This window comes from Sphingomonas sp. BL-S-05 (genome assembly GCF_055521695.1).
In genome coordinates this window covers 523,681-580,348 of the sequence record NZ_CM145499.1, presented here as the reverse complement: position 1 = coordinate 580,348, position 56,668 = coordinate 523,681, and the positions used below count along the sequence as shown (strand labels likewise).

Below are 56,668 nucleotides of genomic sequence, written 5' to 3'. Positions count from 1 at the left end.
CCTGTTCGCGCCGATCCCGCCGGCGCTGCTCGATCTCGCGATCATCGCCAATTTCGGCCTCGCGCTGACGATCATGCTGCTGACCTTCTATGTCGGCAAGCCGGTCGAATTCTCGACCTTTCCCTCGCTGCTGCTGGTGGCGACGCTGTACCGCCTGTCGCTCAACGTCGCGGCAACCCGGCTGATCCTGACCGGCGGCGATGCCGGGTCGGTGATCGGGTCGATCGGTGCGTTTGCGGTGCGCGGCAATTTCGTCGTCGGGCTGGTCGTGTTCGCGATCCTCGTCGTCGTGCAATATGTCGTCATCACCAGCGGCGCGCAGCGCGTGTCCGAAGTCGCCGCGCGATTCACGCTGGATTCGATGCCCGGCCAGCAGATGAGCATCGATGCCGATCTGAACATGGGCCTGATCGACCGCGACGAAGCGGTCGCGCGGCGTAAGGGGCTGGAGAAGGAAGCATCCTTCTACGGCGCGATGGATGGCGCATCAAAATTCGTGAAGGGCGACGCGATCGCCGGGATCATCATCCTGCTCATCAACATCATCGCCGGCTGGATCGTCGGCGTGACGCAGATGGGCATGGAATGGAGCGAGGCGCTCGGCCATTTCACCCTGCTGACGATCGGCGACGGGATCGCGACCCAGTTGCCCGCGCTCATCATCTCGATCGCGACGGGCATCATCGTCACCCGCTCCGCCTCCGACCGGGAATTGTCGACCGAGGTGTTCCGGCAACTGGGATCGGTGCCGCGCATCCCGCTGATCGTCGCCGCCGTGCTGGCCGCGCTGCTGCTGCTGCCGGGGATGCCGAAATGGCCGATCGTCGTGATCGGCACCATCGCCTTCGTCGCATGGCGCCGCATCCGCAAATCCGCTGCCGAGGCTTCGGCCGAACCGCTCGACGAAGAAGTCGCGGCGGAATCCACCGCCTCCCCGCCGCTCGAAATTCGGCTGGGCGAGGCATTGTCAGGCGCTTGGGCCGGCGAAGGCGCGCTGGTCATGGACCGGATCGCGGGACTGCGCCGGGTGCATGAGGAACAGTTCGGCCTGCCCTTCCCCGCCGTGCGGCTGGAGGATGGTGCGGGTCTCGGCAGCCATGGCTATGAAATCCGCCTGTTCGGCGCGCGCTATGGCGCGGGCGACATCCACCCCGATCAGGTGCTGGCAGTTGCCGGACACGTCCAAAAACCGGCGATCGACGGCATCCCCACCACCGACCCCGCCTTCGGCCTGCCGGCATGGTGGATCGCGCCCGAACAGGCCGATGCGGCCAAGGCCGCCGGCTGCACGATTATCGACCCGCTGACCGTGCTCACCACCCATTTCGGCGAGATCGTGCGCGGTGAAGTCGGCACGCTGCTGACCCGCGCCACCGTCGTCGGCCTGCTTGATGGCGTCAGGCGGCGGCAGCCGGGGCTGGTCGAGGAACTGGTGCCGCAGACGCTGTCGGTATCCGACGTGCAGCGGGTATTGCAGGCGTTGCTGTCCGAGGGAGTGTCGATCGCCAATCTCGACCTGATCGTCGAGCATCTGACCGACCTTGCCCGCACGCAAAAGGATCCGATCGAACTGACGGAGTTGATCCGCCAGCGGATGAGCCATGCGATCTGCCACCAGTTGCGCGGGCGCCATGCCGATCTGGCGGTGCTGAGCCTCGACCCGCGCCTCGAAAACCAGCTTGCCGCCAGCATCGGCGCGGCGAGCGGCGGCGGATCGATAGCAGTCGAACCGCGCCTCGCCGAACAGCTCATCCGCCGGCTGATGCCGTTGACCGAAGCGATGTTCCAGCAGGGCCGCGCGCCGGTGCTGCTATGTGGGGCGGAACTGCGCCGCCATCTGAAAGCGTTGACCCGGCGCAGCCTGCCGACCCTGTCGGTCCTGTCGGTCGCAGAAATTCCGATGCGGATCACGCTCAAATCCTTCGATATCGTCCGGTTGGACCAGGGGACATGATGACCGAATATGATCAGCTTGCCGGCTTTCTCGCCGTCGATCCCGCCAATGTCGCGCTGCTGACCGACACCGCGCACGCCGCCATCGCCGCCGGACGGCCAGCCGAGGCGCGGGCGTTGATCGAGCGGCTGCGCGCGATCGAGGGACCGTCGCCCGCAACCGATCATCTAACCGGGCTGGCAGCGATGGCGGCAGGAGATTGGACCGCCGCTATCGCCGCCTTCCACGCGTTGGCCGAAGCCGGCGTCGATGCGCCCGGCATCCGCTACAACCTCGCACGTTCGCTGGCGATGCGGGGGGACCATGACGATGCGCTGGCGCTGCTCGACGATGATCTCGCGGCCCAATTGCCACAGGCGGCCCAGTTGCTGATCGCTCTGCTCCACGATCGTGGCGAGATGGACCGTGCCGAGACGGTTGCCCGCGCGGCGTTCGATCGCTTCCCCGACCATGACGGCGTCAACGCCGCGATATCGACGCTGGCGATCGATCTCGAGGATCTCGACCTCGCCCGCGCCGCCGCCAAGCGCGCCGGCGATCATCCCGACGGGCTGGTCACGCAGGCGACGCTGGCGATGGAGGAAGGCGATCCAGCGGCGGCGATGCTGTTCGACCGGGTGCTGGCGGTGCAGCCGGACAACCCGCGCGCGCGGGTCGGGCGGGGGCTGCTCGCGCTGTCGGCACAGGATGCCGCCGCCGCGACCGCCGACCTCGACCGCGGGGCAGAAGGCTTCGGATCGCATCTCGGATCATGGATCGCCGCCGGCTGGGCGCATCTGCTGGCCGGCGATGCGACGACGGCGCGACTGCGCTTCGAACGGGCGCTGGCGATCGACGATACTTTCGCCGAGGGGCATGGCTCGCTGGCGGTGCTCGACCTGCTCGCCGGTGACCTCCACAATGCACGGCAGCGCACGGCCGTGGCGCAGCGGCTCGACCGGGAGGGCTTCGCCGGTGCCCTAGCCGCAGCGATGCTGGCCGCCGGCAAGGGCGACGCTGCCACGGCCGAGCGGATCGTGACGCTGGCGCTGTCCACCCCGCTCGACGACCAAGGGACGACCATCGCCCAGGCACTGGCGCGGATGGGAACGCGGGGGTAGCCGCGGACTTTCGAAACAGCCTAACGCTCGCGCAATGCCGCCGCAGCCCGGTCGACCAGAGCATGCCCGCCCGGCATGTCGCCCACGATCCGCAGCACTTCGTCGAGCACTGCCGTGAACGCTGCGTCGTTGGCGACCGCCTCACCCAGTTCGTCGGTCAGCAGGGCATGCACCACCGCGCGGCGGCGTTCGTCTTCGCCGAGCGCATCGAACCCCGCCATCGCGCGCAACCGTTCGAGCGGACGCGGATCGCCCTTCTCTGTCGCCCGCCCCGCCCGGTCGCGCGGCAGGGTCGACAGTTTCGCCCGCAACAGCAGCAGGACATGGTCGGTGCCGGCGACCTTCAATGCAGGCTGCCCCGCCCCAATTGCCCGAGCAGGAACGAGGTCGGCGACGCTTCCTCGGTCTCGGCTGCCGGGTCGAGCAACGGTCGGCACTGGTCGATGATGAGCCGCATGTCGTGGTTCAGCGGCGGCGTCTCGTCATTCGCGGCGATCCCGCTTTCCAGCGCCGCGATCGTCTCGACAAAACGGTCGTGGATCAGGTGCGTCAGCCCGGTCACGAACTGTCGCAGATAATGGTCGTCGGGCAGTGTCGACAACGGCGCCCATGTCGACTGCGCGCGCGCCGGCTCGCCCGAGGTCAGTTCGAAAAAGCCCAGCTGGAACCGCGCCAGCGCGAATTCCGGGGCCAGCGTCACCGCGCGCGACAGCGACGCGTGCGCCTCGATCGGGCGACCGCTGCCCGCCAGCATCGACCCGCGAAAGAAGTGCAGCCGCGCATCGTCGGGATGCGCCGCGATCAGCCGCTCGGCCAGCGGCAGCGCGTCGTTCGGCGAAGTCTCCGCCATGGCTAGCAACTGGTGGATGTCGTCATCGTCGCACATGATCCTATCTCCGATATCCGTGCAGCCGCCGCCGCAACCGGCCGAGCGCTGCGGCGTGCAGTTGCGACACCCGCCCTTTCGACAGGTTCAGCAGGTCCGCAATCTGGGCGAAACTGACGCCCGCTTCATAATGCTGGCGAATAATCACCGCCTCGCGCTCGGGCAATGCGGCGATGCCACTCGCCAGCACCGCGTGGAGTTCGCGCCATTCGAGGCTCTGATACGCATTGGGACGCGGATCGATACCGTCCGCGCCGACGACCAGCGCGCTTCCCTCCAGCATCAACCCGATGGCAAGGCCCGATACCAGTTCCGCCAGTGCCGCGACCGGATCCTCTTCCTCGTCATGGCGCAGCGATCGCGCGCGATCAGTCTCGGCCCGGCGGCGCTGCGACCAAGTCGCATCGCTCTCGCTCATTCGCGCCGCGCCATCGGCGATGCTGCCGACGATCCGCCGCCGCGCATAGGCACCGAACGGAATGCCGCGCAGCGGGTCATAGCGGTCGATCGCCTGCAACAGCCCTTCATAGGCGAAATGCTCCATGTCGCCCAGCTCCGCGCCATGTTTGGGCCGCCGGCCATGCTGGCGCCGGGCGATGGCGCGGGCGAGCAGACGATAGCGGGTGAAGATCTGCTCCCGACACCGTTTCTCGTTCTCGAAGCGCAGCCGCCGCCACAGCGACGCTTCGACGCGCGGCGGCACCAGCAACAGGTCGAAGCCGACGCGCCGCATCATCGGAAACTGCCGAGCACCCCTTGCAGCACCAGCCCCCAGCCATCGATCAGCACGAACATCAATATCTTGACCGGCAGCGCTATCGTCGCGGGCGGCACCATCATCATGCCCAGCGCCAGCAGGATGCTAGCCACCACCAGGTCGATCAGCAGGAACGGGAGCAGGATCACGAAGCCGATGGTGAACGACACGCGCAGCTCGTTGAGGATGAAGGCGGGAGCTAGCTTCAGCGTCTCGACGTCTTCTGCGCGGCGCGGCAGCGGCGTACGGCTGATCGCGTAGATCGATTCGAGATCGGCATCGCGCGTCTGCGCCAGCATGAACCGGCGGAGCGGCGCGGCCCCGGCGGTCATCGCCGCCTCCACCCCGATCCGCCCGGCGAGCAGGGGCTGCAGCGCATCGGTGTTGATCCGCGTCATCGTCGGCGCCATGGTGAACGCGGTCAGGAACATCGACAGCGCGACCAGCACCGGCGTCGGCGGCGTCTCCGGCATACCAAAGGCGTGGCGCACCATCGACAGCACGATGACGGTGCGCACGAAACTGGTCATGCTGATGACCACCGCCGGAATGACCGCGAGCAGCGTCAGGATCAGCGCGGTGCGCACGACATCGTTGCCGATCGCACCGCCGGCCAGCATCGCGTTCATGCCGCCGGCCCATTGCGCAGCACCTGCTGTCCGGTCGCGGACGACAGGATCACATATTCCTGCCCGTCGCAGCGCAGCAGGCACAGATCGGCATGCACGCTGATCCGCCGGCTTTCGATCACCGCGATCCGCCGCTCGGCCCGGCTGGGTAGCGTCAGCCGCCCGCCGCCACGCTTCAGGAGCACCGCCGCCAGCCCGTCCAGCGTCACGCAGACCAGCAGCGCGACGACGATCCGCGTCAGCGACACGTCGAGCGCCGCGCCACCGCCCAACCGCGCGGGCGCGGCGGCGAGGATCATTCCGGCCACTGCGCGATCTCCGTCAGCCGCACGCCGAACTTGTCGTCGACCGCGACCAGTTCGCCGCGCGCGACGATCGCGTCGCCCAGCCGCAATTCGACCGGGTGGTTGAGCGCCGCCTCCAGCGGCACGACGGCGCCGGGCTGGAGCGCGGTCAGCGCGCCGACGGTCATTTTCGCCTGTCCCAGCAGGGCGTCAAGTTCGACCGCGACGCTGTCGATCAGCGTCGTGCTGACGCGCGGGGAAATCCTGGTTTCGGACATGGTGATACTCACGCAGCGACGTCGACGATTTGCAGCGACGGGACCGGTTCGGCCGGCACGACCCGCACCCGACCACGCGGCAGAGGTCGCCCGTCGAGCGCGATCGGCACCGGGTCGGCCAGCGCGCGGTCGAGCACGACGACGTCGCCGACCTCCAGCGCGCGCAGGTCGGCCAGCCGCATCGCCGCGCGCCCCATAGCCGCCCCGACCGTGACCGGAATTGCCGACAACGCCGCTGACCCCGGCGCCAATCGCGGCAACCCGACCGGTGGCAATACCCGTCGCACCAGCGCGGCAAACAGCGCGTCGGACAATCCGAACGTCAGCCCGTCGCCAAGCGTCGCCACCCACGCGGAACCCTCCGCAAGCACGAACCCGTCATCGCCGCCCGCCACGGCAACCAACCGCGCGCGAAGATTGAGCAGACAAGGCTCGGCAACCGCCTCCAGCACCGCCGGGTCCGCCCCCGCGCGTCCCTCCGCCGACACCCCGACGATCCGCGCCCCGATGCGCAGCGCGGTATCGGGCGCGGTCCCGATCGCCAGCCCCGCCGCATTGCGCCGCCAGCCCGCTCCACCGCCGCGCCGCAAGCGTGGCGCCTGCCCCGCCCCGCCAACGAACCACTGTGCCTCCCACGCCGCGACCACGCCCGCGAAGACCGCATCCAGCGCGGCTGGCGGCTGCGTATCGGCCGGCAGCCATGCCACCGCGCTCATCCCTGCCCCCGGATGCCGAACAACTGCTGGATCATGTCGTTCGACACGCTGACGATCTGCGACGACGCCTGGAATCCGCGCTGGATCAGGATCAGGTCGCCAAACTGTTGCGACAGGTCGACGTTCGACGCCTCCAGCCGTTTCGACCGCACCTGCCCCACGCGCGGATCGTCGCTGGCGAGCAGCATCGACTGGCCGGCCTCGCGCTCGACGAACAGGCCGTCGCGCTGTTCCAGCCGCGTCGGATCGCGGAAATCGGCCAGCGCGATCGCGCCACCATCGACTTTCTGCCCGTTCGAATAGGTCAGTTGCAGCTTGCCCGCGCTATCGGCGGCGATGCCGGTGATCGTGCCCGCTGCATAGCCATCGACCTTCGTCGCGCGCAGCGTCGACACCTCGCCCCCCGAAAACGACGTGACACCGCCCGAGAAATCGAACTGCACCGTCAGCCCGGAAGCGGCATCGGTGAAGTCGAGCTTCGCCGTCGTCGGGTCGACGATCCCGGCGTTGAACTTCAACGTCTGCGTCCCGACCGTCGCGCCCTTGTCGTCGGTGACGGTCACCGTCCACCCGTCGCTGCCCTTGGCGAAATCGGCTTTCCACACATGCGCAGCACCACTCGCGTCGAACACGCGGATGTCGCTGACGGCGTAGCTGGTCGCGGTCGACGACAGATTGTCGGCGAAGGTCACGGCTGTCGTCGCCTTGGGCGCGCTGGTCCGGCGCGCATCGACCGACAGGCTGACCGCGCGCCCGTTCGCATCCAGCGTCGCCAGCCGATAGCTGGTGCCGCTCAGCACGATGAATCCGGCCGGGTCGACCTCGAAACTGCCGGTCCGCGCGTACAACGTCCGGTCGCCGTCGAGCAGCACGAGGAAGCCATTGCCATCGACCGACAGGTCGAGATCGCGATCGGTGCTGCGCAACTCGCCCTGTTTGAAATTCAGCGTGCCGTCATCGACCGCGACGCCGTACCCGTCGCTGCCGCCCTGTCCGGTCAACGACAGGCCGCCGCGATCGGGCGTCGCGTACAGATTGTGGAAACTGACCGTCGACCCCTTGAACCCGGTCGTGTTCAGGTTCGACACGTTGTTGCTGACCTGTTGCAACCCCTTCGAATAGGCGTTGAGGCCGCTCAGGCCGATTTAGATCGCGCCGAACATCAATTCTTCTCCCGGATCTGGACGATATTGCCGATGGCGAGCCCGGCGATGGTGCGCTTGTCGTCGGTTTCGATGGTGATGCTTGGCGTGCCGGACGAGAGCGCGATGGCGGTGACCATGCCCGACAGCGTCGCCGCACCGGCGGCGATATCGACCCGCTTGCCGAGCAGCCCGGTCGCCTGATTGGTCGCCTGCATCGCGGTCATCGCCTGCAACCGCTCGTTCGCGGTCTGCCCCTGCTGGACTTGCGAGAATTGCGCGAGCTGCGAGACGAACTGGAAATTGTCCATCGGCTTCAACGGGTCCTGATAGGTCAGCTGCGTCAGGATGATCTTCAGCAGCGCATCGAAGCCGAGTCCGAAGGCGCTGGTGGCGGTCTGGGCGGCGCTCGTCTCGCTGGCTGGCGTGACGGACGAAATTGGGGCGGTCTGCATCAGCGGGCTTCCTGTCGGGTGCCGGACATGGCGGCGATGGTGATGTGCGCGGGCGCATAGCCATGCGCGGCGAGCAGTGCGGCGACCTTGTCGGCCAGCGCGGCACGGTCGCGTTCGTCGAGGCTGGCGACCTGCGCCACGACTTCGATCCCATGCGCCACCGCCTGCACCGCGACCGCCACGAACGATCCGGTCGGAAGCGGACGCTGACGGATCGGCGGGCGCGGTTGGACCGGCGCGGCCGGGTCGGAACGGGTTGATGGTGCGCGCGGTGCATTCATGGGCGCAGTCGCCTGCGGAGGCGCGCTCGGCTGCGACACGGCCGGTTTCGCGAAACCGGGCGACATGGGCGGCACGACCGGCGCTGCCGCCTTGGCAATGGGGGCCGATGCAGCAAGGAACACGGCTGGTCCCTCGACCCGAGCCGCGACCAAAAGGTCTTCGGCCGGCTCGACCGGTGCCACCGGCGGCACGACCGCAACCCCCGCCGCCGCCAACGGCATCGCGACCGACGTGCCGAAGAAGCCGTCCTGATTGAACCGCTCGGCCTGCACCTCGGCCTTCGCCGGCGACGCCGGGTCCGCCACCAGCAGGTCGGCGAAGCGCAGCGTCGGCGCCGCGACAACGGGCACGCCCGCTGCCATCGGCGCCTCGCCGCTCGATCCGGTCGGCAGGTCGGTCAACGGCGGGATCATCGCTGCATCCACTTCAGCGCCGCGCGATCGGCGATCGCCGTCAACGCGCGTTCGTCGGCATGACGGCGTGCCTGCCGAACGGCGGCATCGCCCTGCGTCGCGACTGCATCGCCCCGCGCCTGTTCCCGCCGTGTCGCCGCCGCCGCCGCTTCGGCCGCCTGCGCCGCACTTCTCTGCGCATCCGTTGCCGCCATCTGTGCTTCGGCTCGGGCTGTCAGCACCCGTGCATAGGCACCGCCCAGCGTCGGATCGAAACCCTCGATGACCTGCCGTTGCCACGCATCCGCCGCCTCGACCAACGCGGTATCGGCTTCCGCCAATTCCCGCGCGGCATCACGCTTCACCAGCACCGTCCGGCGATGCTCGGCCTGTGCCCGATCGACCCGCAGCGCCGCGATCGTCCGCAGCGCCTGCCACGCGCGCGCCATCCGATCAGCCATGCCGCTTCCCCGGCGTCAGCCTGGTCAGGTGCCGCAGTGTCTCGGCAAAGGGCACGGCCAGCCCCTGCTCCTGCCGCAGAAACGCATTGATCCCGTCGCGCGCGGCGATCGCCGCATCGATCGCCGGGTTCGCGCCTGCCTGATACAGCCCGCTGTCGATCATCACCCGTGCTTCGTCATAGATGGCGAGCTGCGCGGTCACCGCCCGTGCCACCTGCCCATGCGCGGGCGTCATCAGCCGCGCAGCCTGCCGGCTGATGCTGCGGATCGGATCGATCGCGGGGAAATGCCCGCGATCCGCCAGCGTCCGCGACAACAGGATATGCCCGTCGAGCAACGCCTTCATCGTCTCGACGATCGGGTCGTCGATCTCGTCGGTTTCGCTGAGCACGGTCAGGATCGCGGTGATCGCGCCACCGCCGCGCACCGCGCCGCATCGTTCGACGATCCGCGGCAGAGCGGCGAAGACATTGGGCGTATAGGCCCGCACCGTCGGCGGCTCGCCGGCCGCCAGCCCGATTTCGCGCAGCGCCATCGCCAGCCGGGTGATCGAATCGACGACCAGCAGCACATGCTCGCCCCGGTCGCGCCAATATTCGGCGAGGCACAAGGCAGTCGACACCGCCCGCGCGCGCATCGCCGCACTCTCGTCCGACGTCGCGGCGACCAGCGTCGCCGCCTTGCCCCGCGACGAAAGCGCCTGCCAGAAACCCGACACCTCGCGTCCGCGCTCGCCGACCAGACAGACGATGCGCCGTGTCGCTTCGGTCTGCGCGACGATCTGTTCGATCACGCTGGTCTTCCCTACCCCGCTCGCTGCGAAGACGCCGATGCGCTGTCCCTGCCCCAGCGTCAGCAACCCGTCGATCGCGCGGACGCCGGTTTCCAGCAGCGTCGTCGGCGCGATGCGGTCGAGAGGCCCCGGCGTCACCCCACGCAGGCTGACTCGCTGATCCGGCCGGATCGCGGAGCCCCTGTCGATTGGCCGCCCCAGCGCATCGATCGCGCGTCCGCCATAGCCGTCGCCGACCCCGACGCCATTATGCGTAACCGGCTCGACGCGCGTGCCGATCGGTACGGCCATGCCGTCCTCGACGGGGACCAGCACCAGTGTATCGGCATCGACCGCCGCTACTTCGGCCAGTTGCCCGCCGACCCGGCACAGGTCGCCGACCATCGCCATCGGTCCGCTCGCCTCGATCCGGCCGGGCATCACCCGCCGCACCTCGCCATAGGGCAAGGCGAGATCGAGCTCGGCGATGCGGGTGAGGAAGCGATGTTCGGTCATGCCCCGGCCATTTCGTCCAGCGCCTGCGCGATCGCCGACCATTGCTGGGGCACGTCCAGATCGATCCGCCCCAGCCGCACGCCGATCCGGCACGCCCCCGATGGCAGGTCGGGATCGATCGTGATTTCGCCGTGTCCGACCAGTGACGCCGCGTCGGTAAAATCATTGCCGCTCACCCGCACCGTCAGCCCGGCCCGATCGCGCAACATCCCCAGCCGGTGGTCAAGCGCATCGGCGACCATCGCCGCCATCGCCTCGGGCCGAGCGAACACCCGGTCGAGACAGGCGCGCGCGAGTGCCGCGGCAAGGCAATCGAGCGCCTGCAACCGTTCGGACAGACGCTGTACTTCCGCCGCCAGTCCCTTGGCCAGCAGGTCGATCCGCTCGCGTTCGCTGCGTTCGACCGACGCGATCCCGGCCTTGCGTCCTTCGGCCAGCCCCTCTTCGCGCGCCTTGGCGATGGCGATCTTCGCCGCCTCCGCCGCCCGGACAGAATCCGCGCGCAATGTCGCAAGCTCGGCGCGCAGACGCTCGGCTTCGTCGATCGCCACCGTCGGCGGCGCAACGAGTGCCCGAACCAAGGTTGCATCGGCCGGTTTGAGCACCGCCATGTCAGCGCCCCCCAATCGCAAGGCGCAACCGGCCGAGTAGCGACGGCCCCGGTCCCGGCAGAGCCGGCGCGGCGAACGCTGCCGCCGCCTCGACCAGTGCCGCCCGCCCGGCCGCCGTCATCGATTCACCCGGATCGGTAAGTCGGGCCGTGATATCGGCTGCGAACGGCGTCGCCACCGCCACCGCCTCGACCCGCAGCCGCTCGGCCGGGGTCAGCCGCGCCAGTACCGCGCGCCGGTCGGCCGGCGACAATACCCGCAACTGTGCGATCGGATCGTCAGCCGGCGACATGCTCGCCCCCATCCTGTCCGATCCGTCGCCGCAGCATTGCCGCGAACGCGTCCTGTTCCGCTCCCGACAACCGCGTCGCCCGCGCCCGGCGCACTGCGACCACGATCAGGGCCACGAACACCAGACCCGCCAGCGCCCATGGCCACCATGCCGGCGCGGCCATCGGCGCGCTCGCCACGGTCGGCGGCACATAGGTCGGCACCGTCGGCGCGACCGGTGGCGTGGACACGCCCGTTTCGAACGACAGCATGTCGCCCTGCGCATCGTCCAGCCCGACCGCCGGCCGGATCACAGCCGCCAGCGCCGCCTGCTCGCCCGCATCCAGCGGCTGCGGCGTGATTAAGGTCATGCGCAGCCGGAAATTGCGTGCGCCCTCCGTCTCGCCCGGCGTCCAGTTCGCCGGATCGACGACCGTATCGCCCTGCGCCAGTGCCTCGACGCGCAGTTCGTGGCGCAGTCCGGGCCGGACGCCTTCGATCGCCGCCCGTGCCCGTGCGCGATAATAATTCTCGACCGCCGTCGTCGCATCGCCCTCGACCGGCTGGGGCACGGCGTTGGCGCTGACGACCCGGCCCTCGGCGTCAAGCACTACCACCCGTTCGGCTGGCAGGTCGGGCACAGCGGCCGCGACCAGTCGCTGGATCCCGACGACCTTCGCCGCATCGGGCACCGCGCCCCCGCGCATCTGCACCGTTACCGCCGCGCTCGGTTCGATCCGGTCGTCGCGGAACAGCGTGCGTTCGGGCAGCGCGAGGTGGACACGCGCGCCTTCCACGCCGTCCATCAGCTCGATGGTACGGACCAGCTCCCCCTGCAGCGCCCGCTGGTAATTGATCTTCTGAGCGAAATTGGTGAGGCCCATGTCCGACTTGTTGAACAGTTCGAACCCGACCTCGCCGACATCGGCCCGGACCATTGCCAGCCGCGTCGCATCCGCCTCGCTGCTCGGCACCAGTACCGTCGTGCCGCCATCGCGCAGTTCATAGGGGGTGCCGCGCTTGTCGAGTTCGGCGACGATCGCCGCCGCCTCGCCCGGCCGGACATGATCGGCCAGAGTCGAATATCCATCGCGCAGGAACGCCCAATAGGCCCCGCCGAGCAACCCCAGCACGACCACGAACACACCGCCGATCAACAGCCATTGCCGGCGCGGCGAAGGGACTGGCTCGCTCATAGCTGCAGGTTCATCAGGTCGCGATATCCCTCGACCAGCCGGGCGCGGACCTGCATCGCCAGTTCGACCGACAGCCGCGCTTCCTCCAGCGCCATCGTCACCTGATGGATGGGGATGCTGTCATCGACCGCGAAGCGCCGCACCAGCGCATCGGCCGCGTCGAGCTTCGCATCCAGCCCACGCAGCCCCGCCATTACCAATGCGCCGAACCCCTGCGTCGGTGGCGGCGACGTAACGACCGGCCCGAGTTGCAGCGCCAGCGGCGCGGCGGTCACGCCGGCCAGCGGCGGGATCACCCCGCTCACGACTGCTTCCCCAGATCGAGCGCACGCGCGTACAGCTGATGCGCGATGCTCATCGCGGTCAAATTGGCCTCATAGGCGCGCGCGGTACGGATCATCAGCGCCATTTCGCCTGCCTGATCGAGATCGGGATATGCAACGAAGCCCTCGGCATCGGCCTGCGGATGGCCGGGTTCGTGGACGCGGCGCACCCCGTTCGCGACGGGTTGCAACCCCGTGACGCCGACCCCCGATCGCACCAGCGACCCGAAGCCCGCCATCGGTCCGGTCAGCAGCCGCTGCGCCCGGTACCCGGTGGTGTTGGCGTTGGCGATGTTGGCGGCGATCACCTGCAACCGCTGCCATTCGACGTCGAGGCCGGTACGGCTGATCCGGGCGGCGTCCATCACCGTCCTCCCGCGATCGCGGCGCGCATCAGCCCCATTTCGCGCCCCAGCACGTCGATCAGCGCGGCGAAACGCAGCGAGGTTTCCGAAGCGGTCGCCAGTTCGAGGTCGAGCCGTGCCTCGGTTCCGAAGGCGGGCGTCACGCCCCATGACGTGGTCGGCCGCACTGCCGCGACCGCATCGGCACCGCGCCCGGCGGCACTACGCAGCGCTTCCTCGAAATCGACCCGCATCGGGCGATAGCCGGGCGAATTGGCGTTGGCGATGTTCGCCGCGGTCGCCTCGGCCCGGGCGGTCAGCCCGTCCAGCGCCTTGGCGATGACGACCGAAGTCAGCGCATCCATTCGAGCTTCCTCACTTTACGATCAATTCGGCGTGCAGCGCGCCGGCGGCCTTGATGGCCTGCAAAATGCCGATCATCCGCTGGGTATCGACGCGGGCGCGCGACAGCCCCTGCACCAGATCGGCGATGGTCGTGTTGCCGAAGCGGATGGTCGCGTCGCCGCTGCCCTGCCGAACGTCCAATTTGGTATTGGTGACGACCAGGCTGCGTACCCCGGCACCCGCGTCGACGTCGCTGGCGAAGCCGGCATAGAAATCGGGTTGCGACGCGAAATTCTCGGCGACGACCGACACCTTGATATCGCCCTGCGCGATCACGACCGACGACAGCGTCACGTCGCCCCCCGCCACCACCGTGCCGGTGCGTTCGTTGATGACCACCCGTCGCGTCGCCGCCGGCTCGACCCCGACATTCTCCAGCGCCGCCAGAAACCCGGTCAGCCCCGCGGCGCCCCCGCCATAGCGCACCCGCACCTCATCGGCATTGCGCGCCCACGCGACGCCGGCACCGAAGCGGCGGACGATCCCGGCCGCGACGCGCTCGGCGGTCTCGAAATTCGGATCGGACAACAGGAACGACAATTCGCCGCCGGGCTTCAGGATGTTGCTGTCGACCGCCGTCTCGATCGTCGCCCCGCCTTCGAGGATCGCCGAGGTCGGATAGTTGCGCTGTTCGCGGTTCAGATCGCTGTCGAAGCGATGCCCGCCGACCAGCAACGGCCCCTGCGCCAGCGCATAGGGCTTGCCATCCGGCCCCAGCAGCGGCGTCATCACCAGCGTACCGCCCGCCAGACTGCGCGCATCGCCGATCGAGGCGATCGTGGCGTCGATCCGGTCGCCGACATTGGCGGAGGGCGGCAACATGCCGGTCACCATCACCACCGCGACGTTGCGGCTGCTGATCTCCGCCTCGGCGACATTGGTGCCGAGGCGATTGAGCACGTTGCGCAGCGCCTGTCGCGTGACGACGCTGCGCCGCGTATCGCCCGATCCCGACAGGCCGACGACCAGCCCGTACCCGACCAGCGCATTCTGCCGCCAACCGTCGAACCGGCCCAGCGCCTTGATCGGCACCGACTGCGCAGCCGCTGGAACGCTCAGCAGCAACAGCGGCGCAAGGGCGAACCCGAACCGCATCAGCCGAGCCCCAACGCGCCGAACAGGCGGTTGAGCAGCCCCGGCCGGCTGCCGCGCGACACGAAGCCGCGCCCGCCATAATCGATCTCGGCATCGGCAATGCGCGACGACAACACGCTGTTGTCCGGCCCGATATCGGCGACGCGGATGCGCCCGCGCACCCCGACCTCGGTCCGCTCGCCGTTGATCGCCATGCGTTGCCGCCCGGTCACGATCAGGTCGCCATTGGGCAGCACCGCGCTGACCGTCGCGCTCAGGCGCGTGACCAGCCGCTCGCTGCGTCGGGCCTCGCCCCGCCCGCTGAACCCGCCGCCCAGCGTCGCGCGACCGCCTTCGCCGACCGACCCGGCATCGATCGACGCCGACAGGTCGGTCGCCTTGCGCGTCGCATTCTGTGCCGAATTGCTGGCATCGGCGCTCTGAAAGACGACGATGGTCAGCGCATCGCCGACCTGCGCCGCGCGCTGATCCGTTGCCAGCGCGCCCCAGCCGCCCGGCCGGTACAGGTCGTCGCCGATCGCGAGCGGCGCGGCGAAGACCTGCCCCTGCCCGTCGCGCACGAACACCGACCGCCCCGCCCGACCAGGTTGCAACGTCGTCACCGGCCGCTCGATCATGACCGGCCCGGCGACCGAGCGCAGTGTCAACTCGCTACCCCCCGGCAACACCGGTGCAGGCGACCAGTCGCGGCGCACCGGCGCGGGTGCCAGAAAGGTGATCGCAACGGTGCCGGTCCCGCCGACCTGCACGCCGGTCGCCCTTCGCACCATCGCCGCGATCGTCGCCGCAGGCAGCGTAATCTGCCGCCGTCCGGCTGGCAGGCGCAGCACCACCTGCCGCCCGGCGTCGCCGGCACCTTGCACCAGGTCGGCGAGCGTCACCTCGCGCACGCGCACCTTCGCTTCGGCAACGAGCATCAGCCCGGCCGCCACCGTCATCAGCATTGTCCGTTTCCCCGTGTCCGCGTCAGCGCCGCAGCGTGTTCGCGATCCCCATCATCTGATCGGCCGCCTGCAATATCTGCGCATTCGCCGCATAGGCGCGCTGGACCAGCATCATCCGCACCATCTCTTCGGTCAGTTGCACGTTCGACCGCTCGACCGCGCCCTGGATGACCTGCCCCGCCCCGTCCTCGCCGGGCACCAGTTCCTCCAGCCGCGTGGCGTCCGCCACCCGGTACAGCCCGCCATCCATACGGGTCACGTCCGCCGCATCGTTCAGCCGCACCAGCCGGATCTGCCCCAGTTCGACCGGCGCCGCGCCATCGGCCCCTTGCGCCCGCACCGTGCCATCGGCAGCGATCGTCAGCGCGGTCACGTCGTCGGGCACGGTGATATTGGCCTTCAGCGCAAGGCCGCCCGCCCCGGTCAGCGCGCCGTCGTCGCCGATCTGCAACCGCCCGCCACGCCACAGCACGCTCTGCCCGTCCGGCTCCATCAATTCGATGAAGCCCGCGCCATCGATCGCCACGTCCATTGCCGCGCCGGTCCGCTGCAACTCGCCGGGATCGTTCAGCATGAACTGCAAATCGAGCGCCACCCCGGCCAATGTCGGCGCCGCCGATCGCAGGTCGGCGGGCAGCAAGGTCGCATCGGGTCGGCTGGCCACCACATCGGCAAAGCGTATTTCCGACCGCTTGAACCCCGACGTGTTGATGTTCGAGATATTGTTGGCGATCGCGTCGAGCGCCAGTTGCTGGGTGCGCAGTCCGATCGCGCCGATCTGATAGGCGTCGCTCATCCCTTGCCTCCGAAGGTGGCGGCGGCACGGCCCATCAGTTCGTCATAGAGCTGGATCAGCCGCGCCCCGCTTTCCGCCTGCCGCATTGCGACCATCGTCTGGGTCATTTCGTCGCCCAGCGTCACGTTCGACGCTTCGAGCATGCCGGTGCGCACCTCGGCCCGATCGGTGTCGACCATTGCCTGTCCCGCAAAGAAGCTTTCGCCGACCGCGGTCATCCCCGCCGGATCGTCGCAGCGTTCGACGGCGATACGGGCGAGGTCGATCTTCGCACCGTCGATCACCAGGTCGCCGCCGCCCGACTGTTGCAGGACATAGCCCTGCGGCGTGACCATCGCGCCATCGGCGTCGCGGCGGAACTGCCCCTGTCGGGTATAGAGCGTGCGTTCGCCGTCACGAACGCGGAAATAGCCGTCGCCGCTGATCGCCATGTCGAACACGTTGCCGGTTTCGGTCAGCGATGCCTGCGCCGCATCGATCCGCGTCGCCAGCGCGACCTCGCTACGCGCCGCGACCGTGTCGGCAAAGCCGATCCGCCGCTTATAGCCGGGCGTCGCCACGTTCGCGATATTATGTGCGGCGACATCCAGCCGTGCCTGCGCCATGCGCATCACCGCCGTCGCCGAATCCACCAACCCCGTCATGCCCGTTCCCGCCAAAGCCGCGATGCGACGCTGATGCCGCAGCGTTTAGCGAACGAACAGAAGAAGCGAATCCGGTTCGGAGCGGGGTTTCCTCCGAACCGGATGTGTCGGGGCACTTCGGGTCCCCTCGCTTTGCATGGAAGCCATTCCGCGCTGCAACGGCCAATCTGATACTGCCGCGATCGACAATATCTACCAAATGGTCCGGCTCCGCCCCCTGAATGGCGACGACTAAAATACGTAAATCTACCTCATACGGGGTATTCGTCGGGTCGCGTTGCAGCGCATATTGGTGACACTGCTATTGTGCGGACGCGGAAAGCCGCCGTGCAGTATCGAAATCTTCCAACCATCTAGGCCGGGGGGCTATGATGCGAACGGATACGGGGCGCGTCGAATGGATCGACGTGGCGAAAGCGTTGTCGATCCTCATGGTAACGATGATGCATACGGGACAGTTGGCGCAACCATCCGGTGTGGATGTAGGCCGCCTGGTCGAACTGAATCACTTCCTATCGCCCATTCGGATGCCGCTGTTCTTCGCGGCGGCCGGCGTCTTCGCAGGTTCGGCGCTTGCAAAACCGTGGGGCGACCTTCTGCGTCGAAAGGTCGCACTGTACGTCTGGCTGTTCATGATCTGGACGGTCGTGCGTTGGGTTTTTTGCGCCACGCTCCTACCGAACCCCGACAACCCTGCCGAGGGCAGCAGCATCAGCGAAATCGGTTGGGCCATTTTGATGCCGACGACCGGCCTCTGGTTCCTCTGGTGCCTCGCCATCTTCTTCGTCGTGGCAAAAGCGCTTCAGCGATTCGACAAGCGGCTCACACTCCTCGCGGTGGTAATCGTATCGGTGATTTCGCTGATGATTACCGAAAGTCAGAACGCGGATACGGGGTTCCTGTCGAACCTCGCCCATCGCAACGCCTTGCGCTACTTCGTCTTTTTCTATGGCGCGGCAATGTCTCCGCAGATCGTCATCGGCATCGGGAGTTGGAGGCTTGTTTCGGGCATCCTCGCGCTATCGATCGCTTTCATACTTTGCTATGCCTTGTACTGCCTGATCGACGGCCCCCTCGCGGCGCCGGCGCGATTTGGAGCGTCGATAGCAGGTGTCGGCCTTCTGCTACTGCTTGCCCGGATTCTGGACCGTTTCGCGCTGCCTAGCCGGCTGTTACGCTATCTCGGACGCAACACCCTGCCCATCTATGTCGCGCAGGTTCCGTTGATTGCCATCTACGTTGCTGGGTTCAAGGCGATGGGACTTGCCGAGATTGTCCTTTTAAAAAATTTCGTAGCGCCAATGGGTGTCGTCTTCACGGTGCTTGCATCATTGGGCGTTCGCAGGATCCTGAACGCGGCTGGTGCCGGTGCGATGTACCGGTTGCCGCGTACCGCCCGAACGGTCACGCTTCGGCCCACCGCTGCCGCGTGACCCTGTCGCAGAACCCGAGCGGCTGAGTTCTCAACCGCCCTGATCCAGCGGCGAGCGGGTTTGGATGTATTGCGAGCCGGTCCGTGCGAGTGCCGCCATTCGCCGGCACCGGCTCGCTGGCATGGGTTGCGGTCGGGTCGCGACCCTTACTGCCGACGCCCCGATCTTACCGCTGCGCTGCCGGCTGCGGCGTGAAGCTGGTCACGTTCGCCATGCCGTTCGCCCCGAAGGTGATGACGTGCCGTGACCCTTCGCGACAGGTCGCGACCCAGCTGCCCGGCTGTTCGCCACGCTCGGCGGAGGTCACGCCCTGGCACGGCAGACCGGCGTCGCGGATCGCGCGGATGAACACTGCCTCGCGCTGTCCGGGGGCCAGCGCGTCGACCTTCGCCGCCATCTCCGACGCTTGCTGTGCATTTGCCATCGCCGCCTGATTGGCGGCCGCCTGCTGCTCGGCGCTTGGGCCACAGGCCGCCAGCATCAGCGATCCACCCAGCATCACCAGCAACCCACGCATCTTTCCATCTCCCAAAGGCACCGCCGACGCGGCCAATGTCCGTTTCGGACAATCAACGACCGCGCCGACGGTTCCCCGGATCAGCGCTGATACGCCTTGGGCAGTCCCTGTTCCTCGGGCACCAGATAGCGGTCGCGCAGCCGCGTCTGGCGGTTGGTCAGCGGCTGTTCGACCCCGTCGATGAACAGCTGCGTCGGAACCGACCCGATCTCCAGCGGATCGCCGTCCCAGATCACCACGTCGCCGCGACGGCCAGCGGCGAGCGTCCCGATCTCGCCGTCCATGCCGATCGCGCGCGCGGGCAGCGAGGTGATCGTCGCGAACGCCGCCCCCCAATCCAGCCCGGCCGCGCCCGGAATCTTCGACAGCGCGACCAGATTGCCGGCATATTGCCGCACCAGCCGTGCCTGCCGCGCTTCGTCGTCGCCGATCATGCCGATGCCGACGGTCACCCCCGCCGCCTTCATCCGCCCGATATTGGACTGGGTCGCCGCCAGCTGCTCGAAGCTTGCCGGCAGGTCGGCCAATGCACTGGCGAGCACCGGCACGCCCGCCGCCGCGATCTGTTGCGCCACGGTCCAGCCCTCGGCAGCGCCGACCAGCACCGGCTTCAGGCCCGGAAACTCGCGCTTCAGCGCCAGCACGCCCAATATGTCCGACGCCCGCTCGACATGGATCAGCAGCGGCACCTGTCCCGACAGCACGCCCTGCAACGCCTGCGCATCGGCGCGGGTCAGCAGCGCTTCCTTGCCGCGATCGGCGAAGCTCGCCGGGTTGCGGCCATAGGCCTGCGCCTCGAACAGCGCGTTGCGGAACATCGCCATCGCCGCCGGGCGGCTGCCGCCTGCGGCACGCGCGCCCGCCTCGCCCCATTCCATGAACTGGAAGGCGCGCGGACGGGTGACCGCGTCCATGTCGTTGCCGAGGTCGATCACCGCGCCCTGTCCGGCGAAGATCGATCCGCCATTGTCGGGCGCGACCACGGCGCGGGTGACGCCATCGGTGCGGTTGATCGCGATCGGCGTCGCGCGCGGGTTCAGGCCGGCGGTCACGTCGAGGCCCGCATTGAACACGCTGTCGCGCGCCGAGGCGTCGTTGGTCGGGCCGACCCCGTCGACCTCGACGATGCCGAGCCGGGTGAAGCCGGCGACGATGCCCGGCGTGACATAGCGCCCGCCCGCATCGATCGTCTTTCCGCCAGTGGATGCGCCGCCGCGCCCGGCCGACACGACCCGCCCGCCGCGAATGACGACGGTGCCGCCCTCGACCGGCGCCGATCCGTCGCCCAGCACCAGCCGGGCATTGGTGATGGTCACATCCTGCGCAGCGGCGGGAAGAGCGGTGCTGCCGGCCAGCAGTGCGGCAAGGATCAAACGCTTCACTTCACATCCCCTTCGCCGGGCTGGCCAAGTTCGAAATCGGACACCGGCCGCAGCCGCGGATTATTCGCGTCGTAGAGCAGCGCGCCATCGACCCACACCATTTGCGGGCGGGTATATACGCTGAACGGATCGCCGTTCCACAGCACGACATCGGCCATCTTGCCGGCCTTGAGCGAGCCCGTCACCTTGTCGATGCCAAGCGCCCGCGCGGGGTTGATGCCGAGCCACGTCCACGCATGTTCGGGCGTCACCGGCATGCCCGCGCGCTTGGCCGAGGCCATGACCTTCGCCACTTCCTGATTGAGCCGCTGGATGCCGTTCGCGTCGTCCGAATGGATCATCGCGCACGCGCCCTGCTTGTCGAGGATCGGCAGGTTCTCGCCGATCCCGTCATAGCTTTCCATCTTGAAGCCATACCAGTCGGCCCATACCGCCGAACACACGCCCTGCGCCTTCAGCAGATCGGCGATCTTGTAGCTTTCGACGGCGTGGTGGAAGGCGGTGACCTTATACCCCATCTCCTTGGCCATATCCATGACGATGGCCATTTCGTCGGCGCGGTAGCAGTGGTTGTGGACGAGGATCTCGCCGTCGAGCACCCCGCGCAGCGTATCCATGGCGAGGTCGCGCGCCGGCGCCTCGCCGCCATCCGCCTCATATTTATCCCATTTGCGGTCATAGTCCTTCGCGCGCAGCCATGTCGCGCGATCGACGGCGAGGTTGCCCATTCGGGTCGAGGGCATTCGCCCCTTCGACCCATAGACACGCTTGGGATTCTCGCCGCACGCCATCTTCAGGCCATAGGGGGCGCCGGGGAACTTCATCGCCTGCATCGTCCGGCCATAGACGTTCTTCAGCGTCACCGACCGCCCGCCCATCAGGTTCGCCGAACCGGGCAGGATCTGCAGCGTCGTCACCCCGCCATTGGTCAGCGCGCGCGAGAAACCGGGGTCCTGCGGCCAGACGCTGTGTTCGGCCCAGACATCGGCGGTGACCGGCCCGGTCATCTCGTTGCCGTCACTATGCGCATCGACGCCGGGGCTGGGATAGTCGCCCAGATGGCTGTGGACGTCGATGATGCCCGGCGTCACCCATTTGCCCTGCCCGTCGATCACCGTCACGCCGTCGGCCGGCGCGATCGACTGTCCGACCTCGACGATCTTGCCGTCGCGGAAGAGCACCGATCCCTTGTCGATCCGCCCGCCCTCGCCATCATAGATGGTGACGTTGGTCACCAGCGTCGCCCGCCCCGGATAGGCGCGATAGGTCGATGGGTACGGGTCATGGTTATAGCCCTTGCCCACCCCCGGCCCCTTGCCCGTGCCGGCCGGCGCATCGGCCGAAGCCGACCGCACCCCGCTCTTGTCGCCGGTACAGGCGACCAGCCCGGCGGCGAGCGCCACCATCGTCAATGTTCGGATCACGCCTTACTCCCCTTGGTTATGTCGTTCAGGCGAACACCGCTTCGAGGTCATGGCTGCCCATGCCTTCCTTCGCGGTGCGCGCCTCGTGATAGACGGCGGCGGCACCAGTGGTCTGGATCAGGCCGGTCAGCGTGCCGGTAGTAGCCTGGATGATCACCTCGGTCAGGCTGCCATCCTCGACGCCGAGTGCGAGGATCAATGCCTTCCCCATGCCGGCGAACAACATATAGAAGACGAAGGCGATGACCAGCAGGAGGAGCAGCCGCCAGCGCATCCCGCTCATCAATTCTCCACTACGTGCAAAACAACCGAACACGCTCCGCCCTTCGGTCGCCAGCACCGGCCACACCACGAACCATGTCAACGACAACACGATCCCCGGGATTACGAACATCAGGAACCCCGCGCTCAGCCCGATCGCTATCAGAACAAACAGAATTATCCCCGGAAAATACCGCTTCGCTGCGACTGTCAGCGCCTCGCGCAGGTTGATGGCCCGGCCGTCGAGCACGTCGATCGCAATCACCGTCGTGAACAGCGTTACCAACGGGTAGATCAGCAGATACAAGATGCCGATGCCCATCATCCCGATCCACCGGTTTGCAGCAACACCATTGAGAAAATGCGGTACAAGCGTCGTTGACCCGATCAGCGCAAAGCTTGCCACGATCAAGGCCACCGGTGCGCCGCCGATCGCGCCGAAGCTGTTGGAAATCACTCGTCCGATGCCGAAGCTGTAGGGCGAGTTGCGACCCTCGTGCCACGCGCCGAACAGGAACGTGCCGAAGAACAATACCGGCAACAATACCAATATGAACGTTGCGGCAAACATGACACTCCCCCGATGCCTGCCCCGGCATCGACCGAAAGTCTGGGTGGAAAAGCGTTGCATGTAAATCGGCGATTTGCTCCAAGCAGGGCACACGCCGCGGGGGCGTACCGAAGGGACCGACGTGGCGCGGGGGCAGATCGCGGACAGCGTGAACAATGCCGCGTCGGCCGTGCCCGCGATCGATTCCGATCGCGTGACGGCGGCATGGAAGGCGATCCGCGCCGATCCGTCGATCCAGTTCAACCTGCCCCCCAAACCGATCGAGCCGCCCGAACCGCCGCCCGGCTGGCTCGAACCGGTGCTGCGCGCGATCGGCAGTTTTATCGAATGGGTCGGCGGCGGATGGCAGCTGATCCTGTGGATCATCGGCATCGCCATCGCCGCCGCACTCCTCTTCGCGCTGGTGCCGGGCCTGCGCGACTGGCTGCGCGAACGCTTCGCCGGCAAGCCCCTGCCCGAAGAACCGCAATGGGCACCGACCGAGACCCGCGCCCGCGCGCTGCTGGAGGATGCCGACGCGCTTGCCGCCGCCGGGCGGTTCGACGAAGCGGTCCACCTGCTCCTCTTCCGCAGCATCGACGACATCGTCGCATGGCGCGGCGACGTGGTGCGCCCGGCCGATACCAGCCGCGACATCGCCCGTGCCGACGCGCTGCCCCCGGCGGCGCGCGGCGTGTTCGCCGGCATCGTCGCCGCGGTCGAACGCAGCCTGTTCGGCGGGCGCGCCCTTGGCGATGACGACTGGCAACGGGCGCGCGCCGACTATGCCGGTTTCGCTCTGAAGGGTGGTCGGTGAACCAGTCCTCGCCCTTCGCCGTCCGCACCGTCATCCTCCTCGTGATCGGCGGCGCGCTGCTGCTGCTCGCCTCGATCCTGATGTCCGGGTTCGGCGATGAATTGTCGCGCGCCGTCGGCGATGCGCCGGCTGCCGATCGCAAGGACGGGGCCGGATATCACGCGTTGAAACGGCTGGTCGGTGCGGTGCAGCCGGCCGAGCGCGACGACAAGGATACGCTGAACAATCCGGCGATCCTGATCCTGACCCCGACGGAAACGACGCGCCCGGAGGATATCAAGACGATCGTCGACCGGCGCATCGCCCTCGCCAGTGCATCGACCGGCGGCGACGACTTCGTCGAGCGGGAGGGCCATCCGCTGATGCGCTTTCCCACGCTTATCATCCTGCCCAAATGGCAGACCGAGGCAATTCCGTTGGGTGGGGGAAGGGTCCGTCGTACGGGCGTCGTCAACCTGAATCGTGTCGAGAAGCTCGTCCCCGCCGAGATCGAATGGCATCACGAAGATCGGGAGAATGTCGGGGTCAGCGTCGATTATCCCGAAATACGCTCCTTCGCCGTCCCCGACCGACCGCTCTACGCGGTGAAGGGCGACGCGATCGAACCGCTGATCGTCGCGCGCGACGGCGCGGCGGTGCTGGGACAGATCGGCAGCAGCGACACCTTCGTCCTTGTCGATCCCGATCTGGTCAACAACCGCGCCATGGCCGACGAACGCAATGCGCGGGCGGCGCTCGCCATGCTGCGCGCGATCGACCCCGAACATGACGGGCGCGCGGTGTTCGACCGCTCGCTCCATTACACGCGCGGCGACCGCAATCTGGTCAAGCTGCTGTTCCTGCCACCGTTCCTCGGCGTGACCCTCGCGCTGATCGCCGCCGCGATCCTCGCCGGCATCGCCGCCGCCGGACGCTTCGGCCCGCCGGTCGCCGATCCGCGCGGAGTGGCGCTCGGCAAGCGGGCGTTGATCGACAATATCGTCGCGCTGACCCGGCTGGCGCGGCGTACCGCCCGCGCCGGCGAACGCTATGCCGATACCATGCTGGAGGTGACGTCGCGGCGGCTGCTGGCAGGCGAAACCCCCTCGCCCGAACGGCTCGACCGCATTCATCCCGGCTATTCCGAACTCGACCGCCGCCTGCGCGATGCCGACACCGAAAGCGACGCATTGGCCGCGGCGAAAGACCTGCACGCATGGAAGAAGGAAACAGGCGCATGACGCTCGACGAGGTACGGTCGCTGGGATCGGCGATCGACCGGGAGATCGGCAAGGCAGTGGTGGGACAGGCGGACGCCGTCCGGCTGCTCACCATCGCCTTGTTCTCGGCCGGTCACGTCCTGCTCGAAGGACCACCGGGCACTGCCAAGACGCTGCTGGCGCAGAGCTTCGCGCGGACGCTGGGGCTCGATTTCGGCCGCATCCAGTTCACGCCGGACCTGATGCCCGGCGATATCATCGGCTCGAACCTGTTCAATTTCCAGACGTCGCAATTCGCGCTAACCCGCGGCCCGGTATTCTGCGAATTGCTGCTGGCCGACGAGATCAACCGCACCCCGCCCAAGACGCAGGCGGCGCTGCTGGAGGCGATGCAAGAACGCCGCATCACCATCGACGGCCGGACCGAGCAACTGTCGGACCGCTTCACCGTCGTCGCGACGCAAAACCCGATCGAGCAACAGGGCGTCTATCCGCTGCCCGAGGCGCAGCTTGACCGCTTCCTGTTCAAGATCGCGATCGGCTGGCCCGATCTGGAGGCCGAACGCGCCATCGTCGCCCAATATGGCACCCGCACCGGCACCCCCGCCCCGCAGGATTCGGGCGTCGAACGGGTTGCCGATGCGGGCGCAATCGCCGCCGCGATCGACGCGGTCGGACAGGTGCGGCTGGTCGACGAGGTCATCGACTATATCGTCCGCCTGATCCGCGCGACCCGCGAACATGGCGACCTGTCCTCGGGCGCCTCACCCCGCGCGGCATCGGCACTGGCGGCGGCGGCACGGGCGGCAGCGGCGCTCGACGGACGCGATTATGTCCTGCCCGACGATGTGAAGACGCTGGCCCCCGCGCTGCTGCGCCACCGTCTGATCCTGTCGCCCAGCGCCGAGATCGACGGCCGCCGGATCGACGATGTCGTCGCCGGCCTGATCGCATCGGTCGAAGCACCGCGATGATCGTCCCCACGCCCCGCGCGATCCAGCTGACCGCGCTTGCCGCGCCGGTCGGCCTCGCGCTGGGCGTGCTGGCCCCGGCGGCATGGATCGCCGCGCCGGTGTGGATCGTGGGGGTGCTGGCGCTGATCGTGGCCGACGCCTTGTTGGCGAAGCAGCCGGCGGCAGCGCTCCCCGACCTGCCGACGACGCTGAACATCGGCGAGACCTTCCGGCTGGGCAGCGCCGACCTCGCCGCCGCGATCGACGGTCCGGTCGAACGCAGCCGCCCCGGCGAATATCGCGCGGTCCGGCGCGGCCGGGCGCGGCTGCATCGGCTGTGGACACGGCAGGCCGGTCCGCTCGGGCTGGCATGGCGGCAGACCAGCCGCAAGACCGACCGCACCATCGCCATTCTGCCCGACATCCGCCCGGTCCGCGATCAGGGGATGCGCCAGTATTTGAACAGCGTGTCGGCCGGCAACCGCCTGCGCCGCGACCATGGCGACGGGCAGGATTTTCAGGTCCTGACCGATTTTCAGCCGGGCATGGAGCGCCGCGCGATCGACTGGAAGGCATCGGCCCGCCACGCGTCCTTGCTGGCGCGCGAATTCCATACCGAACGCGACAATATGATCGTCTTCGCGGTCGATGCCGGCCGCGCGATGACCGATCCGGTCGGCGACGTGCCGCGCATCGATCGTGCGGTGTCGTCGGCGCTGCTCGCGGCCTTCGTCGCCCTCAAATCGGGCGACCGGGTGCGGCTCTATTCCTTTGCCGCCCGGCCGCAGGTCGACAGCGGCAGCATATCGGGCGGCACGCGCGGCTTTGCCCGGCTGCACCACGCCGCCGCCGATATCGATTACGGCGTGGAGGAGAGCAATTACACGCTCGGCCTCGTCACGCTCGACCAGAAGCTCGACCGGCGCGCGCTGGTGGTGCTGTTCACCGAATTCACCGACACCACCAGCGCCGAATTGTTGCTGGCGGCAGCGCAGCGGATGTTGAAACGCCACCGCGTGCTGTTCGTCCTCTTCCGCGACCTCGAACTGGAGGGGGTTCGCGATGCCGTGCCCGATAGCGCCGACGACCTCGTCCGCGCCAATGTCGCCCATATGCTGCTGCGCGACCGCGCGATCGTTGTCGAACGGCTGCGGCGCATGGGCATCGACGTGATCGAGGCCGCGGCGGACGCGATGCCGCTCGCTTTGGTCGAACGCTATGTGAACCACCGGGAGCGCGGACGATGAGTGTCAACTTCGGCGCCCATCATTTCCGCACCGAACGCGAAGCCGACTGGGCGCGTCTGGAGGAACTCCTTGATAAGCTGGAGGCAAAATCGCCCCGCCGCCTGTCCGACACCGACCTGATCGACCTCCCGCGCCTCTACCGCGCGACACTATCGTCACTTTCGATCGCCCGCGCCACCTCGCTCGACGCCTCGCTGGTCGGCTATCTGGAGGCGCTGTCGACCCGCGCCTATTTCGCGCTCTATTCCGCGCGCGAACCCTGGGGCCGGCAGGTAAAGGCTTTCTTCACAACGCATTGGCCGCGCGCCGTTCGTGCCATCGCGTGGGAATTGCTGCTGTCGACCGCGCTGCTGCTGCTCAGCGCCTTCGCCGCCTATCACCTCGTCCGCAGCGATCCGGCATGGTATTCGGCGATGATCTCCCCCGAGCTCGCCAGCGGTCGCGACATGAATGCCAACGCCGCGACCCTGCGGGAATCGCTCTACGGCAAGCCGGGCGAAGCGCCGCTCGAAATCTTCGCGACGTCGCTCTTCACCCATAATTCGCAGGTTGCGATCCTCGCCTTTGCCCTCGGCTTCCTGTTCGGCATCCCGACGATCATCCTGGCCGTACAGAATGGCGCGATGGGCGGCGCGATGTTCGCCGCCTTCGTGCCGCATGGCCTTGGCTGGGGGCTGTTCGCGTGGCTGATGATCCACGGCACGACCGAGATCGCCGCGATCGCCATCGCGAGTGCGGCGGGGATCCATATCGGCCGCGCGGTCGCCTTTCCCGGCGACCGGTCACGCATGGCCGCGGCGGCAGAGGCCGGACGGCGTGGCGCGATCGTGATGATCGGCGTCATCCTGATGCTGCTGATCGCCGGGCTGCTGGAAGGGTTCGGCCGGCAGCTCGTCAATGACGACAGCGCACGCCTCGCGATCGGCGGCGGAATGCTGGCGCTGTGGATCGCGTATTTCAGCTTCGGCGGCCGGCGTGGCTAAACGACCGCGCAAGCCGCGTGTGCCGCGCACGCTCGACCGGCAACTGGTGACGCCCGAAGGGGTGCCGCTCAACCTCCGGCTCGGCTCGGCGGGGGCGCGCGCGGGTGCGTTCACGATCGATGCGATCATCATGCTCGCCATCCTGATCGGAACGACGCTGCTGATCGCCGCGCTGGCGATCGGCGGTCCCAAGGGTGCACGATCGCTCTACGCGATCGTCTGGCTGCTTGGCTTCTTCGTGCTCCGCAACTTCTACTTCGTCCTGCACGAAGCCGGCCGGCGGGCGGCGACGCCGGGCAAGCGGCTGATGAAGCTGCGCGTCGTGTCGCGCGACGGCGCACGGCTGACCGGCGCTGCGGTCCTCGCCCGCAATCTGATGCGCGAGATCGAAGTGTTCCTGCCGCTCGCCTTTCTGGGGTTCGCCTTTGCCGAGGGGATGGCGTCGCGCTGGACGGCGCTGCTGGCGCTGGGCTGGGCGCTGATCCTGCTGTTCCTGCCGCTGTTCAATCGCGACCGGCTGCGCGCGGGCGACCTGATCGCCGGGACATGGGTGGTCGAGCGCGAGGTGCGCAAGCTGGGGGAGGATCTGTTGATCCAGACCGCGCACGAAAAGGACCGGGCCCGGATCGCGCCCTTCACCGCCGCCGAACTCGACGCCTATGGCGCGTTCGAACTGCAGCGGCTGGAGGATGTGCTGCGCCGGAACGACCGGACCGACCTGTTCGCGGTCGCGGGGGCGATCCGGCGCAAACTGGGCCGGGCCGACGAGGGTGCCGACCTTGCCTTTCTCGAAGCCTATTATGGTGACCTTCGCCGCCATCTCGAACGAAAATTACTGTTCGGCCAGCGCAAGCGCGACAAATTCGATCGTAACGAATTGAGCTAACTGCGATTTATACGCCGCGTTAACCGTACTGCGTCACCATGCGGACCATGTCGACGGGAAATCGCAGGATCGGGATCGCGCTTTGTTCGGGCCTGATCTATTTCCTGTCGGCATTGCTGACCGTCGATCCCGTTCCCGACCGGAGCGTGGCGACGATCTGGCTCGCCTCTCCGGCACTCCTTGCGCTGCTGATCGTGCGGTCGCGTCGCGATTGGCGCGCGATGCTGATCGGCGCGACGATCGCCAGCCTGACGGCATCGGTCGTGCGTGGATCCGGCATGATCGCCGCCGTGCCGATAGCCGTGGCCCAGATAGGAGAGGTCGCGATCGCCATCTGGCTGTTCCACCGGATGAAGATACGCCGCAGCTTCCTCGGCACGCTCGCCCGGATCGGGCGGTATGTGCTGGCAATCGGGATCGTCGCTCCGGCGCTGGGGGCGACGATCGCCGCCAGCGCCGCCGCCCTGCATTTCGACCAGGCCTTCATGCCGCAGTGGCGGACGTGGTTCGTCGGCCACGGGCTGGGGATGATCGCGCTGACGCCGCTGTTCGCGATGCTGTTTTCGGGTGCGATCCGGCGCTGGTGGCGTGAGGCCGCACCGACGCTCCGCGGCGAGGGCCTGATGCTGCTCGCCGCAACGGCGATCGTCGCGATGGGAGTCTTCGGGCAGGACCGCCTGCCGTTGCTGTTCCTGCCGATCCTGCCGGTGATGCTCACCACCTTCCGACTGGGGCTGATCGGTGCCGCGACCTCGACGACGATACTGGCGGCGATCGGCGGCTATGCGACGCTGCACGACATGGGTCCGACGAATTTCCTTGGAGACGACCTCCATCTCCGGCTCGAATTCCTGCAGCTCTACATCGCCAGCACGGTGCTGACCGCCTTTCCGGTCGCGGCCGATCTTGGTCGCCGGCAATCGCTTTACCGCCGGTTGCGCGAGAGCGAGGCACGCTATCGCCTGCTGGCCGACCATTCGAGCGACATCGTCCTGAGCCTCGACCGACGCGGTCGCATCGCCTATGTTTCGCGCTCCATCGAAACGGTCGCGGGCCGATCGCCGGGCCAGCTGCTCGGCACACGGGCGCTCGAAATGGTGCATCCGTCCGACCGCGACCTGGCGCTGGTCGGGCATCGCGATGCGATCCAGACACCGACGGGCACGCAGATCGTCGAATATCGTGCGCAGGTGGCCGGAGGCGCGCTACGCTGGTTCGAAGCGCATATCCGGGCGGTGACCGATGAACACGGCGCAGTCACTGGTACGGTCTCGATGATCCGCGACGTGTCGCATCGCAAATCGCGGGAGGCCGAATTGTCACGCGCGGCGTCGACCGATCCGTTGACCGGCCTCGTCAATCGGCGGGTGTTCGATGCGGCATTGGCCGCGCGCCTCGACACCGCGGCGAGAGGCGGTCGCGGCGGCTGCGTCGCGGTGTTCGACCTCGACCATTTCAAGGCGGTCAACGACCGGTTCGGCCATGATGTGGGCGACCATGTCCTGCAATGCTTCGCCCGGATCGCGCAAGGCGTCGTGGGCACGGACGACGTCGTCGCGCGGTTGGGCGGCGAGGAATTCGGAATCCTGTTCCCAGACGCCGACATCGCCCGCGCCCAGCAGTTGAGCGAAAGGCTGCGCGCAACGCTGGCGGGAAGCCGGCTGACCCACGGCGGAATATGGGTCGAACTGACCGCCAGCGCCGGGATCGCGACGATCGACGGCGGAGCCAGTGCCGCCGCGGTGCTGCGCGCCGCCGATCGCGCGCTATACGTCGCAAAGGCGGAGGGACGCGACCGGCTGCGCATCGCCGCATGACGGCGCGGTGGCGACGGCGGCGCAATTGATGATAGGGTCGGCGACCTTGAACGAGCAAAGGAGGCGCGGTGTGCGCGAGACATGGTATCGCGACCCGCGATTGGGACTGGCGATAGCAACGGTCGCCGCGATCGTGGTGGGCATCGCCGCCGGATCGACCGCCGAACCGTTGTGGCGCGTGCTGCTGCTGGCGATGGCCGGGTTCGCGCTGGTAGGATGGGGCTGGTTCGCGATCCAGGGCGTTGGCTGGTTGTGGCGGCGACCCGATCGGCGCGAAATCCTGCGGGCGCTGACGCTGCAAGAGTCGCAACAGAACTTCAACCAGGCGGCATGGGGCCGGTTCGATCGCGATGCGACTATGCTGCGCATGCTGCTGGCGGAACGGGCGCTGATTCCGATCGAGGCCGAACTGGTCCGCCACGCCATGGCGGTCGAGCAGTTCACCGCCGTCGCCGAAGCGCTGCCCGGTTTTTCCCGATCTGCGGCCTATTGGTACGATATCGCGTCGCAGGGCCATGCCGGTCTGCCGCACGCCACGCCCGCGCCCAGCGCGACCGCGTTGGAGGAAGCCGCCGCCGACCTGCCCGCGACGCCGCTGTCCGACGACGACCGGCGCGCTGCGCTCCATTATCTGGCCGTCCGCAAGCGGCTGACCGCCGACCGGGCACTGGTCGAGCGCGAACGCCGCGCCGCGCTGCGCAAGCTGGCCGCACCCCCACCCTCGATCCCGGTCGAGTAGGACGGCCCTCGTTACGCGGCCCCCAGCACCCGCCGGGCCTGTTTAAGATGCGGTGCATCGACCATGCGGCCGTCGACCTGCAACGCGCCGGCATCGGGCTGCGCGGTGAAGGCATCGACGATCGCCTGCGCCCGCGCGATGGCTGCGGGGGAAGGGGTGAAGGCGGCATTGATGGCCGCAACCTGTGCAGGGTGGATCGCCATCATCCCGGTGAAACCGTCCCGGGCCGCCCGGGCGGCATAGGCAGCCAACCCCGCTTCGTCACGGATCGTCGGATAGACGGTGTCGATCGCCGCCACGCCGGCCGCGTGCGCGCCGAACAGGGTCAACGAGCGGGCGAGTTCATAGGGCGCGGTATAGCGACCATCGTCCTCGCGCGCAGTCGTCGCGCCGATCGCGGCGGGCAGGTCCTCCGCCCCCCAGGTTAGCCCGGCGAGACGGTGCGCAACCGCCGCATAGCTGCCGATCTGGAAAATCGCTGCCGGCGTTTCGGTCGCGATCGGGAGCAGCGGGAGATCGGTAAGGCCGCGCTCGGCCAGCAGCGTATCGATGCGGGCGATGGTCGCCGCGCCCTCGGCCTTGGGCACCACGATGCCGTCAGGTCGGGTGCCGAGCAGCGCATCGAGGTCGCCGACCGCCAGCGCCCCGTCGACCGGATTGATGCGGACGAAGCGCGGGACCGCAGCCGGCTCGCTCAGCCATCCGGCGACCGCGGTGCGGGCATTCTCCTTGGCAGAGGCGGCGACCGCATCCTCGAGATCGAGGATCAGCGCATCCGCCCCGCTCGCCGCCGCCTTGGCGAAGCGATCGGGCCGGTCGCCGGGCACGAACAGCAGCGAACGCAGCCTCATGGCCGGCGCTTCAGCAGGGCGCTGCGCAGGCAGCGGCAGACGGTCTCGTCGCGCTGGTTGTGCAACTCGTGGGTGAAGGTCACGATTCCGGCGTCGGGGCGCGACCGGCTGTCCTTCAACGCGGTAACCTCCGTCGTGGCGCGCAGCGTGTCGCCTATGAATACCGGCTTCGGCATCACCAACTGGTCGTAGCCGAGATTGGCGACCAGCGTGCCAAGCGTCGTCTCACCGACCGAGAGGCCGACCATCAACGCAAAGGTGAAGGTGCCGTTGACGAGGATCTGCCCGAACTCCGACGCCCTTGCCGCCTCCGCATCGATGTGCAGCGGCTGCGGGTTGTGGGTCATCGCCGAGAACAGCAAATTGTCGGTCTCAGTCACGGTACGGCGGATCGGGTGGTCGATCCGGTCGCCGATCTGCCATTCGTCGTAGAAACGGCCGCTCATGCTTCGTCCTTCGCGATGCGGGCCAGCAGCACGCCTTCGGCGACCTGCGTCCCTTCGCGGGCGGACAGGTCGGCGACCACGCCGTCGAACGGGCTGAGCAGCGCCTGTTCCATCTTCATCGCCTCCAGCACCACCAGCCGCTGACCGGCGGTTACACGGTCGCCCGGCGCCACCGCGACCGCGACGATACGGCCGGGCATGGGCGAGAGGATCGCGCCGTCGCCGGCACTCCCCGCCCCGCCCTGCCCCGCGACCGGTGCGGCAAAGGGAAAGGCTTCGCCGGCAGCGAACAGGACGCGTTCATGGGCGACCTGCGCGATTTGCCCGGCCGCGCCTAAGGGGGCGAGATGGGTCGTGCCGCCGATCGAGACCGCGACGCGGGTGTCGGGTTCGGCGTTGAGGCGGAAGCCGGTCAGCGCCTGCCACGGATCGGTCGGGTCGGTCGCGACCAGCGCCGCCGCCGCGCTGCCGATCACGGTTTCGGGCGGGGTGCCGGTCGGGACCAGCGTCTCCAGATGGCGTTCGATAAAGCCGGTATCGATCCGCGCGGCCACGAAATCGGCGTTGCAAGCACAGCGGGCGAGGAAGGCGGCGTTGGTGCGGACCGGCCAGACCTGCACCTGCGACGCGGCCTTCGCCAGCGCCGCGGCGGCGGCGGTGCGGGTCGGGCGGTGGACGATCAGCTTGGCGATCATCGGGTCGTAATGCGGCGTCACCGCATCGCCCTGCCGCACGCCGGCATCGACACGGATATCGTCGGGCAGTTTCAAGTGCGTGAGGGGGCCGGTCGAAGGAAGAAAGCCGGTCGTGGGGTTTTCGGCATAAAGCCGCGCCTCCATCGCCCAGCCGTTGATAGCCAACTGGTCCTGCCGCAGGGGCAATGGCTCGCCCGAGGCGACGCGGAGCTGCCATTCGACCAGATCGGTGCCGGTGATTGCCTCGGTCACCGGATGTTCGACCTGCAGCCGGGTGTTCATTTCCATGAACCAGATGCGGTCGGCGCTAAGTCCCTGCGATCCATCGGCGATGAATTCGATCGTCCCCGCCCCGACATAGTCGACCGCGCGGGCGGCGCGGACGGCGGCGTCGCAGACGGCGGCGCGGGTCGCCGCGTCCATGCCGGGGGCCGGCGCTTCCTCGATCACCTTCTGATGGCGGCGTTGCAGCGAGCAGTCGCGTTCGAACAGGTGGACGGCGTTGCCATGGGCGTCGCCAAAGACCTGCACCTCGATATGGCGCGGGGAAAGAATGTATTTCTCGATCAGGACGCGGTCGTCGCCAAAGGCGGCGGCGGCTTCGCGGCGGCAGCTGTCGAGCGCTTCGAGAAAGGCGGCGGGGGCGTCGACGCGGCGCATGCCCTTGCCACCGCCGCCGGCCACGGCCTTGATCAGCACGGGATAGCCGATCGCGTCGGCCTCCGCCCGCAACCGGTCGGGGGACTGGTCGTCGCCCAGATAGCCGGGGGTAACGGGGACGCCGGCGGCGATCATCCGCGCCTTGGCCGCGTCCTTCAGGCCCATCGCCCGGATCGCGGGTGCGGGCGCGCCGACCCAGACCAGGCCGGCGGCGGTAACGGCTTCGGCGAACTCGGCATTTTCGGACAGGAAGCCATAGCCGGGATGGATCGCCGCCGCGCCGGTTTCGCGGGCGGCGGCGAGGATTTTCGCGCCGTCGAGATAGCTTTCGCGGGCCGGGGCCGGGCCGATGCAGACCGCCTGGTCCGCCTCGGTCACGAAGGGCAGGTTGGCGTCGACGTCGCTATGGACGGCGACGGTGCGGATGCCGAGGCGGCGGGCGGTGCGAAGGATGCGGCGGGCGATTTCACCGCGATTCGCGATCAGGAGCGATTCGATCACCGGAGGCCCCCGAAGGTGACGAAGTTGCCACGTAGATGGCCTTCGCGAGCGGTCGCGGCGACGCGCCCGGCGGGCGGGACAGGATAGGTCGGAGGAAACGTGTAGGAAAGCGTCATGGATGCGCCTCCGGAAAACCATGGCGGAGATGGAGCGCGTGGAGCAGCCCCTTGAAGTCGCTGACGAAACGGGTGTCGCCGTGACGGCCGTCCGCAAGCGCGGCATCGGCACCGGCGCCAAGGACCAGCAGCGGCAGGTTCTGGTGCGCTTCCCCCACCACCGCGATCACCGCGTCGCGGGGACGCGGATAGGGGATGCGGATCACCTCCAGCTCGGACGCCTTGTCGGGGAAACGGGCCAGCAGACCGTCGATGGTGACACAGTCGCGGCAATAGAAGCTGCGGCCGGGATAGGCCGGGTCTTCGAATTGCGGGTCGAGCAGGTAGAGGCGGTCGCGCATGGGCTGTTCCGTAGGGATAGGGTCGGCGTGGGGATCGACGCTGGTCGGGGACGAAGCGGGCGGTTGTGGCGTAAAATCGACGCGCGGGCCGAGCATCGCGGCAGCGGCGAGCGCAAGATCGCGAGCGCTAACCTCCGGCGCGGACAGCGGATTGGGCTGAAACGCATCGGCGATCGCGGCGCGCGCGGTGACCGGATCGGGCGCGAAGGCGGCGGCGAGACGCTGGGCGATCGCCTCGGCCTGGGCAGTGGTCGCCTTCGCCTCGGGCGTCAGCGTACCGCCGTCGCGGGGGTTCGGGGCGGCAGCAAGCTGCGCCTCAACTTCGGCGGTGACGCGGGCGACGGTGTGAAGAAAGCTCGACAGCGCGGTGCCCGGCGGCAGGCTGGCGATGGCGCGGGTGACCATGGCGAGGATCGCGTCATAGGCGACGCTGTCGATGCCGGTGTTCGGGCCGGGGGTGAAGCCGGACGCCGGCCCGGTCGGGGTTTTCGCCGGGGTGAAGGCCGGTTCGGTCGGCTTGGTCGGGCGGATCGGGGGGAGGTTGGAGATGGTGGTCATGCGGCCGCACCTTCCCCAAGCGGGCCGTACCCCGGCGCAGGCCGGGGTCCAGTTACGGGCGGGTTGCGGTCATTGGATGAGGTTCCCCAACTGGGCCCCGGCCTTCGCCGGGGTACGTCCAGTGGGTTGGGCGAGGTCCTGCTTCGAACGATCGCGTGCCCCGGCGCGGGCGGGGGACCAGTTACCGCCGGTGCGTGCCAGCCATTGTCGTCCCCCAACTGGGCCCCGGCCTTCGCCGGGGTACGAACTGGCCGGTGGGATCGCGCAATCCTCATCATCACATCCGGAAGATGCCGAACTGCGCGCGGTCGGCGATGGGTGCGTTGAGCGTCGCCGACAAAGCGAGGCCGAGCACGTCGCGGGTCTGTTCGGGGAGGATTACGCCGTCGTCCCACAGCCGGGCGGTGGCGTAATAGGGGCTGCCTTCCACTTCGTAGCGATCGCGGATCGGGGTCTTGAACGCTTCGGCTTCCTCCGGCGTCCATGTATCGGCATCGCGGTGGACGGTCGCGAGCACGCTCGCCGCCTGTTCGCCGCCCATTACCGAGATGCGGCTGTTGGGCCAGGTAAACAGAAAGCGCGGGCTGTAGGCGCGGCCGCACATGCCGTAATTACCGGCCCCGAAGCTGCCGCCGATCAGGACGGTCAGTTTCGGCACCTGTGCGGTGGCGACGGCGGTGACCAGCTTCGCGCCATGTTTGGCAATGCCTTCCGCCTCATATTTGCCGCCGACCATGAAGCCCGAGATATTCTGAAGAAACAGCAACGGCGTGCGGCGCTGACAGGCGAGTTCGATGAAATGCGCGCCCTTTAGCGCGCTTTCGGAGAAGAGCACGCCGTTGTTCGCGAGGATCGCGACCGGCATCCCCCAGATGCGCGCGAAGCCGCAGACCAGCGTCGTGCCGTAGAGCGGCTTGAATTCGTGCAGTTCCGATCCGTCGACGATGCGCCCGATCACCTCGCGCACGTCATAGGGGGCGCGGACATCGGTCGGCACGATGCCGGCAAGGTCGGCCGCGTCGTGGAGCGGCGGACGCGGGTCGGTGAGCGCCAGTTCCGCGCGGCGCGGCGGGGGCAAGGTCGCGACGATATCGCGGACGATCAGCAGCGCCTGCTCATCATCCTCCGCGACATGATCGACCACGCCCGATTTGCGGCCATGGGTGTCGGCCCCGCCCAGTTCCTCGGCGCTGATGACCTCGCCGGTCGCGGCCTTGACCAGCGGCGGGCCGGCGAGGAAGATCGTCCCCTGCCCACGCACGATCACCGTTTCGTCGGACATGGCAGGGACATAGGCGCCGCCCGCCGTGCAACTGCCCAGCACGCAGGCGATCTGGGGAATGCCCTTTGCGGACATCTGCGCCTGATTGAAGAAGATGCGGCCGAAATGGTCGCGGTCGGGGAACACCTCCGCCTGATGCGGCAGGTTCGCGCCACCGCTGTCGACCAGATAGATGCAGGGCAGATGATTTTCCGAGGCGATCTCCTGCGCGCGGAGATGCTTCTTGACCGTCATCGGGAAGTACGCGCCGCCCTTTACGGTCGGATCGTTGGCGACGACCATCACCTGCCGGCCATGGACGCGGCCGATGCCGGCGATCACACCCGCCGCCGGAGCCTCGTCGCCATACATGCCGCCCGCCGCCAGCGCGCCGATTTCAAGGAAGGGCGATCCGGCGTCGAGCAGGCGGTGGATGCGGTCGCGCGGCAACAGCTTGCCGCGCGCGACATGGCGTTCGCGGCTGCGCTCGGGTCCGCCCGATGCGGTGCGGGCGGTACGTTCGCGAAGATCGGCGGCGAGCGCTTCGTTGTGCGCGGTATTGGCGGCGAAGGCGTCCGATCCACGATCGACCAGCGTCGGCAGCACCGTCATTGTGCGCGCGTCCCCTCGCCCAGCAATTCGCGACCGATCAGCATCCGGCGAACTTCGTTGGTTCCGGCACCGATGTCGAGCAGCTTCGCGTCGCGATAATAGCGTTCGACCGGCCAGTCCTTCGTATAGCCCGCCCCGCCCAGCGCCTGGATCGCGTCATTGGCGACCTTCACCGCATTTTCCGACGCCAGCAGGATCGCGCCCGCCGCGTCGTGGCGGGTGGTGCGGCCGGCGTCGCAGGCACGGGCGACCGCATAGACATAGGCCCGCGCCGAATTGAGCGCGACCGACATGTCGGCGATCTTGCCCTGCATCAGCTGGAACGCACCGATCGGCTTGCCGAACTGCTTGCGCTCGGCGACGTACGGCAGGACGGTGTCGAGGCACGCCTGCATCAGCCCCAACTGGATGCCCGACAGCACGACGCGTTCGTAATCGAGGCCCGACATCAGCACGCCGACGCCACCGTTGAGCGGACCCATGACGTTATCGTCCGGCACGAAACAGTCGTTGAAGACCAGTTCGGCGGTCGGCGATCCGCGCATCCCCATCTTGTCGATCTTCTGGCCGATTGCGAAACCGGCAAAGTCCTTCTCGATCAGGAAGGCGGTAATCCCCTTCGATCCCGCGTCCGGTGCGGTCTTGGCATAGACGACCAGCGTCGCGGCATAGGGGGCGTTGGTGATCCAGAATTTAGTGCCGTTCAGCCGATAGCCGCCATCGACCTTGTCGGCGCGCAGCTTCATCGACACGACGTCGGAGCCGGCACCGACTTCGGACATGGCGAGCGACCCGACATGTTCGCCGCTGATGAGTTTGGGGAGATATTTCGCCTTTTGCTCAGGCGACCCCCAGCGCGCGATCTGGTTGACGCACAGGTTGGAATGCGCGCCATAGGACAGGCCGACCGAGGCGGAGGCGCGGGCGACTTCCTCGCAGGCGACGACATGTTCGAGATAGCCGAGGCCTAGGCCGCCATCTTCCTCGCTTACGGTGATGCCGTGCAGCCCGAGCGCGCCCATTTCGGGCCAGAGTTCTTGCGGAAAGCGATCCTCGGCATCGACGGCGGCGGCGATCGGCGCGATGCGATCGGCGGCGAAGCGCTGCGTGGTCTCGCGAATGGCATCGGCCATCTCGCCGAGCGCGAAATCGAGCATGTCTCTCTCCTATGGTCCGGTCTTTGCCGGATCGTATCTGGCGTTACCAATAGGGCGATTGTGATCGGTTGTGAACTCTTAACCGGTTTGAAGGCTCACACCCCGCCCATGGCATTGCCGACGATGGTACATGCGACGATGGAAGCGAAGGGCAACGCAAACGCCATAACAAGCTGTCTGGCACCTTGATTGAGCGTGAGACCAACGAGCAACGGCGTGATAATCATCCAGAGCGCATACCACGGACTTGGAAGAAGGTTCAAAACGATCATGCCGTAGGTCAACAGCGCGCTCCACAGCATCGTCAGCATGATTTGCGCCATCCATCTGTCGCGAACGGACCGGTTTGCGGTGTGGGTCATCCGGGCAGTCTCACCGTTTCGACACTTAGCGCAAGGCGTTGCCCGCCGGACCATCGAGACAGCGAAGCACGGCGTCCCGATCGAACGGCGGTGCGGCAGCGGCGGTCATCGGCGCGATGTCGACCGGGCGGCCGATCACAACCGCGCCGAAGCGGCGATCGGTAACGCCGGCACATGCCTTCGCCGCGCTCAGCAATTTGGGCGGGGTCGCATAGCCTTCATAGGAGAGGCGGAACGTGCCCCAATGAATGGCGATGCCGCGCGACGCCTCTAGCCGACGGAACACATCCAGCGCGTCGACCGGTCCGATATGCGCGCCGCTCGCCATCTGTCCCGGCTGGAACCGGAACGCGCCGATCGGGATCAAGGCGAGGCGGATCGGGCCGAGCGCCCTCGCCTCCTCCACCCATGCGCCGTCGCCCATGCCGGTATCGCCCGCGAAGAACAGATTGCCGCCGGGCAGTTCGACGACGAACGCCGACCACAAGGCGCGGTTGCGGTCGACGAACCAGCGGCTCGACCAATGATGGTTGCGCACGACATGGACGTTGGCGCCGGCCACTTGCCGCATCTGTCGCCAGTCGAGCGCCGATGCGGGGATGCCAGCGCTGCGCAGGATCGCGTCGTTGCCAAGGGCAGTGACGATCGCCGGCCGGTCCCGCTCGTAGAGCTTCCTCAACGTGGCGAGGTCGAGATGGTCGTAATGATTGTGGCTGATGACGATCAGGTCGATCTTCGGCAGGTCGGCGAGCGCGATGCCCGGTGCGGCGACGCGTTTCGGACCGAAGCCGAACGGGCCGGCGCGTTCACTCCACACCGGATCGGTCAGGATGTTGAGGCCGGGGGTCTGGACCAGCACCGATGCATGGCCGATCCACGTCACCCGCATCGGCGTCTGACCGGGATCGCGCGCCGGGGGCGTTGCGGCGGACAGCAGTTCGGCGGGCCGTGCGGGCCGAACCGACATCTGCGCGGGCCATGGCGGGCGGCCGTCGCTGCCGGTTGCCTGTCGCCAGAAGAAGCCGCTGCGGCTGCCGCCCGGCGGGGCCGAGGTGTCGTCGCCATCGGGATTGAAGAAACGCGCACCGTCGAAATGGTCGCCCGCGACGCCGCGATAGTAAATGCGATCGAGGAAGCGCGGCACGATCGTCACCGTCATGCACAGGATCGCGACGATCCACACCAATACCCAGCCGAGAATGCGAACGACGCTTGCCATTGCGCCTCCAACGCCGTGCCGTGCCAAACGATGCACGCCCCTTGTGTTGCCCTTTTACCACACCATATCGCCCGCAACATCACAGGGGAACACGATGAACCTCGAAAAATTCACCGACCGGGCACGGGGCTTTCTGCAAGCGGCGCAGACCGTGGCGATCCGCAATTCGCATCAGCGGATCACGCCGGAACATATATTGAAGGCGCTGCTCGACGACGAACAGGGCATGGCGGCCGGGCTGATCACCACTGCCGGCGGCGATGCGCGGCGGGCGATCGCCGAAACCGATGCCGCCTTGGCCAAGATGCCGTCGGTATCGGGGTCGGGCGCGCAACAGAATCCGGGCCTCGACAATGACAGCGTCCGCCTGCTGGACCAGGCCGAACAGATCGCGACCAAGGCGGGCGACAGCTTCGTCACCGTCGAGCGGATGTTGCTGGCGCTGGCCATGTCGCAGGGGCCGGCGGGCAAGGCGCTGACCGCTGCCGGCATCACGGCGCAGAATCTGAACGCCGCGATCGACAAGCTGCGCGGCGGACGCACCGCCGATACGGCGGGGGCCGAAGATCGCTATGATGCGCTCAAGAAATTCGCCCGCGACCTGACGGCTGCGGCGCGCGACGGCAAGCTCGATCCGGTCATCGGCCGCGACGAGGAGATCCGCCGCACGATCCAGATCCTGGCGCGCCGGACCAAGAACAATCCGGTGCTGATCGGCGAACCCGGCGTCGGCAAGACCGCGATCGCGGAAGGCCTCGCGCTGCGCATCGCCAATGGCGACGTGCCCGAGGGGCTGAAGGATCGCACGCTGATGTCGCTCGACATGGGCTCGCTGATCGCCGGCGCCAAATATCGCGGCGAGTTCGAGGAGCGGCTGAAGGGCGTGCTCGACGAGGTCAAGGCGGGCGACGGGCAGATCATCCTGTTCATCGACGAGATGCACACGCTGATCGGCGCAGGAAAGTCCGAAGGGGCGATGGATGCCGGCAACCTGCTGAAACCCGCCCTCGCCCGTGGCGAGCTGCATTGCATCGGCGCGACGACGCTCGACGAATATCGCAAGCATGTCGAGAAGGACCCCGCGCTCCAGCGGCGGTTCCAGCCGGTGTTCGTCGGCGAACCGACCGTCGAGGACACAATCAGCATCCTGCGCGGCCTGAAGGAGAAGTACGAACTTCATCACGGGGTGCGGATTACCGACGGCGCTTTGGTGTCGGCGGCGACGCTGTCGAACCGCTACATCACCGACCGCTTTCTGCCCGACAAGGCGATCGACCTGATGGACGAGGCCGCCAGCCGCATCCGCATGGAGGTGGAGAGCAAGCCCGAGGCGATCGAAACGCTTGACCGCCGCATCCTGCGCATGAAGATCGAGCGCGAGGCGCTGCGCCGCGAGAGCGACGCCGCCAGCATCGACCGGCTCGACACGCTGGAGGAGGAACTCGCCAATGCCGAGCAGCAACTCGCCGAACTGGTGACGCGCTGGCAGGGCGAGCGCGACAAGATCGCGTCCGAAGCCAAGCTCAAGGAACAGCTCGACGCCGCGCGCGTCGCGCTCGAACAGGCGCAGCGCTCGGGCGACCTCGCCCGCATGTCCGAGCTGACCTATGGCACGATCCCGACGCTCGAAAAGCAGTTGCTCGAAGCGCAGGGCAATGCCGGCGGCGCGATGCTGCGCGAGGAAGTGACCGCCGACGACATCGCCGCCGTCGTCAGCCGCTGGACCGGGGTGCCGGTCGACCGGATGCTGGAGGGCGAGCGCGAGAAGCTGCTCAACATGGAGGATGCGCTCGGCAAGCGGGTGATCGGCCAGAACGAGGCCGTGCGCGCCGTCGCCACCGCCGTGCGTCGTTCGCGTGCCGGGTTGCAGGACCCGAACCGGCCGCTGGGCAGCTTCCTGTTCCTCGGGCCGACGGGTGTGGGCAAGACCGAGCTGACCAAGGCGCTCGCCGAATTCCTGTTCGACGATCCCAACGCGATGGTCCGCATCGACATGAGCGAGTTCATGGAAAAGCATGCCGTCGCGCGGCTGATCGGTGCGCCGCCGGGCTATGTCGGCTATGAGGAAGGCGGCAAGCTGACCGAAGCCGTCCGCCGCCGCCCCTATCAGGTCGTGCTGTTCGACGAGGTGGAGAAGGCGCATGGCGACGTCTTCAACATCCTGCTCCAGGTGCTCGACGACGGGCGGCTGACCGATGGACAGGGACGCACGGTCGATTTCTCGAACACGATCGTGATCCTGACCTCGAATCTCGGGTCACAATATCTGACCAACCTGCCCGACGGCGCAGGCGTCGAGACGGTCGAGCCACAGGTGATGGACGTCGTCCGCGCGCATTTCCGCCCGGAATTCCTCAACCGGCTGGACGAGATCATCCTGTTCCACCGGCTGGCGGCGGATCACATGGCACCGATCGTCGATATCCAGGTGGGTCGCGTCGGCCGCCTGCTGGCGGAGCGCAAGGTGAAGGTCGAACTGACCGATGCCGCGCGGGCCTGGCTCGGGAGGGTCGGGTATGACCCGGTGTACGGCGCGCGGCCGTTGAAGCGCGCGGTGCAGCGTTACCTGCAGGATCCGCTGGCCGATTTGATCCTGCGTGGAAGCGTTAAGGATGGGTCTACGGTGCGGGTCGATGAGGGGGATGGGGCGCTGACGTTGAGCGTAGGGTAAATGGAAGCGCGCCTTCTCCGAGGGGAAGGCGCGTCCATCCGTCGTCGCGGTTTCAGCTTAGAAGGTGAAACGCGCACCGGCGGTGAAGCGACGACCGAATAGGTCGAAGTCCGCCGAGGTCTCAAGACCAGTAGGCGTGCCGTAAGGCGTGCCGGGCAGATATTGCGGCTTGGTATCGAAGAGGTTGTCCACGTTGAAGAAGAACGTGAACGCGTTGCCGACGTCCTGGCTAATCTGAATGTTGTGCAGCCAGTAATCCTTGACGTCGTTGAGCGCGACCACCGCCGGATCGTTGCTGATGAAGGCGTTCCGAAGGAACGGACCACCGCTCAGGAAGACCGTCTGCCAGCTGAAACCGGTGCCGTTCGTGGAGTAGGTCGCACGCGCGTTCAGCTTGTGGGTCGAGAAGCCGTTCCCGAACGTTCCGGCGAACTCTTCTTCAGGAGCCGACGGATCGGTGCGAGTCTTATAGTCGAGCAGATAGGTATAGTTCGCGACGACCGAAAGCTGGTCTTGGCTGGACAGGCCGAGGGGCTGCGCAAAGCGTAGTCCGACGTCGATCCCGCGAACCTTGAAACCGGCAATGTTGATCAGCTGTGCATTGACCGTCTGCAGATATCCCGTGCTCGCGAAGCGGATCACGTTGTCGCAATAGACGGCAGCGCCGGTCCCCAGGCACTTTTCGACCGTATCCGACCGGCCGAGGGTCGAGATCGCACCGTCGATACGAATGTCGAAATAGTCCGCGGTGAACTGAAGGTTCCGCAGAAAACTGGGGTTGTAGGTAAAGCCGCCAGTGATCGTCTTGGCGGTTTCCTCGCGCAGGTTGCGATTACCGCCGACGAAGCCGTTGACCCCTTGCGTGTCGGCGAGCGTGTAAGCGAACGTGCCGTTCGGATTGGCGGCGAAGAAGGCCGCGATCCCGGGCACCTGACGGCAGGCGGCGTCAGCAGCGCCGGTGGACACCCGGGTGATGCCGTCGCACGGATCGGTCACCGCCGCAAAGGTTTCGGAAGGTGCGCTGAACAATTCGCTGTTGTTGGGCGCACGGTTGGCCACGGCGTAGCGGCCGCGGAGACGGAAGCCATCAAACGGTTCCCATTCGCCGCCGGCATTCCAGCTGAGCACCCCGCCGACCGTCGAGTAATCCGAATAACGAATCGCGCCATTGACACCCAGGAACTGGAACAGCCCCCGGTCCGACAGCAACGGAATGTTCACTTCGCCGAACACTTCGCGGACGTCCTGCGACCCGCGAAGATCGGGGATCTGGTTACCCGAATTACCGCCGGTGTTGGTCAGGGTATCCAGATCGTCGACGACCGATTCGGACCGGTATTCGACGCCCGCCGCGATACCGACGCCGCCCGCACCCAGATCGAAGAGCGACGAGTTCGAGATCGATGCCGTGACGACATGCTGTTCGTTAGTGATGTCTTCCGATTTGGGAACAACCGCCTGGACATAGCTTGCCGCACGCGGATCAGCGGTGCCGAGACCGAACAGGTTGATCGGGATACAACCCGCAGCGCGTGCCGCTTCGTCACGGCAGACGATGTCGACGCCGACGACGTTACCCGTGCCCACCCGGATCGAGTCCAGCGACTGGCGATAGCGGGCGGTGTCGACGTCCTGGCTGCTGTTGAAATCGTTCAGGTGGCCATAGACATAGCTGACGTCGTAGCTGAAGTCCGAACCGAGATCGCCCCGCACGCCGGCGACGGCGCGCCACGTGTTGCGTTCGGCACGGTTGCTGCGGCTGAACACGTCGTTCTGGCGACGACGGAAGGCCAGCGACCCGACGTTGTTCGACGGATCCGCATCCGAGTTGGCCGCAGCGATCGCGTTGGCGATCGTCGTCGGGATGAACGCGTTGGTGATCGGGATGCCGCCACTGGCATAGACGTCGGTATTGGCTAGCGGGAACGGTTCGATCGACGCGTTCGAGCTGGTGCGGGCATAGGTGACTTCAGCATACGCCTGAATGCCGCTCGTCACCTCGTAATTGAAGATGCCGCTGGCCAGATAGCGTTCGAGCGGCACCGCGATCCGGCGCAGGCCGTTGCGATTGAACCCGAACTGACCGGTCTGGTACCCCGACAGCAACGCCAGCGAACCATCGGGCCGGAAGGAGAAGTTGTTGTTATTGCCCGGCAGCGCACGCACCGAACCCGTACCTGCGGTATTGAGCAGCTGGAACTGCCCCTGGGGTGCGAACGAGCTGTACGAACCCGGTCCGCACACGAGGAAGGCGCAGTCTTGTGCCGAGATCGCACGGTCCGCCGACTTGAGGCCGTTGTCGCGGTCGTAGGAGAAATTGAGCATCGCGTTCCCGCGATCGTCGGCACCCCATTTCGTACCGCCGGTGACGCTGACGAAATAACGGCCATTGTCGCCGCGCTCGGTCACGCCCCCCTGTGCGCGGACCTGCAGCCCTTCGAAGCTGTCCCGCAGAACGAAGTTGACCACGCCGGCGATAGCATCCGAACCGTAGACTGCGGCCTGACCACCGGTGATGTTGTCAACGCGTTCCAGGAAGTCGGTCGGGATATTGTTCAGATCGACCGCGGTATCGCCGCCGAAGCCGCCGACGAACCGCCGGCCGTTGACGAGGACCAGCGTACGGTTGGACCCCAACCCGCGGAGGTTGACGGTCGAGATGCCGGTGCCGGACGTAAGAAAGTTGGTATTGGTCCGGGTGGAGCCGATCGCGACCTGCGGCAGTTCGTTGAGGATGTCCGAAACGTTCGAAACGCCGCGTTGCAGCAACTGCACGCGATCAACGGTGGTCAGCGGAACCGGCGAATCGATTTCGGGACGCGCAATACGCGAACCCGTTACGGTAATGACGTCGACCTCCGCGGCGGGTTCGCCAGTCGTTTCGCTGGTCGGGCTTTCCGGGCCCTGCGCAACCTGCGCCATCGCAGGCGTCGCCACTCCCATAAGCAGCGTCGAGGCCAACAACGTGGTACGTACGTTCATTCTCATATCTGCCCCTGTTTTCCCTGGCACCGTAAGAACGATGCAACATGGAGAAACTAACGGGACACGAACTTTGCGCGCAATCGGCAGATACAGCACCGAATACAGAAAACGTCACATCGTGTTTTTTCGGTAACAGGGGTTACCACAAAGATACGCCCGTTTAGGCAAAACATTGAAAACAAACTGCCTTATTAAAATAAGGACGTATTCTATTAAACGTCAACTTGCGAGGACTTCTCGTTTTTCGATAAACGCAACTAACAATTGCGTAACAGCGTTATAACATAGTAAATCACGTCGAATATTAAGGGCTGGCGTGCTTCAGTTCCCCCCCCCAAAAAAAAAGGCGCCCCGTTGCCGGAGCGCCCTTCCCTCATTCACGACGATCGCAGTTTAGAAATCGACGCGTGCGCCGACCCGGATGAACCGGCCGAGGATGTTCGCGCCGGCCCATGCCGGGTTGTACTGGCCTTGACTGTAGGCCGCGCTCGGGTCGAACGGTGCCTTCAGGTCGAGCAGGTTGAGGACGTTGGTGTACAGGGTGAAGCGGTCGCTAACCTTGTACGAGGCAGTCAGGTCGACGTTCCACGTCTCCGGCCCCTTGCAGAGTACCGGGGTAACGCCGTCGCGATAGGTCACGACCGACGCGCCGATGCTGGCGAGGCAGTCGCCCTTCACACCGTCATAGTCGATCGAGGCGAGGTCGTAGCCGCTGGTGTAGTAGGTCGTGACCGAGAGGGTCGCCGGACCCATTTCCAGCGTGTTCTGCCACGTCGCGCGCCAACGCGGCGAGCCCGAGCAGGAGGTGACGTCGCACGGGCTGAGCGTGCCGGCATAGCGCTGGCGGTTGCCGTTCTCGGTCACGCGGTCGAAGTTGATCAGGTAGGTGCCTTCGAACCCGCTGACGAGGCGGACGTTGTCGCTGAACGGGAAGTTCACGTTCACGCCGAGATCGATACCCGAAACTTCCTGCGAATCGCCATTCTGGAACGATGATTCGATGAAGCCGAGATGCGGCAGCGCGTTCGGGAAGTTCACGTCGGCGATACCAGGACGCACGGTGATGCCCGGAACGTTCACCACGCCGTTATTTGCGTAATATTGTTCGAACACGCCGGTGTCGTCGGCAGCGCCGATGATGCCCTTGATCTTGATGTTGAAGTAATCGACCGTCAGGCTGACGCGGCGGATCGGTTCGAAGATCGCGCCGACCGTCCAGCTGGTCGACTTTTCAGGGTCAAGCGCCGGATTGCCTTCGGTGGTCTGGCCGACCGAGAACTGGTCGGTGGCGTAGTTGTTGCCGCCATGCGCCGCGATGAAGGCCGCCTGTGCCGGATTGTTCCGGTCGAGCTGACGCGTGATGTAGCCGGTCGTTGGCAGACCAAAGGCTTCGTTGAAGCTCGGGATGCGGAAGCCCTTCGACCAGGTACCACGGATCGCGGCCTGCGGGATCGGCGTGAACTTCGCACCGAATTTCGGCGAGAAATTCTTCTGGCCCGACGAGTAGTCGTCATAACGGCCCGACGCGTTGACCTCGAACTGGTCGATGATTGGCGCGTTCACTTCGTAGAAAGCCGACTTGACGTTGCGGCTGCCGATCGCACCGACCGAATTCACGCCGTAATAGCGGTCATAGGGGTTGCTGTCGTTGGCCGGGTTGGCGCTGGGGTTGTTGATCGATTCGTGACGATAGGCGACGCCCACCGCCGTCTGCAGCGGACCACCCGGCAGCTGGAACAGATCCTTGGCCAGCGTCGCCTGGGCCTGCCACAGGTCCGAGGTCGAGCGGGTCTCGTTCACCGGCGCGATATAGTCGCGGATTTCCTGCGAATTCTGTTCCGGGTTGACGAAATTATAGGTGCCGCGCGCGACGACGTCGAGGATGCGCTGCGGGATCAGATAGTTCGCCTGGCGGATGTCGAGCTGCACGTTCGACGCGGTGACGTCCGCGCTGTAGCGCCAGTCGTCGCCGAACGATCCCTGCACGCCGATGACGCCGCGCAGCGCGCGAGCCTTCGACTGGATGTCGCGCGGACGATCGTAAAGCGACAGGATCTGCGCGCGCTGCCCCGAGGCGGCGAACGGGTTGTTCGGGTTCAGCGTGCCGTTGGTCGCGTTACAGCCGGTGTTCAGCATGTCGAGCGTGCCGACGCCATTGGCGCAGACATAGGTCGGCAGATACAGCGGGTTCAGCAGGACGGTGCCCGGCGGGGTCGTCTGGTTGTTGAAGCCCAGCGGCGAGATCTGCGTCGCGGTACGCGTCTGGTAATAGTTGGCGATCGCGTAGACTTCGGCGCGGTCCCCCAGCTTGGCGGTGAAGCGCGTCGCAAAGCCCAGCCGCTCCTGATCGGGCAGCAGCTGCGAATACTGGTTGCGGAAGTCCTGCTGGCACTGGACCGGGCCGGCAGTGGTCGACGCGCCGGTCGGCACGTTCACTGCCACCAAGTCGCGGCAGCCGGCGGCGGCGTTTAGCAGGTTGTAGCGGGTGGTGCCTGCCCCGGTCGCATCGACACCGCGAACGACGGGCACGGTGGTGCTGAGCAGACCATTGAATCCGCCATCGGCGTTGAAGCCGTTGCGGACGCCATTGGCGCGGCAGGTCACGGTGCCGGCGGCGATTGCCGTCTGGGTGATGGCGCCGGCAGCATTGCGGATTTCGGGGCGGCCGATCGACGGCGCGCACATGCTGCTGAGGTTGGCAGTGTTGTACGGGAAACCGCGGTCGCGAGCGTAGAGCGCCTCGTTACGCTGATATTCGCCATTGACGTAGAAGTTGAAGCCTTGCTCGTTCAGGTCGCCATAGCCGAGCGTCAGGTCGATGCGCTGTTCGGCGGCGTCGCCACGCTGCGAGATGCCGGCCGATCCATTCACATGGACGCCCTGGATCTGCTTCTTGGTGATGACGTTGATGACGCCCGCGACCGCGTCGGCGCCATAGGTCGACGATGCGCCGTCGCGCAGCACTTCGATCCGGTCGATGATCGCGTTCGGAATCGTGTTCAGATCGACGAAGTTGCGGTGGCCGTCATCGGCCAGCGGATAGGGCGACATGCGCAGGCCGTCGAACACGGTCAGCGTCGATTGCACGGTCAGGCCGCGCAGCGACACCGCGTTGGCGCCGGTCGCGAAGTTGCTGCCGGTGTTCCAGCCCTGGGTGATCGTACCGGCGCCATTGGCCGACAGGCGCTGCACCGCTTCCGCCACGGTGTTCAGACCGCGCTGCTCGAGCGATTCCGCGCTGAGCACGCTAACCGGCGACGGGGTCTCGGCGTTGGTACGGCGCAGGATCGATCCGGTAACGACGATCTCGTCACCGCTATTGTCGGTTGCAGTCTCTTGCGGCCCGGTTACGGGCAGCGTCGTCGCTGCGTCCGGCGTGGTGGCGGTCGATTGTGCGAAGGCCGGCGCGCCTGCGACACCCACGAACAGCGCGGACAAAGCCGCACCGTGGCGCAACGACGTGCGCATTGAGAAAGCAACCATGAAAACAGATATCCCCTTTGACCCTGACGGGTGTTCGAAGCGGTCGGCACGCGCGCGTGGCGGTTCCGAACGGGGTTAAGTATCTGCCGATACAAGGGGCTTTGCAAATACGAACGAATGTAAGGTTAAAATTACATGTGAGCTGTAACCATTCAGCAACACTCGGGAATGCTTACAGAAAGCTCGCGCGCAGCCCGTCGATGACGAATTGCGCCGCCAGCGCCGCCAGCAGCACGCCCAGCAGCCGGGTGATCACCGCCTCGATCCGCGCGCCCAGCAGCTTCATCAGCGGCCCCGCCGCCAGCAGCGCGAGCAGCGTCAGCAACAGGATCGACGCCAGCGCGCCCAGCACCACCGCCCGCGCGCTCCAGTCGCCGACCTGGCTCATCAGAAGCATCACCGACGCGATCGAACCCGGCCCGGCGATCATCGGCATCGCCATGGGAAAGGTCGACACGTCCTCGACCTCATGCGTCTCGATGATTTTCTGCGCGCGGTCCTCGCGGCGCTGGGTGCGCTTTTCGAACACCATTTCCAGCGCGATCAGGAACAGCATGATGCCGCCGGCGATGCGGAAGCTGTCGAGGCTGATGCCCAGCGCCTTCAGCAGCGCCTGCCCGAACAGGGCGAAGACGAGGAGGATGGCGGTGGCGATGCCGACCGCGCGGATCGCCATCGACCGGCGCTGTACGTTGGACGCCCCGGTGGTGAGCCCGGCATAGATCGGCGCGCAGCCGGGCGGATCGATCACCACGAAGAAGGTGATGAGCGACGAGACGAATAGTTCGATCACAGCGCGCTGTCGTCGAACGGCAACCCTTCGCGCCGGTGTGCCGCGACCAGCGTGTTGCGCAGCAGGCAGGCGATGGTCATCGGCCCCACCCCGCCCGGCACCGGGGTGATCGCGCCCGCAACCGACATGGCGGAGGCGAAGTCGACATCGCCGACCAGCCCGTCATCGGTCCGGTTGATGCCGACATCGATCACGGTCGCGCCGGGCTTCAGCCATTCGCCCTTCACGAAGTTCGCCCGCCCGACCGCCGCGACGACGATATCGGCGCGCGCGACATGACCGGGCAGGTCATGCGTGCGCGAATGGGCGATGGTGACGGTGCAGCTCTCGGCGGTCAGTAGCGCCGCCATCGGCTTGCCGACGATGTTCGAACGGCCGACGACCACCGCGTCCTTGCCCGACAGGTCCCCCAGCACATCGCGCAACAGCAACAGGCAGCCATAGGGGGTACAGGGCACCATGCCGGGCAGACCGGTCGCCAGCCGTCCGGCATTGACCGGGTGGAAACCGTCGACATCCTTGTCCGGGTCGATGGTGAGCAGCACGGCATCACTGTCGAGATGCCGGGGCAACGGCAATTGCACGAGGATGCCGTCGACCGCCGGATCGGCGTTCAGCCGCTCGACCAGCGCGATCAGCTCGTCCTGCGACACATCCGCCGACAGGCGATGTTCGAAGCTGGCCATGCCGGCCTCGCGCGTCGCCTTCCCCTTCGATCGCACATAGACGGCCGAGGCGGCGTCCTCGCCGACCAGCACCACGGCAAGGCCGGCGGGACGCCCCGCGGTTTCGGCGAAGGTCGCGGCATGGGTGGCGACCTTCGCGCGCAAATTTGCCGCAAAGGCTTTTCCGTCGATGATCCGGGCTGTCATGGGGTGTGCATACCGGCTGCGCGCGGGGTTCGCCACCCCCGGATTGCCAGTTACTTGGGCATTGTTTGGTCCTTGCCGGAAGAGGCAAGGCCCGCAATTGCCCTTTGGAGCAACGTCCCGGCTCGGACGACCGTTCACCAAAATACACTGCACCTGCGAAACGATTCACGGTCACGCGGCGTTCATCGGACCGATGGCGTACCAAGACCTTCCCCCTCCGCCCGCCGGCCTTCTCGATGATGCCGGCCTGTTCCTCGATTTCGACGGCACGCTGGTCGAACTGGCCGAACGCCCCGATGGGGTAGTGGTCGGCGACGAATTGCGTTCGCTGCTGCATCGGCTGGCGCAGCGGCTGGACGGACGGGTTGCGATCGTCAGCGGGCGGTCGATCGAACAAATTGACGGCTTTCTGGGAACGACGATCGCCGACTATGCGGTCGTCGGCAGCCATGGCGCCGAAATCCGCCCCGCCGGCGGCACCACGCTGCTGCCCGATCGCCCGGCCAGCCTGACCGCGGCCGAGCGCGCATTCAAGGACCGGTTCGGCGACGATCCCCGGATCGTGATCGAGATCAAGACATTAGGCGTCGCGATCCATTATCGCGGCGCTCCCGAGGTCGAACAGGAGGCGCACGCGCTCGTCGATGCCTTTGCCCAGCGCGACGGGCTGACGACGCAGGCCGGCAAGATGATGATCGAATTGCGCATGGACGGTCATGACAAGGGTACGGCGATCGCGACGCTGTGCGAGAGCGCGCCCTTTGCCGGACACCCGCCGATCTTCGTCGGCGACGACCTGACCGACGAACCGGGCATGGTCGTTGCGGCGCATCATGGCGGCGCCGGCATCTTGATCGGCCCGATGCGCGATACCGCTGCGACCTATCGCCTCGACGATGTCGCATCCTTTCTGGGCTGGCTGGAGACGAACGCATGACCGCGACGATGGACCTTTGGCCGATCGGCAATTGTCAGGTGTCGGCGCTGGTCGACCGCAACGGACGCTTCGTATGGGGGTGCCTGCCGCGCGTCGATGGCGATCCGGCCTTTTCCTCGCTGCTCGACGACCGGCGGCGCGGATCGGACGGGGCGTTCGGTTTCTGGGAGATCGACCTCGACGGCTGCGTCGATACGCAGCAGACCTATATTCGCAACACGCCGGTGCTGGTCACGCGCCATGTCGATGCGCAGGGCAATGCGATCGAGGTCGTCGATTTCTGTCCGCGTTTCAAGCGACACGACCGCATGTATCGCCCGGTCGCCTTCTGCCGGATCGTCCGCCCGCTGGCCGGCAGCCCCCGCATCCGCGTGCGCCTGCGCCCCTCGGTCGACTGGGGCAGCGCGCAGGCGGAGCGGACGCGCGGGTCGAACCATATCCGCTACCTGCTCGACGGTGAGACGATCCGCCTGTCGACCAGCGCGCCAGTCGGCTGGATCGAGGACGAGCGGCTGTTCCGGGTCGAGCGCACGCTGCATTTCTTCTTGGGACCAGACGAGAGTTTCTCGGACGAACTGCCAGCGTCGGTCGAGCGGATGCTGAAGAACACCATCGACGAATGGCGCCACTGGGTGCGCGGCCTCGCCACACCGGTCGAATGGCAGCAGGCGGTGATCCGCAGCGCGATCACGCTGAAGCTGTGCCAGCATGAGGAGACCGGCGCGATCGTCGCCGCGCTGACCACCTCGATCCCCGAACATGCGAATTCGGGGCGCAACTGGGACTATCGCTACTGCTGGATCCGCGATGCCTATTATACGGTGCAGGCGCTGAACCGGCTCGGCGCGCTCGACGTGCTGGAGGGGTATCTCGAATATCTGCGCAACATCGTCGACAATGCCGCCGATGGGCAGATCCAGCCGCTCTACGGCGTCGGTGGCGAGGCGACGCTGGTCGAGCGCGAGGCGGAGGGGCTGGACGGCTATCGCGGCATGGGGCCGGTGCGCGTCGGCAACCAGGCCTATGAACAGGTCCAGCACGACGCCTATGGCCAGATCATCCTGTCGAACGCGCAGGGTTTCTTCGACCAGCGGCTGTTCCGCGTCGGCAAACAGGCCGATTTCGAGGCGCTGGAGCCGATCGGCGAACGCGCCTGGGCCGCCTATGACAAGCCCGATGCCGGTCTGTGGGAGCTGCGCACCAAGAGCCATGTCCACACCTACAGCGCCGCCATGTGCTGGGCGGCGTGCGACCGGCTCGCCAATGTCGCCGGCACGCTGGGCCTGACCGAGCGCGAAACCTTCTGGCGCGACCGGGCGACCGCGATGCGGACCAATATCGAACGCGAGGCATGGCGGCCGGAGACCAACCGCATGTCGGCGACCTTTGGCGGCGACGATCTCGACGCCAGCATCATCCAGCTGCTCGACCTGCGCTTCCTCGACCCCGACGACCCGCGCTTCATCGGTACGCTCGACGCCGTCGAAAAGGGGCTACGCCGGGGCAGCCACATGCTGCGCTACGCGATCGAGGACGATTTCGGCCTGCCGCACACCGCGTTCAACGTCTGCACCTTCTGGCTGATCGAAGCGCTGCACGCGACCGGCCGCGACGAGGATGCGCGCGAGCTGCTGGAGGAGATGTTGTCGCGCTGCACGCCCGCCGGGTTGCTGTCGGAGGATATCGACCCCGAAACCGGGGAATTGTGGGGCAATTATCCCCAAACCTACTCGCTGGTCGGCATGATCAACAGCGCCGTCCTGCTGAGCAAGTCATGGAATGTCGTACGATGAGTCGATTGATCGTCATCTCGAACCGGGTGCAGGCTCCCCAGCCCGGCACCGGCGGCGGGGCGCAGGGCGGGCTGGCCGTCGCGCTCAACGCCGCGCTGGCGGAAGAGGACGGTATCTGGTTCGGCTGGTCGGGGGAGACCAGCGACAATCGCGAACTCCGCTTCCAGACCTATGGCGGCGTGACCAGCGCGGTGATGGATTTGAGCGAGCAGGACGTCGAGGAATATTATGACGGTTACGCCAACCGCACCTTGTGGCCGCTCTTCCACTATCGCCTCGACCTGACCGAATTCGAACGCGATTTCCAGGGCGGCTATGAACGGGTCAACCGCGTGTTCGGCGAACGCATCGGCCCGCATATCGAACCCGACGACCTGATCTGGGTCCATGACTATCACATGATCCCCCTGGGCTGGGTGCTGCGGCAACAGGGGATCACCAACCGCATCGGCTTCTTCCTGCACATCCCGTGGCCGCCACGCCGGCTGCTGACCGCGCTGCCCGATCACCGCCGCATGGTAGAGGCGCTGTTCGCCTATGACGTGGTCGGGTTCCAGAACGAGGAATGGCTCGACAGCTTCTTCAACTATGTCCGCGAGGAGATGGACGGGACGATCGACGGCAACCGCGTCACCGTCGGCGGGCGCACGATCACCGCGATCAGCTGCCCGATCGGGATCGAGGCGAAGGACTTCATCGCCGGCGCGGCCGGGCCGGTCGCGCGCGCGGCGCAACTCAACCAGCTCGAAAGCGCGGTCGGGCGCAGCCTGATCGTCGGGGTCGACCGGCTCGATTATTCGAAGGGGCTGCCCGAACGCTTTGCCGGGTATGAACGCTTCCTGCAGAACCATCCCGATCGGCGGGCCCTGGTCTATCTGCTCCAGATCGCGCCGCCGTCGCGCACCGCGGTGCAGACCTATCGCGACATCCGCAACACGCTCGAACAGCAATCGGGGCGGATCAACGGTGCCTATGCCGATACCGACTGGGTGCCGATCCGCTATGTGAACAAGGGCTATCCGCGCGAGGTGCTGGCCGGCATCTATCGCGCGGCGCGGATCGGATTGGTGACCCCTTTGCGCGACGGCATGAACCTGGTCGCGAAGGAATATGTCGCGGCACAGGACCCGCGCGATCCGGGCGTGCTGGTGCTGTCGCGCTTTGCCGGCGCTGCGCAGCAATTGTCGTGCGGCGCGCTGATGGTGAACCCCTACAGCGCCGAGGACATGGCCGACGCGATCGACAAGGCGCTGCGCATGCCGCGCGCCGAACGGATCGAGCGGTGGCAGGCGATGATCGACAATGTCGTCGACGAGGACGTGATCTGGTGGCGCAAGCGGTTCATCGATGCGCTGACGGCGGAGACGAATTAGGGACAGCGTCCGGCCGGCAGGAATTCGGGCCGGCGAAGGCGAGCCCTTTGCGAAAGGCCGCTACCTATACGCTGGCCCCGCCGTGTCCCCGCGGAGGCGGGGGTCCAGAGCCGAGCAAAACAACGGCTTGCGAATGTGGCCCTGGGTCCCCGCCTCCGCGGGGACACGGCGCTTTCGACTTTTGCGGAGGTCTAACCTTCGCTGGGTCCCGTCTGCGCGGGAAGGACGACCGCCCTGCCCCGTCTTCCTTCCCGCACGGGCGGGAAGGAAGACGGCCAGCCTTACGCCCGCTCGAGCAACCGCTCCTTCGCGATCTTCTCGCGCCACACCAGCGGGGCGAGGTGGTGGACATTCTGCCCTTCGCTATCCACCGCGACCGTGACCGGGAAGTCCTGCACCTCGAATTCGTAGATCGCTTCCATGCCAAGATCCTCGAAGCCGACGACCTTCGACCCCTTGATCGCGCGCGCGACCAGATAGGCGGCGCCGCCGACCGCCATCAGATAGGCCGATTTGGCCTCGGCGATCGCCTTGGTCGCATCGCTCCCACGCTCGGCCTTGCCGACCATCGCGAGCAGGCCCTGGTCGAGCATCATGCGGGTGAACTTGTCCATGCGGGTGGCGGTGGTGGGGCCGGCCGGACCGACCACTTCCTCGCCGACCGGATCGACCGGTCCGACATAATAGATCACGCGCCCGCGGAAATCGACGGGCAGTTCCTCGCCCTTCGCCAGCATGTCGGCGATCCGCTTGTGCGCGGCGTCGCGGCCGGTCAGCATCTTGCCGTTCAAGAGCAGCCGGTCGCCATGCTTCCACGTCGCGACAACCTCGGGGGTCAGCGTGTCGAGATCGACGCGGATCGCCGCCTTGTCCGGCGTCCAATTGACGTCGGGCCAGTCGGCGAGGTTCGGTTGCTCCAGATAGGCCGGGCCGCTACCGTCCAGCGTGAAATGCGCGTGGCGGGTCGCGGCGCAGTTCGGGATCATCGCCACCGGCTTCGACGCGGCATGGGTCGGCCAGTCGAGGATCTTCACGTCCAATACGGTCGACAGGCCGCCCAGCCCCTGCGCACCGATACCGAGCGCATTGACCTTGTCCATCAGTTCGATGCGCAGCGCCTCGACATCGGTCTGCGGTCCGCGCGCCTTCAACTGCCCCATGTCGATCGGCGCCATCAGCGATTCCTTGGCGAGCAGCATCGCCTTTTCGGCGGTGCCGCCGATGCCGATGCCGATCATGCCGGGCGGGCACCAGCCGGCACCCATTTGCGGGATCATCTCCAGCACCCAGTCGACGATCGAATCGCTGGGGTTCATCATCTTGAACTTGGACTTGTTCTCGCTGCCACCGCCCTTGGCCGCGACGTCGACATGGACCTTGTCGCCCGGCACCATTTCGACGTGCAGCACCGAAGGCGTATTATCCTTCGTATTGCGCCGCGTGAATGCAGGGTCGGCGAGGATCGACGCGCGCAGCTTGTTTTCGGGGTGCAGATAGGCGCGGCGCACGCCCTCGTCGACGA

General features: G+C 67.0%; 54 protein-coding genes (2 of these 54 running past the window's edge). 15 read left to right on the top strand and 39 right to left on the bottom strand.

The features are described 5' to 3' along the window. Both ACZ1JS_RS02435 and ACZ1JS_RS02430 read left to right on the top strand, forming a co-directional pair. Nucleotides 1–1,954, top strand: partial view of a flagellar biosynthesis protein FlhA gene (locus ACZ1JS_RS02435; protein ID WP_465167561.1) — the 3' portion only. The gene continues 92 nt to the left of window position 1, outside the view; the window shows 1,954 of its 2,046 coding nt (coding positions 93–2,046); its start codon lies beyond the left edge, outside the window; the stop codon is at nt 1,952–1,954. Then, nucleotides 1,951–3,054 carry a tetratricopeptide repeat protein gene (locus tag ACZ1JS_RS02430; protein ID WP_465167560.1) on the top strand — a complete coding sequence of 368 codons (1,104 nt, stop codon included), beginning with the start codon at nt 1,951–1,953 and terminating at the stop codon, nt 3,052–3,054. Before ACZ1JS_RS02435 ends, ACZ1JS_RS02430 begins: the two co-directional genes overlap by 4 nt. Before the next feature lie 20 nt (nt 3,055–3,074). On the opposite strand, the gene ACZ1JS_RS02425 is transcribed toward ACZ1JS_RS02430, so the two are convergent. The 22 genes from ACZ1JS_RS02425 to ACZ1JS_RS02320 are packed head-to-tail and all read right to left on the bottom strand — an operon-like array spanning nt 3,075 to nt 17,252. After that, nucleotides 3,075–3,401, bottom strand: coding sequence for a hypothetical protein (locus tag ACZ1JS_RS02425; protein ID WP_465167559.1), 327 nt, complete (start codon nt 3,399–3,401; stop codon nt 3,075–3,077). Next, on the bottom strand, nt 3,398–3,940 hold the full coding sequence (locus tag ACZ1JS_RS02420; RefSeq protein ID WP_465167558.1) for a tetratricopeptide repeat protein: 543 nt from the start codon (nt 3,938–3,940) through the stop codon (nt 3,398–3,400). Before ACZ1JS_RS02420 ends, ACZ1JS_RS02425 begins: the two co-directional genes overlap by 4 nt. Before the next feature lie 4 nt (nt 3,941–3,944). Beyond that, a complete protein-coding gene (locus ACZ1JS_RS02415) occupies nt 3,945–4,676 on the bottom strand; it encodes a sigma-70 family RNA polymerase sigma factor (protein ID WP_465167557.1) in 732 nt (243 codons plus the stop codon). Continuing rightward, nucleotides 4,673–5,326 (bottom strand): flagellar type III secretion system pore protein FliP, encoded by a 654-nt coding sequence (gene fliP / locus ACZ1JS_RS02410; RefSeq protein ID WP_465167556.1) that lies wholly within the window; start codon nt 5,324–5,326, stop codon nt 4,673–4,675. Before fliP ends, ACZ1JS_RS02415 begins: the two co-directional genes overlap by 4 nt. Beyond that, the gene (locus tag ACZ1JS_RS02405; protein WP_465167555.1) at nt 5,323–5,634 is read right to left on the bottom strand and encodes a hypothetical protein; all 312 of its coding nucleotides are present in this window, start codon (nt 5,632–5,634) and stop codon (nt 5,323–5,325) included. The genes fliP and ACZ1JS_RS02405 overlap by 4 nt, the downstream gene beginning before the upstream one ends. Continuing rightward, nucleotides 5,622–5,888, bottom strand: a complete 267-nt coding sequence (locus ACZ1JS_RS02400) for a FliM/FliN family flagellar motor switch protein (protein ID WP_465167554.1) — start codon at nt 5,886–5,888, stop codon at nt 5,622–5,624. Before ACZ1JS_RS02400 ends, ACZ1JS_RS02405 begins: the two co-directional genes overlap by 13 nt. Nucleotides 5,889–5,896: 8 nt before the next feature. Further along, nucleotides 5,897–6,595, bottom strand: a complete 699-nt coding sequence (locus ACZ1JS_RS02395) for a FliM/FliN family flagellar motor switch protein (RefSeq protein ID WP_465167553.1) — start codon at nt 6,593–6,595, stop codon at nt 5,897–5,899. A 5-nt stretch (nt 6,596–6,600) separates the two neighbouring features. Beyond that, nucleotides 6,601–7,743, bottom strand: a complete 1,143-nt coding sequence (locus ACZ1JS_RS02390; RefSeq protein ID WP_465168614.1) for a flagellar hook-basal body complex protein — start codon at nt 7,741–7,743, stop codon at nt 6,601–6,603. A gap of 23 nt (nt 7,744–7,766) precedes the next feature. Further along, on the bottom strand, nt 7,767–8,201 hold the full coding sequence (locus tag ACZ1JS_RS02385) for a flagellar hook assembly protein FlgD (protein WP_465167552.1): 435 nt from the start codon (nt 8,199–8,201) through the stop codon (nt 7,767–7,769). Beyond that, complete coding sequence (locus ACZ1JS_RS02380; protein ID WP_465167551.1) at nt 8,201–8,896, bottom strand: hypothetical protein; 696 nt, start codon at nt 8,894–8,896, stop codon at nt 8,201–8,203. Before ACZ1JS_RS02380 ends, ACZ1JS_RS02385 begins: the two co-directional genes overlap by 1 nt. Next, nucleotides 8,893–9,336 carry a hypothetical protein gene (locus ACZ1JS_RS02375; protein WP_465167550.1) on the bottom strand — a complete coding sequence of 148 codons (444 nt, stop codon included), beginning with the start codon at nt 9,334–9,336 and terminating at the stop codon, nt 8,893–8,895. The genes ACZ1JS_RS02380 and ACZ1JS_RS02375 overlap by 4 nt, the downstream gene beginning before the upstream one ends. Next, nucleotides 9,329–10,624: a FliI/YscN family ATPase gene (locus ACZ1JS_RS02370; RefSeq protein ID WP_465167549.1), complete on the bottom strand. Its 1,296-nt coding sequence runs from the start codon at nt 10,622–10,624 to the stop codon at nt 9,329–9,331. The genes ACZ1JS_RS02375 and ACZ1JS_RS02370 overlap by 8 nt, the downstream gene beginning before the upstream one ends. Further along, complete coding sequence (locus ACZ1JS_RS02365; protein ID WP_465167548.1) at nt 10,621–11,235, bottom strand: FliH/SctL family protein; 615 nt, start codon at nt 11,233–11,235, stop codon at nt 10,621–10,623. Before ACZ1JS_RS02365 ends, ACZ1JS_RS02370 begins: the two co-directional genes overlap by 4 nt. A gap of 1 nt (nt 11,236) precedes the next feature. Beyond that, the gene (locus tag ACZ1JS_RS02360) at nt 11,237–11,527 is read right to left on the bottom strand and encodes a hypothetical protein (protein WP_465167547.1); all 291 of its coding nucleotides are present in this window, start codon (nt 11,525–11,527) and stop codon (nt 11,237–11,239) included. Further along, the gene (gene fliF / locus ACZ1JS_RS02355; protein WP_465167546.1) at nt 11,514–12,701 is read right to left on the bottom strand and encodes a flagellar basal-body MS-ring/collar protein FliF; all 1,188 of its coding nucleotides are present in this window, start codon (nt 12,699–12,701) and stop codon (nt 11,514–11,516) included. The genes ACZ1JS_RS02360 and fliF overlap by 14 nt, the downstream gene beginning before the upstream one ends. Continuing rightward, nucleotides 12,698–13,006: a flagellar hook-basal body complex protein FliE gene (locus ACZ1JS_RS02350; RefSeq protein ID WP_465167545.1), complete on the bottom strand. Its 309-nt coding sequence runs from the start codon at nt 13,004–13,006 to the stop codon at nt 12,698–12,700. The genes fliF and ACZ1JS_RS02350 overlap by 4 nt, the downstream gene beginning before the upstream one ends. Then, complete coding sequence (locus ACZ1JS_RS02345) at nt 13,003–13,389, bottom strand: flagellar basal body rod protein FlgC (RefSeq protein WP_465168613.1); 387 nt, start codon at nt 13,387–13,389, stop codon at nt 13,003–13,005. The genes ACZ1JS_RS02350 and ACZ1JS_RS02345 overlap by 4 nt, the downstream gene beginning before the upstream one ends. Then, complete coding sequence (locus ACZ1JS_RS02340; protein WP_465167544.1) at nt 13,389–13,733, bottom strand: flagellar basal body rod protein FlgB; 345 nt, start codon at nt 13,731–13,733, stop codon at nt 13,389–13,391. The genes ACZ1JS_RS02345 and ACZ1JS_RS02340 overlap by 1 nt, the downstream gene beginning before the upstream one ends. 10 nt (nt 13,734–13,743) lie before the next feature. After that, entirely contained in the window at nt 13,744–14,868 is a 1,125-nt protein-coding gene (flgI, locus tag ACZ1JS_RS02335) for a flagellar basal body P-ring protein FlgI (RefSeq protein WP_465167543.1), read from the bottom strand. After that, nucleotides 14,868–15,812 carry a flagellar basal body L-ring protein FlgH gene (locus ACZ1JS_RS02330; RefSeq protein ID WP_465167542.1) on the bottom strand — a complete coding sequence of 315 codons (945 nt, stop codon included), beginning with the start codon at nt 15,810–15,812 and terminating at the stop codon, nt 14,868–14,870. Before ACZ1JS_RS02330 ends, flgI begins: the two co-directional genes overlap by 1 nt. A gap of 22 nt (nt 15,813–15,834) precedes the next feature. After that, a complete protein-coding gene (locus ACZ1JS_RS02325) occupies nt 15,835–16,608 on the bottom strand; it encodes a flagellar hook-basal body protein (RefSeq protein WP_465167541.1) in 774 nt (257 codons plus the stop codon). Further along, nucleotides 16,605–17,252 carry a flagellar hook-basal body protein gene (locus ACZ1JS_RS02320; RefSeq protein WP_465167540.1) on the bottom strand — a complete coding sequence of 216 codons (648 nt, stop codon included), beginning with the start codon at nt 17,250–17,252 and terminating at the stop codon, nt 16,605–16,607. Before ACZ1JS_RS02320 ends, ACZ1JS_RS02325 begins: the two co-directional genes overlap by 4 nt. 368 nt (nt 17,253–17,620) lie before the next feature. On the opposite strand from ACZ1JS_RS02320, the gene ACZ1JS_RS02315 reads away from it, so the two are divergent. Then, complete coding sequence (locus ACZ1JS_RS02315; RefSeq protein WP_465167539.1) at nt 17,621–18,685, top strand: acyltransferase family protein; 1,065 nt, start codon at nt 17,621–17,623, stop codon at nt 18,683–18,685. A gap of 166 nt (nt 18,686–18,851) precedes the next feature. Here ACZ1JS_RS02315 and ACZ1JS_RS02310 read toward each other — a convergent pair whose 3' ends face one another. The 4 genes from ACZ1JS_RS02310 to ACZ1JS_RS02295 all read right to left on the bottom strand — a co-directional run bounded on the left by ACZ1JS_RS02310 (nt 18,852) and on the right by ACZ1JS_RS02295 (nt 22,840). After that, nucleotides 18,852–19,202 carry a hypothetical protein gene (locus tag ACZ1JS_RS02310; RefSeq protein WP_345877571.1) on the bottom strand — a complete coding sequence of 117 codons (351 nt, stop codon included), beginning with the start codon at nt 19,200–19,202 and terminating at the stop codon, nt 18,852–18,854. Between the two features lie 80 nt (nt 19,203–19,282). Beyond that, on the bottom strand, nt 19,283–20,584 hold the full coding sequence (locus tag ACZ1JS_RS02305) for an amidohydrolase family protein (RefSeq protein ID WP_465167538.1): 1,302 nt from the start codon (nt 20,582–20,584) through the stop codon (nt 19,283–19,285). Next, the gene (locus tag ACZ1JS_RS02300; protein ID WP_465168612.1) at nt 20,581–21,990 is read right to left on the bottom strand and encodes an amidohydrolase; all 1,410 of its coding nucleotides are present in this window, start codon (nt 21,988–21,990) and stop codon (nt 20,581–20,583) included. The genes ACZ1JS_RS02305 and ACZ1JS_RS02300 overlap by 4 nt, the downstream gene beginning before the upstream one ends. Before the next feature lie 43 nt (nt 21,991–22,033). After that, nucleotides 22,034–22,840: a hypothetical protein gene (locus ACZ1JS_RS02295; protein WP_465167537.1), complete on the bottom strand. Its 807-nt coding sequence runs from the start codon at nt 22,838–22,840 to the stop codon at nt 22,034–22,036. A gap of 121 nt (nt 22,841–22,961) precedes the next feature. Between ACZ1JS_RS02295 and ACZ1JS_RS02290 the strand changes: the two genes are divergently transcribed. The 8 genes from ACZ1JS_RS02290 (at nt 22,962) to ACZ1JS_RS02255 (ending at nt 31,460) form a co-directional block, all read left to right on the top strand. Beyond that, the gene (locus ACZ1JS_RS02290) at nt 22,962–23,636 is read left to right on the top strand and encodes a DUF4129 domain-containing protein (protein WP_465167536.1); all 675 of its coding nucleotides are present in this window, start codon (nt 22,962–22,964) and stop codon (nt 23,634–23,636) included. Then, on the top strand, nt 23,633–24,856 hold the full coding sequence (locus ACZ1JS_RS02285) for a hypothetical protein (protein ID WP_465167535.1): 1,224 nt from the start codon (nt 23,633–23,635) through the stop codon (nt 24,854–24,856). Before ACZ1JS_RS02290 ends, ACZ1JS_RS02285 begins: the two co-directional genes overlap by 4 nt. After that, the gene (locus ACZ1JS_RS02280; RefSeq protein WP_465167534.1) at nt 24,853–25,809 is read left to right on the top strand and encodes an AAA family ATPase; all 957 of its coding nucleotides are present in this window, start codon (nt 24,853–24,855) and stop codon (nt 25,807–25,809) included. Before ACZ1JS_RS02285 ends, ACZ1JS_RS02280 begins: the two co-directional genes overlap by 4 nt. After that, entirely contained in the window at nt 25,806–27,035 is a 1,230-nt protein-coding gene (locus ACZ1JS_RS02275; protein WP_465167533.1) for a DUF58 domain-containing protein, read from the top strand. Before ACZ1JS_RS02280 ends, ACZ1JS_RS02275 begins: the two co-directional genes overlap by 4 nt. Beyond that, nucleotides 27,032–28,018 carry a stage II sporulation protein M gene (locus ACZ1JS_RS02270; protein WP_465167532.1) on the top strand — a complete coding sequence of 329 codons (987 nt, stop codon included), beginning with the start codon at nt 27,032–27,034 and terminating at the stop codon, nt 28,016–28,018. The genes ACZ1JS_RS02275 and ACZ1JS_RS02270 overlap by 4 nt, the downstream gene beginning before the upstream one ends. Beyond that, complete coding sequence (locus ACZ1JS_RS02265; RefSeq protein WP_465167531.1) at nt 28,011–28,904, top strand: RDD family protein; 894 nt, start codon at nt 28,011–28,013, stop codon at nt 28,902–28,904. Before ACZ1JS_RS02270 ends, ACZ1JS_RS02265 begins: the two co-directional genes overlap by 8 nt. A gap of 47 nt (nt 28,905–28,951) precedes the next feature. After that, nucleotides 28,952–30,721, top strand: coding sequence for a sensor domain-containing diguanylate cyclase (locus tag ACZ1JS_RS02260; RefSeq protein WP_465167530.1), 1,770 nt, complete (start codon nt 28,952–28,954; stop codon nt 30,719–30,721). Between the two features lie 70 nt (nt 30,722–30,791). Further along, entirely contained in the window at nt 30,792–31,460 is a 669-nt protein-coding gene (locus ACZ1JS_RS02255; protein WP_465167529.1) for a hypothetical protein, read from the top strand. An 11-nt stretch (nt 31,461–31,471) separates the two neighbouring features. Here the strand turns inward: ACZ1JS_RS02255 and ACZ1JS_RS02250 are convergent, their stop codons facing one another. The 8 genes from ACZ1JS_RS02250 to ACZ1JS_RS02215 form a co-directional block, all read right to left on the bottom strand. Then, nucleotides 31,472–32,311: an HpcH/HpaI aldolase/citrate lyase family protein gene (locus ACZ1JS_RS02250; protein WP_465167528.1), complete on the bottom strand. Its 840-nt coding sequence runs from the start codon at nt 32,309–32,311 to the stop codon at nt 31,472–31,474. After that, nucleotides 32,308–32,757: a MaoC family dehydratase gene (locus tag ACZ1JS_RS02245; protein WP_465167527.1), complete on the bottom strand. Its 450-nt coding sequence runs from the start codon at nt 32,755–32,757 to the stop codon at nt 32,308–32,310. Before ACZ1JS_RS02245 ends, ACZ1JS_RS02250 begins: the two co-directional genes overlap by 4 nt. Further along, on the bottom strand, nt 32,754–34,613 hold the full coding sequence (locus ACZ1JS_RS02240) for an acetyl/propionyl/methylcrotonyl-CoA carboxylase subunit alpha (RefSeq protein ID WP_465167526.1): 1,860 nt from the start codon (nt 34,611–34,613) through the stop codon (nt 32,754–32,756). Before ACZ1JS_RS02240 ends, ACZ1JS_RS02245 begins: the two co-directional genes overlap by 4 nt. 112 nt (nt 34,614–34,725) lie before the next feature. Then, nucleotides 34,726–35,628 (bottom strand): DUF3088 domain-containing protein, encoded by a 903-nt coding sequence (locus tag ACZ1JS_RS02235; protein ID WP_465167525.1) that lies wholly within the window; start codon nt 35,626–35,628, stop codon nt 34,726–34,728. A 277-nt stretch (nt 35,629–35,905) separates the two neighbouring features. Then, a complete protein-coding gene (locus ACZ1JS_RS02230) occupies nt 35,906–37,501 on the bottom strand; it encodes a carboxyl transferase domain-containing protein (RefSeq protein WP_465167524.1) in 1,596 nt (531 codons plus the stop codon). Beyond that, a complete protein-coding gene (locus ACZ1JS_RS02225) occupies nt 37,498–38,658 on the bottom strand; it encodes an acyl-CoA dehydrogenase family protein (RefSeq protein ID WP_465167523.1) in 1,161 nt (386 codons plus the stop codon). Before ACZ1JS_RS02225 ends, ACZ1JS_RS02230 begins: the two co-directional genes overlap by 4 nt. A 95-nt stretch (nt 38,659–38,753) precedes the next feature. Continuing rightward, nucleotides 38,754–38,969: a hypothetical protein gene (locus ACZ1JS_RS02220; RefSeq protein WP_465167522.1), complete on the bottom strand. Its 216-nt coding sequence runs from the start codon at nt 38,967–38,969 to the stop codon at nt 38,754–38,756. Between the two features lie 76 nt (nt 38,970–39,045). Next, nucleotides 39,046–40,239 carry an MBL fold metallo-hydrolase gene (locus ACZ1JS_RS02215; RefSeq protein ID WP_465167521.1) on the bottom strand — a complete coding sequence of 398 codons (1,194 nt, stop codon included), beginning with the start codon at nt 40,237–40,239 and terminating at the stop codon, nt 39,046–39,048. 94 nt (nt 40,240–40,333) lie between these two features. Between ACZ1JS_RS02215 and clpB the strand changes: the two genes are divergently transcribed. Further along, nucleotides 40,334–42,910 carry an ATP-dependent chaperone ClpB gene (clpB, locus tag ACZ1JS_RS02210; RefSeq protein WP_465167520.1) on the top strand — a complete coding sequence of 859 codons (2,577 nt, stop codon included), beginning with the start codon at nt 40,334–40,336 and terminating at the stop codon, nt 42,908–42,910. A gap of 57 nt (nt 42,911–42,967) precedes the next feature. Here the strand turns inward: clpB and ACZ1JS_RS02205 are convergent, their stop codons facing one another. From ACZ1JS_RS02205 to folD, 4 genes are all read right to left on the bottom strand, one after another. Beyond that, a complete protein-coding gene (locus ACZ1JS_RS02205) occupies nt 42,968–45,892 on the bottom strand; it encodes a TonB-dependent receptor plug domain-containing protein (protein WP_465167519.1) in 2,925 nt (974 codons plus the stop codon). 396 nt (nt 45,893–46,288) lie between these two features. Beyond that, nucleotides 46,289–49,378: a TonB-dependent receptor domain-containing protein gene (locus ACZ1JS_RS02200; RefSeq protein WP_465167518.1), complete on the bottom strand. Its 3,090-nt coding sequence runs from the start codon at nt 49,376–49,378 to the stop codon at nt 46,289–46,291. Between the two features lie 172 nt (nt 49,379–49,550). Continuing rightward, on the bottom strand, nt 49,551–50,171 hold the full coding sequence (locus ACZ1JS_RS02195) for a MarC family protein (protein WP_465167517.1): 621 nt from the start codon (nt 50,169–50,171) through the stop codon (nt 49,551–49,553). Continuing rightward, complete coding sequence (gene folD / locus ACZ1JS_RS02190; RefSeq protein WP_465167516.1) at nt 50,168–51,043, bottom strand: bifunctional methylenetetrahydrofolate dehydrogenase/methenyltetrahydrofolate cyclohydrolase FolD; 876 nt, start codon at nt 51,041–51,043, stop codon at nt 50,168–50,170. The genes ACZ1JS_RS02195 and folD overlap by 4 nt, the downstream gene beginning before the upstream one ends. A gap of 193 nt (nt 51,044–51,236) precedes the next feature. Here folD and otsB point away from each other — a divergent pair, with 193 nt between their 5' ends. From otsB to ACZ1JS_RS02175, 3 genes are read left to right on the top strand one after another with little or no spacing between them, the layout of a single operon-like run. Beyond that, a complete protein-coding gene (gene otsB / locus ACZ1JS_RS02185) occupies nt 51,237–51,980 on the top strand; it encodes a trehalose-phosphatase (RefSeq protein ID WP_465167515.1) in 744 nt (247 codons plus the stop codon). Next, complete coding sequence (locus ACZ1JS_RS02180) at nt 51,977–53,773, top strand: glycoside hydrolase family 15 protein (RefSeq protein WP_465167514.1); 1,797 nt, start codon at nt 51,977–51,979, stop codon at nt 53,771–53,773. Before otsB ends, ACZ1JS_RS02180 begins: the two co-directional genes overlap by 4 nt. Then, nucleotides 53,770–55,146, top strand: coding sequence for an alpha,alpha-trehalose-phosphate synthase (UDP-forming) (locus ACZ1JS_RS02175; RefSeq protein ID WP_465167513.1), 1,377 nt, complete (start codon nt 53,770–53,772; stop codon nt 55,144–55,146). Before ACZ1JS_RS02180 ends, ACZ1JS_RS02175 begins: the two co-directional genes overlap by 4 nt. 281 nt (nt 55,147–55,427) lie before the next feature. Here the strand turns inward: ACZ1JS_RS02175 and ACZ1JS_RS02170 are convergent, their stop codons facing one another. Then, on the bottom strand, nt 55,428–56,668 hold the 3' portion of the coding sequence (locus ACZ1JS_RS02170; RefSeq protein ID WP_465168611.1) for a fumarate hydratase. Its footprint extends 280 nt past the window's final position; 1,241 of the gene's 1,521 nt are visible here — the last part of the coding sequence; its start codon lies beyond the right edge, outside the window; its stop codon occupies nt 55,428–55,430.

Excerpts from the sequence above, each read along its gene's own strand:
- ACZ1JS_RS02430 (WP_465167560.1), top strand. The coding sequence starts at position 1,951 with ATGATGACCGAATATGATCAGCTTGCCGGCTTTCTCGCCGTCGATCCC.
- ACZ1JS_RS02420 (WP_465167558.1), bottom strand. The coding sequence starts at position 3,940 with ATGTGCGACGATGACGACATCCACCAGTTGCTAGCCATGGCGGAGACT.
- ACZ1JS_RS02415 (WP_465167557.1), bottom strand. The coding sequence starts at position 4,676 with ATGATGCGGCGCGTCGGCTTCGACCTGTTGCTGGTGCCGCCGCGCGTC.
- fliP (WP_465167556.1), bottom strand. The coding sequence starts at position 5,326 with ATGAACGCGATGCTGGCCGGCGGTGCGATCGGCAACGATGTCGTGCGC.
- ACZ1JS_RS02400 (WP_465167554.1), bottom strand. The coding sequence starts at position 5,888 with ATGTCCGAAACCAGGATTTCCCCGCGCGTCAGCACGACGCTGATCGAC.
- ACZ1JS_RS02385 (WP_465167552.1), bottom strand. The coding sequence starts at position 8,201 with ATGCAGACCGCCCCAATTTCGTCCGTCACGCCAGCCAGCGAGACGAGC.
- ACZ1JS_RS02380 (WP_465167551.1), bottom strand. The coding sequence starts at position 8,896 with ATGATCCCGCCGTTGACCGACCTGCCGACCGGATCGAGCGGCGAGGCG.
- ACZ1JS_RS02375 (WP_465167550.1), bottom strand. The coding sequence starts at position 9,336 with ATGGCTGATCGGATGGCGCGCGCGTGGCAGGCGCTGCGGACGATCGCG.
- ACZ1JS_RS02370 (WP_465167549.1), bottom strand. The coding sequence starts at position 10,624 with ATGACCGAACATCGCTTCCTCACCCGCATCGCCGAGCTCGATCTCGCC.
- ACZ1JS_RS02365 (WP_465167548.1), bottom strand. The coding sequence starts at position 11,235 with ATGGCGGTGCTCAAACCGGCCGATGCAACCTTGGTTCGGGCACTCGTT.
- ACZ1JS_RS02360 (WP_465167547.1), bottom strand. The coding sequence starts at position 11,527 with ATGTCGCCGGCTGACGATCCGATCGCACAGTTGCGGGTATTGTCGCCG.
- fliF (WP_465167546.1), bottom strand. The coding sequence starts at position 12,701 with ATGAGCGAGCCAGTCCCTTCGCCGCGCCGGCAATGGCTGTTGATCGGC.
- ACZ1JS_RS02345 (WP_465168613.1), bottom strand. The coding sequence starts at position 13,389 with ATGGACGCCGCCCGGATCAGCCGTACCGGCCTCGACGTCGAATGGCAG.
- ACZ1JS_RS02340 (WP_465167544.1), bottom strand. The coding sequence starts at position 13,733 with ATGGATGCGCTGACTTCGGTCGTCATCGCCAAGGCGCTGGACGGGCTG.
- flgI (WP_465167543.1), bottom strand. The coding sequence starts at position 14,868 with ATGCGGTTCGGGTTCGCCCTTGCGCCGCTGTTGCTGCTGAGCGTTCCA.
- ACZ1JS_RS02330 (WP_465167542.1), bottom strand. The coding sequence starts at position 15,812 with ATGCTGATGACGGTGGCGGCCGGGCTGATGCTCGTTGCCGAAGCGAAG.
- ACZ1JS_RS02325 (WP_465167541.1), bottom strand. The coding sequence starts at position 16,608 with ATGAGCGACGCCTATCAGATCGGCGCGATCGGACTGCGCACCCAGCAA.
- ACZ1JS_RS02320 (WP_465167540.1), bottom strand. The coding sequence starts at position 17,252 with ATGACGGGGTTGGTGGATTCGGCGACGGCGGTGATGCGCATGGCGCAG.
- ACZ1JS_RS02315 (WP_465167539.1), top strand. The coding sequence starts at position 17,621 with ATGATGCGAACGGATACGGGGCGCGTCGAATGGATCGACGTGGCGAAA.
- ACZ1JS_RS02310 (WP_345877571.1), bottom strand. The coding sequence starts at position 19,202 with ATGCGTGGGTTGCTGGTGATGCTGGGTGGATCGCTGATGCTGGCGGCC.
- ACZ1JS_RS02300 (WP_465168612.1), bottom strand. The coding sequence starts at position 21,990 with ATGGTGGCGCTCGCCGCCGGGCTGGTCGCCTGTACCGGCGACAAGAGC.
- ACZ1JS_RS02295 (WP_465167537.1), bottom strand. The coding sequence starts at position 22,840 with ATGTTTGCCGCAACGTTCATATTGGTATTGTTGCCGGTATTGTTCTTC.
- ACZ1JS_RS02280 (WP_465167534.1), top strand. The coding sequence starts at position 24,853 with ATGACGCTCGACGAGGTACGGTCGCTGGGATCGGCGATCGACCGGGAG.
- ACZ1JS_RS02275 (WP_465167533.1), top strand. The coding sequence starts at position 25,806 with ATGATCGTCCCCACGCCCCGCGCGATCCAGCTGACCGCGCTTGCCGCG.
- ACZ1JS_RS02270 (WP_465167532.1), top strand. The coding sequence starts at position 27,032 with ATGAGTGTCAACTTCGGCGCCCATCATTTCCGCACCGAACGCGAAGCC.
- ACZ1JS_RS02260 (WP_465167530.1), top strand. The coding sequence starts at position 28,952 with ATGTCGACGGGAAATCGCAGGATCGGGATCGCGCTTTGTTCGGGCCTG.
- ACZ1JS_RS02250 (WP_465167528.1), bottom strand. The coding sequence starts at position 32,311 with ATGAGGCTGCGTTCGCTGCTGTTCGTGCCCGGCGACCGGCCCGATCGC.
- ACZ1JS_RS02245 (WP_465167527.1), bottom strand. The coding sequence starts at position 32,757 with ATGAGCGGCCGTTTCTACGACGAATGGCAGATCGGCGACCGGATCGAC.
- ACZ1JS_RS02235 (WP_465167525.1), bottom strand. The coding sequence starts at position 35,628 with ATGACCACCATCTCCAACCTCCCCCCGATCCGCCCGACCAAGCCGACC.
- ACZ1JS_RS02230 (WP_465167524.1), bottom strand. The coding sequence starts at position 37,501 with ATGACGGTGCTGCCGACGCTGGTCGATCGTGGATCGGACGCCTTCGCC.
- ACZ1JS_RS02225 (WP_465167523.1), bottom strand. The coding sequence starts at position 38,658 with ATGCTCGATTTCGCGCTCGGCGAGATGGCCGATGCCATTCGCGAGACC.
- ACZ1JS_RS02220 (WP_465167522.1), bottom strand. The coding sequence starts at position 38,969 with ATGCTGACGATGCTGTGGAGCGCGCTGTTGACCTACGGCATGATCGTT.
- ACZ1JS_RS02215 (WP_465167521.1), bottom strand. The coding sequence starts at position 40,239 with ATGGCAAGCGTCGTTCGCATTCTCGGCTGGGTATTGGTGTGGATCGTC.
- clpB (WP_465167520.1), top strand. The coding sequence starts at position 40,334 with ATGAACCTCGAAAAATTCACCGACCGGGCACGGGGCTTTCTGCAAGCG.
- ACZ1JS_RS02205 (WP_465167519.1), bottom strand. The coding sequence starts at position 45,892 with ATGAACGTACGTACCACGTTGTTGGCCTCGACGCTGCTTATGGGAGTG.
- ACZ1JS_RS02200 (WP_465167518.1), bottom strand. The coding sequence starts at position 49,378 with ATGGTTGCTTTCTCAATGCGCACGTCGTTGCGCCACGGTGCGGCTTTG.
- folD (WP_465167516.1), bottom strand. The coding sequence starts at position 51,043 with ATGACAGCCCGGATCATCGACGGAAAAGCCTTTGCGGCAAATTTGCGC.
- otsB (WP_465167515.1), top strand. The coding sequence starts at position 51,237 with ATGGCGTACCAAGACCTTCCCCCTCCGCCCGCCGGCCTTCTCGATGAT.
- ACZ1JS_RS02180 (WP_465167514.1), top strand. The coding sequence starts at position 51,977 with ATGACCGCGACGATGGACCTTTGGCCGATCGGCAATTGTCAGGTGTCG.
- ACZ1JS_RS02175 (WP_465167513.1), top strand. The coding sequence starts at position 53,770 with ATGAGTCGATTGATCGTCATCTCGAACCGGGTGCAGGCTCCCCAGCCC.